General features: G+C 46.5%; 40 protein-coding genes (1 of these 40 only partly in view). 19 read left to right on the forward strand and 21 right to left on the reverse strand.

Translation table 11 applies throughout. The annotated features are described in order from the left end of the window. Positions 1-39 precede the first annotated feature (39 nt). The 3 genes from QUA25_RS04465 (at position 40) to rimM (ending at position 3,000) form a co-directional block, all read left to right on the forward strand. Positions 40-1,293 carry a molybdopterin-binding protein gene (locus QUA25_RS04465; RefSeq protein WP_333035901.1) on the forward strand — a complete coding sequence of 418 codons (1,254 nt, stop codon included), beginning with the start codon at positions 40-42 and terminating at the stop codon, positions 1,291-1,293. Positions 1,294-1,505: 212 nt separating this feature from the next. After that, complete coding sequence (locus QUA25_RS04470; RefSeq protein ID WP_015179099.1) at positions 1,506-2,138, forward strand: response regulator; 633 nt, start codon at positions 1,506-1,508, stop codon at positions 2,136-2,138. Between the two features lie 220 nt (positions 2,139-2,358). After that, a complete protein-coding gene (gene rimM / locus QUA25_RS04475) occupies positions 2,359-3,000 on the forward strand; it encodes a ribosome maturation factor RimM (protein WP_333035903.1) in 642 nt (213 codons plus the stop codon). A gap of 171 nt (positions 3,001-3,171) precedes the next feature. Here rimM and QUA25_RS04480 read toward each other — a convergent pair whose 3' ends face one another. From QUA25_RS04480 to QUA25_RS04520, 8 genes are all read right to left on the reverse strand, one after another. Then, entirely contained in the window at positions 3,172-3,630 is a 459-nt protein-coding gene (locus tag QUA25_RS04480; protein WP_333035904.1) for a phosphate-starvation-inducible PsiE family protein, read from the reverse strand. A 359-nt stretch (positions 3,631-3,989) separates the two neighbouring features. After that, positions 3,990-4,301, reverse strand: a complete 312-nt coding sequence (locus tag QUA25_RS04485; protein ID WP_332948676.1) for an RNA recognition motif domain-containing protein — start codon at positions 4,299-4,301, stop codon at positions 3,990-3,992. 610 nt (positions 4,302-4,911) lie between these two features. Further along, positions 4,912-7,083: a nitrate reductase gene (locus QUA25_RS04490; RefSeq protein WP_333035905.1), complete on the reverse strand. Its 2,172-nt coding sequence runs from the start codon at positions 7,081-7,083 to the stop codon at positions 4,912-4,914. Positions 7,084-7,457: 374 nt separating this feature from the next. Beyond that, complete coding sequence (locus QUA25_RS04495) at positions 7,458-9,101, reverse strand: nitrate ABC transporter ATP-binding protein (protein WP_333035906.1); 1,644 nt, start codon at positions 9,099-9,101, stop codon at positions 7,458-7,460. Positions 9,102-9,205: 104 nt separating this feature from the next. Further along, a complete protein-coding gene (locus QUA25_RS04500; protein WP_333035908.1) occupies positions 9,206-11,230 on the reverse strand; it encodes a nitrate ABC transporter ATP-binding protein in 2,025 nt (674 codons plus the stop codon). Between the two features lie 174 nt (positions 11,231-11,404). Continuing rightward, positions 11,405-12,274: a nitrate ABC transporter permease gene (gene ntrB / locus QUA25_RS04505; protein ID WP_333035909.1), complete on the reverse strand. Its 870-nt coding sequence runs from the start codon at positions 12,272-12,274 to the stop codon at positions 11,405-11,407. Between the two features lie 152 nt (positions 12,275-12,426). Then, the gene (locus QUA25_RS04510) at positions 12,427-13,743 is read right to left on the reverse strand and encodes a CmpA/NrtA family ABC transporter substrate-binding protein (RefSeq protein WP_333035911.1); all 1,317 of its coding nucleotides are present in this window, start codon (positions 13,741-13,743) and stop codon (positions 12,427-12,429) included. A 91-nt stretch (positions 13,744-13,834) separates the two neighbouring features. Next, a complete protein-coding gene (locus QUA25_RS04520; RefSeq protein ID WP_445242194.1) occupies positions 13,835-15,718 on the reverse strand; it encodes a ferredoxin--nitrite reductase in 1,884 nt (627 codons plus the stop codon). Between the two features lie 612 nt (positions 15,719-16,330). Between QUA25_RS04520 and QUA25_RS04525 the strand changes: the two genes are divergently transcribed. Next, positions 16,331-16,546, forward strand: coding sequence for a hypothetical protein (locus QUA25_RS04525; RefSeq protein WP_333035914.1), 216 nt, complete (start codon positions 16,331-16,333; stop codon positions 16,544-16,546). An 824-nt stretch (positions 16,547-17,370) separates the two neighbouring features. Continuing rightward, on the forward strand, positions 17,371-18,258 hold the full coding sequence (locus QUA25_RS04530; protein WP_333035915.1) for a PEP-CTERM sorting domain-containing protein: 888 nt from the start codon (positions 17,371-17,373) through the stop codon (positions 18,256-18,258). A 96-nt stretch (positions 18,259-18,354) separates the two neighbouring features. On the opposite strand, the gene QUA25_RS04535 is transcribed toward QUA25_RS04530, so the two are convergent. The 3 genes from QUA25_RS04535 to QUA25_RS04545 form a co-directional block, all read right to left on the reverse strand. Further along, the gene (locus QUA25_RS04535; RefSeq protein ID WP_333035917.1) at positions 18,355-21,009 is read right to left on the reverse strand and encodes a C39 family peptidase; all 2,655 of its coding nucleotides are present in this window, start codon (positions 21,007-21,009) and stop codon (positions 18,355-18,357) included. Positions 21,010-21,443: 434 nt separating this feature from the next. Further along, a complete protein-coding gene (locus QUA25_RS04540) occupies positions 21,444-21,884 on the reverse strand; it encodes a peroxiredoxin (protein ID WP_333035919.1) in 441 nt (146 codons plus the stop codon). Positions 21,885-22,213: 329 nt separating this feature from the next. Then, entirely contained in the window at positions 22,214-23,704 is a 1,491-nt protein-coding gene (locus QUA25_RS04545; protein WP_333035920.1) for a catalase, read from the reverse strand. Between the two features lie 285 nt (positions 23,705-23,989). On the opposite strand from QUA25_RS04545, the gene QUA25_RS04550 reads away from it, so the two are divergent. Next, a complete protein-coding gene (locus tag QUA25_RS04550) occupies positions 23,990-24,130 on the forward strand; it encodes a hypothetical protein (protein ID WP_333035921.1) in 141 nt (46 codons plus the stop codon). 41 nt (positions 24,131-24,171) lie between these two features. Here the strand turns inward: QUA25_RS04550 and QUA25_RS04555 are convergent, their stop codons facing one another. Beyond that, positions 24,172-25,737 carry a tetratricopeptide repeat protein gene (locus QUA25_RS04555; protein WP_333035922.1) on the reverse strand — a complete coding sequence of 522 codons (1,566 nt, stop codon included), beginning with the start codon at positions 25,735-25,737 and terminating at the stop codon, positions 24,172-24,174. Between the two features lie 130 nt (positions 25,738-25,867). Here QUA25_RS04555 and QUA25_RS04560 point away from each other — a divergent pair, with 130 nt between their 5' ends. The 3 genes from QUA25_RS04560 (at position 25,868) to ileS (ending at position 31,018) form a co-directional block, all read left to right on the forward strand. After that, positions 25,868-26,278 (forward strand): Npun_F0494 family protein, encoded by a 411-nt coding sequence (locus tag QUA25_RS04560; protein ID WP_333035924.1) that lies wholly within the window; start codon positions 25,868-25,870, stop codon positions 26,276-26,278. A gap of 321 nt (positions 26,279-26,599) precedes the next feature. Next, on the forward strand, positions 26,600-27,163 hold the full coding sequence (locus tag QUA25_RS04565; RefSeq protein WP_333035926.1) for a Uma2 family endonuclease: 564 nt from the start codon (positions 26,600-26,602) through the stop codon (positions 27,161-27,163). A gap of 255 nt (positions 27,164-27,418) precedes the next feature. Then, positions 27,419-31,018, forward strand: a complete 3,600-nt coding sequence (gene ileS / locus QUA25_RS04570; protein ID WP_333035928.1) for an isoleucine--tRNA ligase — start codon at positions 27,419-27,421, stop codon at positions 31,016-31,018. 83 nt (positions 31,019-31,101) lie between these two features. Here ileS and QUA25_RS04575 read toward each other — a convergent pair whose 3' ends face one another. The 5 genes from QUA25_RS04575 to QUA25_RS04595 form a co-directional block, all read right to left on the reverse strand. Beyond that, entirely contained in the window at positions 31,102-31,374 is a 273-nt protein-coding gene (locus QUA25_RS04575; protein WP_333035929.1) for a hypothetical protein, read from the reverse strand. A 42-nt stretch (positions 31,375-31,416) separates the two neighbouring features. Then, complete coding sequence (locus QUA25_RS04580) at positions 31,417-31,752, reverse strand: XisI protein (protein ID WP_333035930.1); 336 nt, start codon at positions 31,750-31,752, stop codon at positions 31,417-31,419. Positions 31,753-31,875: 123 nt separating this feature from the next. Next, the gene (locus tag QUA25_RS04585) at positions 31,876-32,388 is read right to left on the reverse strand and encodes a dihydrofolate reductase family protein (RefSeq protein ID WP_333035931.1); all 513 of its coding nucleotides are present in this window, start codon (positions 32,386-32,388) and stop codon (positions 31,876-31,878) included. Positions 32,389-32,454: 66 nt separating this feature from the next. Then, complete coding sequence (locus tag QUA25_RS04590) at positions 32,455-34,605, reverse strand: COR domain-containing protein (RefSeq protein WP_333035976.1); 2,151 nt, start codon at positions 34,603-34,605, stop codon at positions 32,455-32,457. 76 nt (positions 34,606-34,681) lie between these two features. Beyond that, on the reverse strand, positions 34,682-36,103 hold the full coding sequence (locus tag QUA25_RS04595; RefSeq protein WP_333035933.1) for a leucine-rich repeat domain-containing protein: 1,422 nt from the start codon (positions 36,101-36,103) through the stop codon (positions 34,682-34,684). A 194-nt stretch (positions 36,104-36,297) separates the two neighbouring features. Between QUA25_RS04595 and QUA25_RS04600 the strand changes: the two genes are divergently transcribed. The 3 genes from QUA25_RS04600 to QUA25_RS04610 all read left to right on the forward strand — a co-directional run bounded on the left by QUA25_RS04600 (position 36,298) and on the right by QUA25_RS04610 (position 38,121). After that, on the forward strand, positions 36,298-36,567 hold the full coding sequence (locus QUA25_RS04600) for a type II toxin-antitoxin system VapB family antitoxin (protein ID WP_333035934.1): 270 nt from the start codon (positions 36,298-36,300) through the stop codon (positions 36,565-36,567). After that, positions 36,564-36,983: a type II toxin-antitoxin system VapC family toxin gene (locus tag QUA25_RS04605; RefSeq protein WP_333035936.1), complete on the forward strand. Its 420-nt coding sequence runs from the start codon at positions 36,564-36,566 to the stop codon at positions 36,981-36,983. Before QUA25_RS04600 ends, QUA25_RS04605 begins: the two co-directional genes overlap by 4 nt. Before the next feature lie 253 nt (positions 36,984-37,236). Then, the gene (locus QUA25_RS04610) at positions 37,237-38,121 is read left to right on the forward strand and encodes an aspartoacylase (RefSeq protein WP_333035938.1); all 885 of its coding nucleotides are present in this window, start codon (positions 37,237-37,239) and stop codon (positions 38,119-38,121) included. An 11-nt stretch (positions 38,122-38,132) separates the two neighbouring features. Here the strand turns inward: QUA25_RS04610 and QUA25_RS04615 are convergent, their stop codons facing one another. Then, positions 38,133-38,834: a phosphatase PAP2 family protein gene (locus tag QUA25_RS04615; protein WP_333035940.1), complete on the reverse strand. Its 702-nt coding sequence runs from the start codon at positions 38,832-38,834 to the stop codon at positions 38,133-38,135. Between the two features lie 160 nt (positions 38,835-38,994). Between QUA25_RS04615 and QUA25_RS04620 the strand changes: the two genes are divergently transcribed. The 4 genes from QUA25_RS04620 (at position 38,995) to QUA25_RS04635 (ending at position 52,130) form a co-directional block, all read left to right on the forward strand. After that, complete coding sequence (locus QUA25_RS04620) at positions 38,995-40,074, forward strand: M23 family metallopeptidase (protein WP_333035941.1); 1,080 nt, start codon at positions 38,995-38,997, stop codon at positions 40,072-40,074. Between the two features lie 1,062 nt (positions 40,075-41,136). Next, positions 41,137-50,628 (forward strand): PAS domain S-box protein, encoded by a 9,492-nt coding sequence (locus QUA25_RS04625; RefSeq protein ID WP_445242193.1) that lies wholly within the window; start codon positions 41,137-41,139, stop codon positions 50,626-50,628. Beyond that, on the forward strand, positions 50,628-51,659 hold the full coding sequence (locus QUA25_RS04630; RefSeq protein WP_333035943.1) for a PleD family two-component system response regulator: 1,032 nt from the start codon (positions 50,628-50,630) through the stop codon (positions 51,657-51,659). The genes QUA25_RS04625 and QUA25_RS04630 overlap by 1 nt, the downstream gene beginning before the upstream one ends. A 252-nt stretch (positions 51,660-51,911) precedes the next feature. Further along, a complete protein-coding gene (locus tag QUA25_RS04635; protein ID WP_333035945.1) occupies positions 51,912-52,130 on the forward strand; it encodes a hypothetical protein in 219 nt (72 codons plus the stop codon). 8 nt (positions 52,131-52,138) lie between these two features. On the opposite strand, the gene QUA25_RS04640 is transcribed toward QUA25_RS04635, so the two are convergent. Beyond that, positions 52,139-52,648, reverse strand: coding sequence for a hypothetical protein (locus tag QUA25_RS04640; protein WP_333035947.1), 510 nt, complete (start codon positions 52,646-52,648; stop codon positions 52,139-52,141). 744 nt (positions 52,649-53,392) lie between these two features. Between QUA25_RS04640 and QUA25_RS04645 the strand changes: the two genes are divergently transcribed. Then, the gene (locus QUA25_RS04645) at positions 53,393-53,575 is read left to right on the forward strand and encodes a hypothetical protein (RefSeq protein ID WP_333035949.1); all 183 of its coding nucleotides are present in this window, start codon (positions 53,393-53,395) and stop codon (positions 53,573-53,575) included. Between the two features lie 41 nt (positions 53,576-53,616). Further along, positions 53,617-53,739, forward strand: a complete 123-nt coding sequence (locus QUA25_RS29405) for a hypothetical protein (RefSeq protein WP_445302096.1) — start codon at positions 53,617-53,619, stop codon at positions 53,737-53,739. A 73-nt stretch (positions 53,740-53,812) separates the two neighbouring features. Here QUA25_RS29405 and QUA25_RS04650 read toward each other — a convergent pair whose 3' ends face one another. Beyond that, positions 53,813-54,046, reverse strand: coding sequence for a hypothetical protein (locus tag QUA25_RS04650; protein ID WP_190662685.1), 234 nt, complete (start codon positions 54,044-54,046; stop codon positions 53,813-53,815). Between the two features lie 193 nt (positions 54,047-54,239). On the opposite strand from QUA25_RS04650, the gene QUA25_RS04655 reads away from it, so the two are divergent. Then, on the forward strand, positions 54,240-56,402 hold the full coding sequence (locus QUA25_RS04655; RefSeq protein ID WP_333035953.1) for a flavin-dependent dehydrogenase: 2,163 nt from the start codon (positions 54,240-54,242) through the stop codon (positions 56,400-56,402). Between the two features lie 38 nt (positions 56,403-56,440). Here the strand turns inward: QUA25_RS04655 and QUA25_RS04660 are convergent, their stop codons facing one another. After that, positions 56,441-57,671: the 3' portion of a hypothetical protein gene (locus QUA25_RS04660; RefSeq protein ID WP_333035956.1), read on the reverse strand. The gene runs 101 nt beyond the window's last position; only the last 1,231 of its 1,332 coding nucleotides appear in the window; the start codon falls outside the window, past its right edge; the stop codon is at positions 56,441-56,443.

Consider the following 57,671-nt stretch of genomic DNA (forward strand, 5'->3'; position numbering starts at 1 on the left):
AAACTTAATCATGAGTGTTATCAAAATAAGGAGACAGTCATGCTGTCAGTGAAAGAAGCAGAATCGATCGTTCTAAATTTGGCGCAACCCCTCGACAGTCAGCAGGATGTAGAAACTGTAGACTTGCTGGCAGCATCGGGGCGAATTTTGGCTGCACCAGTCACTGGTTCCCTGGACTTTCCTTATTGGGATAATTCAGCAATGGATGGGTACGCGGTGCGGTTTGCGGATGTGGAAAACTGTAGCGCCGAAAAACCCGTGGTACTCGAAGTAGTTGAAGAGATTCCAGCCGGATATCAGCCTCAAAATACCGTTCAATCGGGGCAAGCGGCGCGAATTTTTACCGGTGGGGTGATGCCTGCCGGTGCTGATACGGTGGTAATGCAGGAAGAAACGAGGGGTGAGGGCGATCGTATTTTTATCTTAGTTTCTCCTGAAAAACCGCAAGCATTCGTCAGGCACAAAGGCGCTTTTTATCAAGCAGGAACAACTTTGCTAACTCCCGGTACAGTTATCTATGCCCCAGAAATGGCGGTGTTAGCAACTGCCCAGTGCATTCAAGTTCCAGTTTATCGACGGCTGCGGGTGGCAATTTTTTCTACGGGTGACGAATTGGTCTCGCCAGACGAACCTTTGGCACCGGGGAAACTGGTAGACTCGAATCAGTATGCTTTGACAGTTTTGTTGGCGCAAATGGGATTTGAACCGATTCGATTGGGGATTGTTCCTGATAATGAAGAGGCGTTAAACAAGGCGATATCCCTGGCTGTGGCGACAGCGGATGTGGTGCTTTCTACGGGCGGCGTCTCGGTAGGAGACTACGATTATGTCGAGAAAATTTTGGCGGATTTGGGAGGAAAAGTTCACATTAGTTCTGTGGCGATTAAGCCGGGGAAACCTTTAACGGTTGCTGCGTTTAAACGAGGTGAAAAAAATTCGGATTGTCTCTATTTTGGTTTGCCGGGAAATCCGGTTTCGGCTTTAGTCTGTTGTTGGCGGTTTGTTGTGCCTGCTTTGAGAAAGATGTCTGGGCTGGGCGCGGATGCTTGGGGGCCGGAGTTTGTCAAAGCTAGGTGTAATGCTGAATTGCGATCGCCTGGCCGACGCGAAACTTATATTTGGGGTAAACTGCATTTAGTTGCCGGAGTCTGGGAATTTGAACCTGCTAGCGGCAGCCAAAATTCAGCGAATTTAATTAACCTCGCCAATACAAGTGGTTTAGCAGTTTTGCCACCAGTGGAAACCGGGATTTTACCAGGCGAATTTGTAGAGGTTTTAAAAGTTAGTCATTAGTTAGTTGTTTGGGTTATTTGCTATTGGTTTGGTATAAGTTCATGTAAAATATTAACAACTAAGTAATCTTCCTCCTTCCGACTTCCATCGGACTGACATCCGTTACATCCGTTACATCCCGTACATTGCTCGTTGCCGAACTTCATTCTTCCTTCTATCCTTTACATCCGTTACATCCGTTACACAATCCGTTGCCGAACTTTCTTCGTATTATGAAAATTTTAATTGTTGAAGATGACCCGATGATGCAACTGGGATTAGAGCAAGTTTTGGCCGATTCCCCAGAAATAGAAATAGTAGGACAAGCAGAAGATGGCTATTTAGGCGTAGCAGCCGCACTGAAACTCAAACCTGATATTATTGTAATGGATATCGGTTTGCCACGGCTCGACGGCATAGCAGCGACGCAGCAAATTAAAGCACAACTGCCAGAAGTTCGAGTAGTAATGTTAACTTCTCACACGGCAGAAACTGAAATTATTGCTGCCCTTTCTAGTGGTGCTGATGCTTATTGTATTAAAGGTGCTTCTGTAGACAGGCTGTTAGCAGCGATTGCAGCCGCAGCAGAGGGCGCTACATATCTTGACCCTCAAATTGCCCGGACTGTCATCGAACACCTTAAACCCCCGATACCTGCCTCTACAACTACTTTTGGCCAGTTGTCGCAGCGGGAATTGGAGGTGTTAAAATTAATGGTGGAAGGTAACAGCAATCCAGAGATAGCAGCGGCGCTTTACTTGAGTCCAAATACTATTAAAACTCACGTTCGCGGTATTATGAATAAGTTGGCAGTGGATGACCGCGTGCAAGCAGCAGTTGTAGCACTGAGAACAGGATTGGTGTAAAGAAGGAAGTTCGGCAACGGATTGTTTAACGGATTTAACGGATGTAGCGGATGGATGTTGATGGAAGAGGGAAGTTCGGTAACGGATTTAACGGATTTAACGGAAATCCGCAAGAGGTTCGATGGAATAATTCTTAGTTACCAATTCCTAATTACCAATTACCAATTAGCAATTTCCAATTACCAATTATCAATTACTAGCAATTAGAGTGATATAATCTATGTCTGAATGGATAGAAATCGGTAAAATTGTAGCAGCTCAAGGTTTGGACGGGGAAGTGCGAGTCTATCCCGATTCTGATTTCCCCGAAAGGTTTATCGAACCGGGGAAGCGGTGGATTTTGCGCCCTAACAAAAGTGAACCGGAACCGATCGAGTTTTTGGGCGGTCGCTACATTCCCGGCAAAGGGCTGTATGCTGTAGAGGTAGAGGGTGTAAAAGACCGCGACGGTGCTGAGGCGCTGCGGGGCTGTAAGTTGTTTGTTGAAAAGACCGATCGACCTTACCTCGAATCTGATGAGTTTTACGTCCAAGATTTGATCGGTATGGAAGTTTTTAACCAGTTAACCGGGGAAATCCTAGGCAAGGTAAGTGATATTATTCCCGCAGGTAACGACCTTTTAGAAGTAGAAACGAATCTAACGGCGCCGGAAACTGTCGCCGCAGAATTAGAAAAGCCAAAACAGCGTGAAACTCCACAAGCCAACGCTGACCCCAGAAATACCCGCAAACCACGGAAAATTCGCGTTAAAGAGCCTAAATCCACAAAAATATTGATTCCTTTTGTGGAAGAGATTGTGCCAGTTGTTGACTTAGAACAAGGCAGAATTGAAATTGTGCCGCCTCCTGGTTTATTGGAATAATATCATTTCTGGTCAATCGACCGGATATGATAGATCAATTCTAAATAAGTCGTAAATTTTTTACTCCACCCCAACCCTCCCCGCGGGTTCGGGGAGGGAGTAAGAAATTCACAAATGATGCGAGGATTGCTATATTAGTTATTTAAAATTCCCACTTCTCAATTCCCGATATTAATCCTTTCCTCTATTTGTGCACCGCACTATCAAGTAACTGATGGAAAGCGCGAAAATTGCAATTGCCAAACCAATCAAGTCGGCTGCTGTTTTCTTTTCCAGGTCAAGAATGATTATTTTTCGAGATACTGCTATCAAAGAAGTTACAATAACTAGCTCTACTTGAATTACGTGCTTTTTCAGATAAGCTGTAATATTTTCCAAGATTTCCAGAGCAATTAAAACATTTAAAAATAACCCAAATATGACAAACAACGTGTCTTTTAACAAATTATCAGTGTGGTTTACCAATTCTTTTGCTAAAAAAATCAGCAAATCGCAAACGCTGAGGAGAATTACCCAAATCATCGCCAGTGATAAAATTTTCGATATTACTACTTCTACACTTTCTGTAAAATGCAGAAAATTTTCATCACTACTTGACTTGGAAATTTGCCTAAATATTTTTTTCAGCATAAAAGTGATTTAGTCTTTATTCTTAATGATTCTGTCATTGTTCGGTACACTTTGCAAGCGCCAAACTCTGTGATTGCCTGGTTTTACGGGGCCACCCGGGCACTGGGGAAGGCGACTCTCTCTGCTTGTTATATTTTCTAGTTTTTCCTGTCAGCTAGGAATCGATCGCACGCGATCGACCTCCTGATTAATAATTTTTGCCATGAAAAAACCTCAAACTATTGTCTAGCAATATTTTGAGGCTTTTAAGGCGCGGTGCTACACTGAACTAACTATCTATTCTCAACAGAGAATGATTGTTGACTCCCAGCTTGCTCCGACGGAATACACAAGTGAGCTAAAAATTTAGCTCGGGTGGTTTAGTAGCGACGAGAATTGCCACCGCGATCGTTGTTACCCCAGTTACCGCTGTTAGAAGAACCACGTTCTTCGCGGGGTTTTGCCTTATTGACCTTGAGGTCGCGACCCATCCACTCAGCACCGTCAAGAGCCTCAATGGCTGCAGCTTCTTCGGCTTCAGTAGACATTTCTACAAAAGCGAAGCCCCGCATCCGACCTGTTTCCCGGTCAGCAGGCAACTGAACGCGCTTTACTGTACCGTACTCTCCAAAAGTTTGGTTGAGGTGCTCCTGCGTTACTTCGTAGGATAAATTGCCGACATAGATTGACATTGAACATTCTCCAGAATCAGAGTGTGTAGAGATTTAAATCCGGAGGAACGCCGATCGAACGAACTGTACTGCCGAAAATAAAGCCTTGTAAAACGATTATAGCACCTATAGGTGCAAACTGCAATTGTCTGACTCAATTAATTAAAAAGAACGCACAAGGCATCCACCAGAAGACATTCTCCCGAAGGAAAAACCCCCCATCAAGAAGGAACAACTCAGAATAAATAAATTTAATTTTCCTTGTTTCCGAGCTCTGGCGGGGAAACGCAGTTTTTAGGCTCCGTAATGGCATAACGATTTTAGCTTTTAGATCTGGGATTTGGGATTTAAGATTTATGTGTAGGGTATGTCCGGGTTCAAAATTGCTCGATCGAGAGAGGTTGTTACCCCAAAAACGGATACAAGCCCCGGACTCCTGTCGCGAAGAGTGCAAAATTTTAGAGTCTTGTTCAAGAGCCCAGATTCATCTTTGGAGTAAATCTCCAATAGTTCGACTGAGCGCTCGCCGAACGTCTCGCCGAAAGTCAACCACGTTCCTCCCCATGTCGATCGCCCGCGGCTTCCCGCTCGTTCTTCGATGATTTGTAACATCCAGTAGTTGGGCGGCAGCTCAAGAAGTGACGGCCAGGGTGGATTTTGCCCAATTAAATTCCTCAACTTCTGCTGCTGTTTCTGCCCCAACCAGCACCAACTGCACCGCACAAGCTTTTAACTCGGGCTGTTTGGAATCTGGACAGCTTGCAGCATGAGTCATAGCATTGGCTTCAGCACCTTCAGCCCACAGAGAACCCCAGTGCATCGGTACAAATAGCGTACCTGGGGCGATCGCCTTTGTGACTTTTGCCGGAAACTGCGCCTTGCCACGGCGCGATCGAACTTCCAGCAAATCCCCCTCCTTAATCTGCAATTTGGCAGCATCGCGGGGGTGAATTTCCAAAAACGGATCGGGGTGCAATTGATTAATTTTTTCTGTTCTACCCGTCCGCGTCATCGTGTGCCAATGTCCGTAAACTCTTCCTGTCGTCAACACAAACGGATAATTCGGATCGGGAGGTTCTGCCAGTCCCCGCGAGTGATAAGCCGAAAACCTCGCCCGCGCGTCAGGAGTGTGAAAACGCCTGTCAGTGTACAGCCGTTTCGCTTCTTGGGCTGGATGCACAGGATCGTTTTCCCGGCAAGGCCACTGCTGCGGGCCTTCTTGGCGGATGTATTCGTGGCTCAGACCGGTCATGTCGCAAGGCTGGCCCCGCGTCAACTGCGCGTACTCTGTAAAAACCTCCGCACTGTTGTCGAAAGCAAAGTGTTCGGCAAAACCCAACCGCCGTCCCACCTCGGCGAAAATCCTCCAGTCGTCGCGGGCTTCCCCGGAGGGAGTGTCGAAACCGGGACAAAACGTAACGCGGCGTTCGGAATTCGTCATCACCCCAGTTTTTTCGCTCCACTGCGTTGCCGGCAGCAGGATATGAGCGTAGGCGGAGGTTTCAGTGGGATAGTAAGCTTCTTGATAAATAGTAAAGGGCGATCGCAGCAAAGCGGCTTTAGTGCGTTCCAAATCCGGCATACTCACCACCGGATTCGTAGCTGCAATCCACAGCAACTCGACTTCGCCAGTTTCCAAACCGGTAATCATCTCCCAAGCTGTGCGGCCCGGATTCGGGGAAATGCTTCCCGGTGCGATTCCCCAAAACTCCTCGACTTGGGTTCTGTGTTCAGTATTTTTCACAAATCGGTAGCCTGGGAGCAAGTGAGACAGTCCTCCTGCTTCCCGCCCTCCCATCGCGTTTGGCTGGCCGGTGAGGGAAAACGGGCCACTTCCCGGTTTGCCGATTTGACCAGTCATCAAGTGCAAATTAATCAGCGATCGCACTTTTGCCGTGCCTTCCGACGACTGGTTCATTCCCATCGACCACAGCGACAAAACCCGCTGCGACTGTTCCCAGTAGTTTGCTGCCGTTTCTAACTCGCTGACAGTAATGCCGCAGCGCGAGGCTACAAACTCCGGCGTGTAGCTGCTAATAACTTCAGCAAAAGCTGAAAAATTCGCCGTGCATTCTTCAATAAACTCCGAATCTATTGCTTGTCTGCGTAACAGCAAATATGCAATTCCATTAAGCAAATCTATATCCGTACCCGGTGTAATTGCTAAGTGCAAATCCGCCGCTTCAGCAGTCGGAGTCCGCCTTGGATCTACCACAATCATTTTGACATGGGGATGCTTTTTGTGGTATTTTGCTAATCGATTGAATACAATCGGATGGCATTCCGCTGCATTGCTGCCAATAATAAAAGCGCAATCTGTTAATTCTAAATCGTCGTAACAGCAAGGCGGCCCGTCCGAGCCAAAACTTTGAACGTATCCAGAGACTGCTGAAGACATACACAAGCGAGAATTAGCATCAAAATTATTAGTACCCAGACAACCTTTCATTAGTTTCTGGGCAACATAATAATCTTCTGTAACGAATTGACCCGACCCGTAAACGCACAAAGCATCGGGGCCGCTGGTGCTGCGAATTGTTTGGATGCGGTTAACAATTGCATCGAGAGCTTCGTCCCAGCTAGCGCGACGGAACGGTTGGTCGAGAGTATCTCGCATCATCGGATACAGTAGCCGATCGCTCCGAATGGACTCTGCTACGGTTGCTCCCTTAATACAAACCATGCCCTGACTCGATGGGTGATTGCGATCGCCCCGCACTTTCCAACTTTGTTTTTTGTCGGGAACAACTTCTAGACCGCAACCTACACCGCAGTATGGGCAAAGAGTTTTTATAGTTTCCATCTGGTGATTTTAGATGCTAATTTTTGAAAGCTAATGGGTAATTCGTAATTCGTTATTATAGTCGGAACTGAGGGCTCCTGCAAATAACGTGAGAATAATTACTAAATTTCCGCATATATGCTTCCCAGAAACGGACAATACCCTGATTTAAAATTACCCGCTATCTTACTAAAAATCCCGCTCGCTCTCGCTTTTAGTCAGCTTCTGGCTGCTAATAAATCTTCTTCAAACAGAGGAAGTTCCCAGCTAACTCTTGTCACCCCCAAGGATGGGGGCTAGAAGAAATTTTTGCATAAGTCAAACATCGGGCAGGTAATACTTTTGACCTAGTTGTTGATAGCAATGTGAGATTTAGTGCGGTAGTATTATGTGGCCTAGTTCCCTGGTTTAACTTCAAATACGCCACCGTTGGTGGGGCTAAAAGTTACTTGGAACTCAGCAGTTTTTTCAGCGCCTGCTGCGGCACCTGCAGGAGTTTGCAAAACCGGCAGAGGAGTTTCTTTGACGAAATCTTTAGCTGCTTTATTTGTGGGATCGAAATGTAGGATATCCCCGTTTTGTTTTACTTTGACCCGATAAGTCAAGCTTTCAGTAAATGTCGGAGTTGTTCTCCAGGTTTGGTCGATTTGTGCATACAACTGCTTTCCGATCGCATCGAGTTCGGCTTTGTCAGAAATCTCTGATGTGGCAGTGGTTGCTGCATTGGCCGCGCCCGCGCTGTTAGGGGCAGCAGCGATGGCAGCAGGACTAGCAGCAGCGATGGGTGCAGGGCTGGCATTGGGTGCAGGACTAGCAGCAGCGATGGGTGCAGGGCTAGCAGTCGGTGCGATCGAACTTGCTGCAATTTGCGGGCTGGAGGGTGAACTCACAACCGCCGCAGTCGCCGCCTGCGGTGCAGTTTCTTCTAGTTTCGCTTGCTTTAGCTGGCTGGAAATAGCAGACATATTGACTGCAGCTAAAGTAACCATTGCTACGAACCACGAGGCTGCCAGGATGCCGCGTTTGATCGGCGAAGCTTCTAGGGGTTCGGCAGCGTGAGACACAAAAGGTGCAGGTGCGATCTGCCTGTCAGCAATCGCAGGCTTTTTGCTAGCAGGTAAGGGCATCGGTAGCGCGACGGCTTCTGTCTCCGAGTCCGTTGCTTCACCTTCTTCGTGGTGGGCATAGCGAGAAAACAAGAACTCCAAAGCAAAGTTGCGAAGTTCGTAGTATTTCGGGTCTTCCATAATCCGCGCCCGGTTGCGGGGACGGCTAAACGGAACGTGCATATCTTCGCCGATGGAAGCTGCTGGCCCGTTGGTCATCATCACGATGCGATCGGCCAAAAACAAAGCCTCATCAATATCGTGAGTAATCATAATGACGGTAATTTTTTCCTTCCGCCAAATTTTCAGCAATTCTTCCTGCAACTCTTCCCGGGTAATAGGGTCTAGAGCTCCGAAAGGTTCGTCCAAAATCAACAGTTTGGGACGAGTTGCCAGAGCTCTGGCGATCGCCACCCGCTGTTTCATCCCCCCGGACAATTGGCCTGGTCTTTTGTTACAAGCTTCGGTCAGCCCCACTAATTCCAAGTGTTCCTTGACGATCGTATTGTGTTCGTCTGCGGACTTTTCCGGGTAAACATTTTCAACGCCGAGGTGAATATTTTCAGTAGCAGTCAGCCACGGTAGCAGCGAGTAGTTTTGAAACACCACCATGCGATCGGGGCCTGGTTCAGTAATCTGCGAACCTTCCAAAGCCACTTCTCCGTTTGTCGGCCCGTTAAATCCCGCAATCATATTCAGCAAAGTTGATTTGCCGCAGCCAGAGTGACCGATCAAACAAATAAATTCGCCTTCATTAATAGTCAGGTTTACACCGTCGAGAACGACGTAAGGACCTTTAGGAGTTTGGTAGACTTTCGATACATCTTTAATAGTAAGAAAGTCTTGCTTTGGCGTTTGAATTTCGGTTGTTTCGGGGGTTTTGAGAGTTTGCATATTTTCAGGATTGGGATTTTGGATCGGGGAATTAGACATGACAACTTTCGATTGAGAATTTGAAATTATGGAGTTAGGAAGCGGAAAATGTGGAGTCTTGTTTCCTGATTTCTTGCTCCTCATTCCCTCTTCCTATTTGCTGATTATGCTGGCAGTTTGATGGAACATTGACTGCCTATTTGTTCAATTAGAATTTCTTCAATGCGAAGGCCGCGTTTGATTTTGACATTCTGAAGATAGTCGATCGGGTCGTCGAGATTAAACACAGTGCCGTCAAATAGCTCGATCGTCCGGCGATCTCTGGCGATATCCGGCAAACCCAATTCGCGCACGGCTTGACCGAAAACATCAGGCCGCAAAACTCGATCGACCACTTCCACCCAGTTTTTCGGGAACGGAATCAGTCCCCAGCGAGCCATCTGCGCCATCACCCACACCATTTCTAGGCGGTCTGGAAAATTGGTTTTGTCAACGTAGAACTGGTTGAAGTTGTAAAGCATTTCGGGTTCTGCCTCCGTACCGGAGTTGTACGGATCGAGGAACCCCGGACGGATGTCTTTCGGATCGGCGCCGATGTATTGTTCTTGGCTGATCAATCCTAGGACTTCTTCGCGGTTGCGGCGATCGTCGCAGTATTCGCAGGCTTCCAAAAGCGCTTTGACGAGGGCGAGGTGGGTTTGAGGATATTTCTGAGCCCAATCTTCGCTAACACCGAGAACTTTTTCGATGTGTCCGGGCAGAATATCCAGGGAACGGGCCATAACAAAACCCGTACCACTGTTGACTGCGTGGGAGTTCCAGGGGTCGCCTGAGCAGTAGCCGTCAATGTTGCCTGCTTTTAAATTCGCGACCATCTGCGGGGGCGGAATCACGGTCAAGCCCACGTCGAGGTCGGGGTCGATGCCACCGGCAGCCAGCCAGTAGCGGAACAGCAGATTGTGCATGGAGGCCGAGTGTACCATGCCCAAGGTGTGAACTTTATCGGGACTCTTGGCGATCGCAGCTTTGAAATCCTCTAATGTCCGAATGCCTTGTCTGTAAAGGTCTTTTTTGAAAATAATCGAATTGCCGTTGCGAGAGAGCGTCATGGCGCTACAGACGGGTACAGGGGCTTCACCGTCGAGGCCCAACAGCATCCCGATCGGCATTCCTGCGACCATTTGCGCCGCGTCCAGCCGTCCTTCGGCGACTCCTTTGGCGATCGCTTTCCAGCCCGGTTCGCGGCTGAGAGTAACTTCTTCCAAGCCGTGGGCTTTGAAAAATCCTTTTTCTTTAGCTACTACTAAGGGGGCGCAGTCGGTGAGGGGAATAAAGCCGATGTCGAGGTTGATTTTTTCCAGGCCGTTGCGGGCGATGACAGGTGGTTGTTGTTTGGCCCGGCGCTGTTTGACCCGCTTTTGCTGGTTGAGGAAGTAAACCATTTCGTTACGCAGCGCGTAGTAACTCGGATGGTTGACAACTTCCATGCGCTTGCGGGGGCGGGGAATGTTCACTTCGAGGATTTGCCCGATTTGCGCTTCCGGGCCGTTGGTGAGCATCACAATGCGATCGCTCAGTAATAAAGCCTCATCCACGTCGTGAGTTACCATCACGCTGGTGACTTTACTTTCTTCGCAAATTTTCATCAACTGGTCTTGCAAACCGCCGCGAGTTAAAGCATCAAGAGCTCCGAAGGGTTCGTCTAGAAGCAGCAATTTCGGGCGAATCGCCAGGGCGCGGGCGATCGCAACTCTTTGTTTCATCCCCCCAGAAATTTCGCCTGGTCGTTTGTCTGCCGCGTGTCCGAGTCCGACCAATTTAATGTGGTGTTCGATCACCAACTCGCGATCTTCTTGAGAGTTACCGCTGTAAATTTCATTTACTGCTAGGGCAATATTTTCGCGCACCGTCAGCCAAGGTAGCAGCGAGTAATTTTGAAACACCACCATTCTATCCGGGCCTGGATCGCGGACTTCGCGCCCTTCTAAAGTAATCCCGCCCTGACTTGCTTTGTCGAGGCCGGCGATGATATTTAGCAGCGTAGATTTGCCGCAGCCAGAGTGTCCAATTAAGGTGATGAATTCTCCTTTTTTAATTTTCAGTTCGATATTTTTAAGAGCGATGTATTGCTCTCCATTGGGCAAGTTAAATACGCGGTCAACGTGGTCTACTTCAACAAATACTGACATGGTAATTTTAGGTTAGTTTGTAATTTGTATGATGCTGATTATTAATTGGGCATTGGGAATTGGGCATTGGGCATTAATTTACAACTAATTTCTACCAGTTTGTAGTTGGCAACCATTCCCCATTCCCAATTCGCCCTGCCCGATGCCCGATGCCCGATGCCCGATGCCCAAATTCTATTTCTGTTCTTCAGGAACAACTTTGGAAGCGATGAAACCAACGATTCTGTCTAAAATTAAACCGACAATTCCTACATAAAGCACTGCTAGAATCACTGCGCTGAGTCTAGAACTATTGTAAGCGTCCCAGATGAAGAACCCGATGCCGACGCCGCCGACTAACATTTCCGCAGCTACGATCGCCAGCCAAGACAAACCGATACCAATTCTCAAGCCAGTGAAGATGTAAGGAACTGAAGAGGGAAGCAGGATTTTCCAGAAGTATTTTTGATTGGGGAGGCGCAAGACGCGGGCGACGTTTCTGTAGTCTTGGGGTATTTGTTGAACGCCTACTGTGGTGTTAATTAGGATCGGCCAGATGGCGGTAATTAAGATTACGAATAGTGCTGATACTTCGTTAGCTTTTACCCCCATGCCTTCAAAGGGATTGAACTGTTGAAATACTGCCAGGGCGATCGGCAGCCAAGCCAGGGGCGGGATAGTTCTGAATACTTGAAACAGCGGGTCTAAAGCATCGAACATTAAGGAGTTTGTGCCGATCAGGATGCCTAAACTGATGCCAAGAACTGCTGCCAAAGTAAAGCCGATCGCCACCCGCTGCAAGCTAGCCAAAATTTGCCAGAACAAGCCTTTGTCTGTACCGCCGTTGTCGAAGAAAGGATTGATAATCAGATTCCAGCTTTCTTGGACAGCTTTGATTGGCCCCGGCAAGGTGGATGAGGCATCGTGGCAGAGGATTTGCCAGATTATGAGCAGAACTGTAATTGCTACCAGCGGGCGGATGATTTTTCGGCGGTTTTTTTGAACCTGATCCAGAACGAAATTTACTGGATTTTTGCTTTTAGTAACAGCGAGGTTTGTTGCCATTTTTGTTTTTGCAGTCTTGTGAATAATCGATTATTTGTAGATACTTTGAACAGAGCTTAGCAGGTTTAGCCCTTGGAACGAGCCCTCCGTTTCACTCTGCCCAACACCGTCAATTTTAGGCGTTTGTCAAGTGTTGACACTTGACAAACTAATTATGCTTTTTTGATTGCCAGACCATTCAGATATTCTTGTGGTTTTTCTGGGTCAAACTTTACGCCGTCAAAGAAGGTTTCAACACCGCGAGAAGTGGTAGTAGGAATTTGGGCAGCGGGAACGCCAAGTGCTGTCGCTGCTGCTTTCCAAATATCTTCGCGGTTAACTTTATCAACCGTGGCTTTGATGTCGGTAGTTGCCGGCATATAACCCCAACGAATATTTTCAGTTAAGAACCAAGTATCATGGCTCTTGTAGGGATAAGAAGCATTATCAGCCCAGAATTTCATCGCCACTGGGCTGGCAGCTTCAATGCGGCCGGTACCGTAGTCAATTTGACCCTTAGAGCGACCGATAATATCTGCTACTGGAACTTTTAACCACTTATCTTGAGAGATGATTTGGCACATTTCATCGTGATTTTCTGCCTTGTCGCACCACTGCTGGGCTTCCAGTACGGCCATTGTTATTGCTTTAGCAGCTTTGGGGTTTTTGTCAACCCAATCTCCTCTTAAAGCAAAAGCTTTTTCTGGGTGGTCTTTCCAAAGTTCTCCGGTTACTAAGGCCGTGTATCCTACCTTTTGAGTAACTAGCTGAGCATTCCAAGGTTCGCCTACGCAAAAGGCTTCCATGCTGCCAGATTTCATGTTCGCTACCATTTGGGGCGGGGGTATGGGAATCACGGAAACATCTGTATCTGGATTAATACCGCCGGCTGCTAGCCAGTAGCGCATCCACAAGTCGTGGGTGCCGCCGGGAAAAGTTATAGCAATTTTTTGATTGGCGAGGGCTTCTTTGAGAGGTTTGCTGTCAGTACCTACTTTTAAATCTAGGTATTTTTTGCTGAGGGAAATTGCCTGGCCGTTAGTATTTAACCGGGCGACAAGATACATGGGGACTGGCTGATTGCCTTTGGTAATAGTGCCTAATGCCATTTGATAAGGCATCGGGGATAAGATGTGGGCGCCGTCAATGCCACCTTTGTCGGAACCGAGTTCTAAGTTGTCGCGAGTAACTGGCCAAGATGCTTGTTTGGTAACTTGTACGTCTTTCATGCCGTACTTGGCAAATAACCCTTTTTCTTGGGCGATGATTAAGGGTGCTGAGTCGGTGAGGGCGATGAATCCGAGTTTGGCTGCGGTAACTTCTGGGGCGTCGGCGGGGTTGATGTTGACTGCTGGGGTGGCGCTGGGTGTGGCGCCGCTGGGAGTTGCGCTAGATGTGGGGGAACTGGAACTGCAACCGTGCGCTAGGAGGGTGCCGGCTGCTGTTGCTCCGGCGGTGATGATGAATTTTCTTCGGGAAAGGTTGCTCATTTGTCTTGAATTGTTGTTGTACTTTGAGATCGTGGAAATGTGAGATGTGAGATTGATTCGGAACCTTCGCATCGCATCTCACAATGTGAGATTAGGCGTCGATCGACACTTTGCCGATCGCCCGCGCGCTGCAAGTTAAAATGAACCCTGGTTCTAAGTCTCGGGCCGCGTCGGGTTGGCTGTCGTAGACTGTTTGGCCTTCAAGGAGTTTTTGCTGGCAAGTGCCACAGCTTCCCGACCGGCAATTGCTGTCAAGTTCGACTCCGGCCCGTTCGGCAACATCGAGAATGAACTCATCTTCGCTGCAAGCAACTTCTTTGCCCGATCGAGCGAAAATGACAGTAGATGTCTGAGGTTTGGCTGCGGGGACTGCCGTTTCGTCCCTGTCAACCGTCAGTTGCAGTTGCCGGTTCAGCACAGCTACATCCCCTGTAATCTCTTTGGGAACTGCCCCAAACTGCTCGACTAACAATTGATGCAGCACTGGTTTGAGGTCTTCGCAAGGGATGCTTTTTTGGACGCAAGTACCCAAATGAGCGTCTTTTCCGACTGTTCCTCCCATGTAAATGTCTACACCTTCGAGGGTTTTGCCGTTCTTGCGAACTTTTGTTCCCATCAAACCAATGTCTGCTACTTGGGGTTGACCGCAGGAATTGGGGCAACCCGTCCAGTGAATTCTGACCGGTTTGGGTACTGAAAGTTCGGCTTCGAGTTCCTCAATCATTGCCACGGAGCGGCTTTTGGTTTCGATGAGGGCGAAGTTGCAAAACTTGGCGCCGGTGCAGGAAACCAAGGCTCGTGTCAGCGGTGCGGGATCGAGCGAAAAACGCTGCAACAGCGGTTCTTTGACCAGCGATTCAATCCGCGAGTCGGGAACGTTGGGAATAATCACGTTTTCTTCGACAGTGAGCCTGAGCTCACCGCTGCCGTAAACCTCGGCAATTCTGGCCAAATCGAACAAATCCGATGCCTGCAGCCGTCCGACTGGAACGTGCAGCCCTACATAGTTGAGTCCTGATTGTTTTTGGGGGTAGATGCCGATGTGGTCGCGTTTCTCCCAGATGATTTCATCTTTGGGTGCGGCGGCGGGCAAAGTGCGACCTAATTCTTGTTCGACTTCGGCTCGGAATTGTTCGATTCCGAGTTCGTCAATCAGCCACATCAGGCGCGATTTTTGGCGGTTTGCTCTCGGGCCTTGATCGCGAAACACAGTTAAAATTGCTTTGCACAAATCTACAACGTCGCTGGGACTTGCCCATGCGTTGAGAGGAATTGCAGCTTCGCAGCGTTTGGCGGAGAAGAAACCGCCGACTAAAACGTTAAAGCCGATGTTGCCGTCTTTGTAAGCGGGTACGAAGGCGATGTCGTTGATTTCTGCGTGGACTGAGTTGTCGCGGCAGCCTGCGATCGCAATATTAAACTTTCTCGGCAAATTTGAAAACGCGGGGTTGCCTTCGCCGCTGTTCGTAATCAAGTCTTGGACTTGGTTCGCCAGTTCCCGCGTATCTATCAGTTCGTCGGCGTCCAGGCCCGCGACTGGGGAACCCGTGATGTTGCGTACGTTGTCCATGCCAGACTGGATGCTGGTCATGCCCGCTTCTTTGAGGCGGCGGAAGATGTCGGGTACGTCTTCGATGCGAATTCCGCGCAATTGCAGGTTTTGTCTGGTGGTGATGTCGGCGCTGCCGTCGTCGCCGTAGCGTTGGACGATTTCTGCTAGCGTTCTGGTTTGATTGCTAGTAATGATGCCGTTGGGCAAGCGCAGCCGCATCATGAATTTGCCGGGAGTTACTGGTCGAAAGAAGATGCCGAGCCATTTGAGGCGGTGCTCGCGATCGATTTCGTCCATTGCTTCCCAGCCAATTGCGGCGAAGTGGTCGAGTTCGGCTGTTAATGCTAAGCCATCTTTTTCGGCTTTGAGTTTTTCAAACTTGTTCAGGCTCGCTTGGGCTTTGGGTTCTATTGTTTGGGTCATCGGTTTACCCTCGCTGCTGGCTTGTGTGGGGAGGTATTGACTTGGAGCATAAAGTGTGTGTTTCCTGCTAACCTTAGTGACTGTATGGATTTAAAACTGTATATTTAGTTACTAGATGGAATTTCTTTTAAGCATGGTTGGTCTTCGGTAAACTTGAGCTTTACTGGGGGCTGGCTCGAACGTCGCCAAACTATTTATGGTTATAGTTGCTACCGATGATTCGGTCGATCGCTGCGTTTCGATGCACCTTTGTTATGAGCTAATGTAAAGCCCACGATTGTAAATATTCGTAGCTATTTTTACAAAATATTGAGTTTTATGAATATTTCGCATAATGCCGATGCGTTTTATACATGGGAGATGGGTAAAGACACCCAAAAAACCGAAAAATCTCTCTAAATCTTTAGATTTACGACGGAAGAGGGGGAAATTGGAATATCTAAGATTAATGTTGTGAGTGCGATCGCAGACTTAAAACGAGATCGTCACAACATTAGAGCGGTCGCTGTCACACAGTTTGCCTCAAAACATCACGTTGTGTGCTATGCCAGCGTCACTATTAATTTTCGGACAACGAGAGATGATATAAGTATCGAATTCAGGGAACGTCTCATGTTTTCAGTTCAACTTATCCCCGGCGCTATTTCCGAAATGCTTGCTTCTGTTACGGATACAGGTTGTTTGACTTTAGCCGATCGCTACGGCTTGATGGCCGCTGTTTTGGACGACTCTCTCGACGAGGAACAGAGACATTCGATCAACCGCCTGCTGCGTTCTGTGCTCAAGGGAAGAGTCAAGATTGTCAACGAACTGTCGGCGATATATTAACAGCATTTAAAAATTTGATTGATTTATGCAGCGCATAAGAGTGCAGAAACCATCGGCCGAGTTAGAATGAACCCACGATGCCTGCAGCGGATGTAGGGCCGGAAGTTGATTGGGTGTTCTCAAAACTTGCGATCGTTCTTGCCGTATGATTTTTTTTGATTATCCAATTATCCTTTTGTGCGGCACTTACAGAAAAAGTGGTGATTCACAGTTTTGATGCTCAATTGAGAGCCGCTTGGGTGGAAAGCTGATGGTAAAATTAGTAAAATTGTTGTGCGCGAGCGGCATTTGAGGAGTTTGAGGAATCAAGTCATCCCAACCAACGTAATTATAATTATTGAACAGGGCTGGGGATGAAAGACTATTTATGAAAATTATTAATCAAACAATCGAATTATTAATAAAATCCGGCCTCGGCATCCATAACCTCACGCCCCCAATTGTCAAAATTAATTGGTAATTAATAAAAAATCAATTAAATGGCTCAGCATGAAAAAACAATAAGATATTGTAGAGGCGGGTACCGCCTAGATCAGAACTTGCAGGCAGTTTATTGCTGTTCTCAACCGCCCCAACCCGGTAGTCGGTTTATTTGCACCTACAGGACTTATGCAGCCCCACTATAATACTGTGCCTGCGTAATTCTTGTATTGAGCTACGGGCATGAGTTGGTTGTTTTAACCAATCTAGTTGATAGGATGTAGCCCGACCAAATTTTTAGCAAAACTTTAAGAAATTCGGTCAGAAGGTATGATTTACTAAAAATTAAAAACAGTCGAGCGAGCAGACTTGACAATTTAACAATGATTCCTAGGGAGCATTTTATGAAATCCATTGCTAAAAACAGCATCCACTGGACTTACTCAGTGGCTATTTTCTGTGCCCTTTTCGCACTACAGCAACAAAAAGCTACAGCAGCAACGCTATCTAACGGCTGGAATTATGCGATCGATTCCTTTAACGACGGCGTGACAGGGCCCCAAATCGGCGGCGGGGAATTTGAATTTTACGGCATCGCCATCAAAGAAACATCAGATACAGCTTTCATCGCCATCAACTCTAATCTAAGTTTAGCAGGATATGCCGACCCACTAGCTCAAAGAGGCAACATCAACTACGGCGATTTATTCTTCAATTTTTCCGGGCAAAACTTCAATACAGCTAACGCAAACGGCAGCTTGTTTGGTATCCGCTTTGCCGAAGGAAATGACTCAAGCGTAGCTACGGCTGGCATTTACAGTAACGTTACTGCTAAAAACGTCACCCAAATTAACTCTGGATTTACCAATTTAAACCAATTCAATACGGTAGTGGCATCTCAAGGCGGCACCCCATCAATGGGCGATTTAGCTGCCACAGACCCCTATTTTCAACAAACAGGAAACTATACTATTCTCAACTCAATAGGTACGGGTACAAAAGTAGGAGAAATCAAATTTTTAACGCCAGCAACTTTGAACGCTCTCGGTCTTGATTTTGCTCAGTTTAATGCAGTAGGTTCTCAAACAATTGGATTCAGTTTCAATAAATCCTCAATGCCTTCGGGTAACTATATTGCTAACTTTTTTGCCGAGTGCGCTAATGATGCGATCGCTATTCAAGGATCGTTTGAGGCTGTACCCGAACCTTCTACTTGGTTTGGTACTTTAGTAGGATTGAGCTTTTTAGGTATTGGCGCAGCAAAGCGCAAAAGTAAGCGCAAGATTTCCTAAGTTAGGTAGGGTGTGCATTCAGTACCTTACGAATAGCTGTTATGCACACCTTACTAATAGGCGTAGTGCCTCAAAAATTGCAAACCGTAGAGTAGATTATGGATAGATAAAATGCGCCCAAACATTCCCATCTGGCCCAGCAACTTGATTGACGTAACTGTAGGGATACATCAACTTTCTCCCCTCAGTATCGCTGTAACCAGTGAGTGCATTTCCCCAAGGATCTTGCACGATATAACCCTGAGAATTGTAGCCAATTACAGTAAGAATGTGACCGGCCGCAGTAAAATCTCCGGCTAAAACTACTGGCCGCCGATTCAGCAATTCCGATCGCACTTCTGCCCACGTGCGAGTCGTACTAAAACTCGTCTTAAACCCGTAAGCTTGAATCAGCGCCGAAAGCACACTGTGATCCGTTTGAGAACCCTGGCCGGCATAATCGAAACACCACTGCAACAACTCATCCTCCAACTGTCCGCCCCACTCAGAACGAAGGCCATAATAATAAAGCACCATGGCGATCGAAGTTACGTTGCAAGTAGACCAGTCAAAACGCGGATTGTCCCGCTGCGAAAAATAGGGCACGTTCAATTCCACATTGTTCGGAACCGGATCGAAAATTTTATCTCCCCGCTTGAACTGAACAAAACTAGGAAAAACATAACCTGTATTGCCAAAATTAGGCAGTTCTTCAGTCAGGGAAACTTTCAGGTGAGATCCTTCCGCACCGTAGCTGTTCACGCCGTAAACTCGACCTAAAGGCAGCGTAGTTTTCTCGCTACTGCTCAGGCTAGCAGAATCTACCGGCCGTTTTTTAAAGACAGTTGCTTGCAGGATTGTCATGGTCAAAGCATCGGGGTCAAAGGGAACTTCTTTGCCGTCTTTTTTAATTTTAACGTCCTGCCAATAAATAAATCCGATATTGCCGAAACCGGGAATAGATTCGGCAAGAGTTACTCGGAAATGCCCCAAAATGCAGGCATAACCAGTGATGGCATAGGTAGTGCCTAAAAGTAGGTCAGCCATTTGATCCGCCGGCAGTTTCGATGAATCTTCGGGCTTAGCTTTAATCTGAGTTGTTTGAGTTACCAAAAGTTGAGCGCTGACGTTGCTATTCGGTACGTCAGCCAGGTTAAATTTTAGGATTTGAGTACCTTTGGCTAACTGAACGTCGGGTTCATAAAAATAGCCAAAAGTGCCGACAGGCCAAATTGCTGAATCCAGAACCACCTTGAGATGCCCGTCAATAAATCCGTATTTGCTAACGGTCAACGTCTGGCCTGCTTTGACAAAAACTTTTTGCTGATTGTTGAGCCGGGAAGAATCAAGGGGAGCTACCTTAAACAAAGTATCAGAAACTATTTTTAAGGTCAAACCTTGTCCGACAGTTAGCGGATCGGAAGTTACGGTAATGTAAATTATTTGGCTGCCAGTAACGTTGCCTTTGCTGTCAGTTGCCCGCAACCTAAGCCACCGAGATCCCGCTACGCTAAATCCTTTAGACAAATTAACTTGCCAAGTGCTGGCTTCTTGGTTTAGAGTGACGGTTAGGGGAAATTTATCCTCAGCTATCACCTCAATTTTTGCTGCTTGTTGCCGGTCAAAAGTACCCCGAAGGACGATCGGCTGATTGACTAAAACTTCTGACGGCCCTTGATAAGTTAAATTCACAGCGGGATTAAAAGATTTGCCACCGCGGCTGAATTGCACAAAATCGGGATAAATGAAACCCGTATTGCCAAATTGCGGCAAATTCTCGGTCAGCGAGACTTTAATGTGGCTTTGTTCGATCGAGAATCCGGCAATTCCGTAAATCATTCCCGCCGGCAATGTAATTTTTTCTTGGGGTGGCAGGCTAGCGGCATTTATCGGCCGCTTTTTAAACACAGTCGTTTTGATGATTGTCATCGTAACTGCATTTCTATCATACTCAATTCCCCTGCCGTCTCGCAAAATTTGGACGTGCTGCCAGTACAGAAATCCCGAAGTTCCTAGGTTAGGAACTGCCCGAGCAAAAGCGACTCGGAAATGGTTTTCCACGCAAGCGTAGCCAAGAAGATTGAAAGTTTCTCCCAGGTTAAATTGTAATTTCTGAGTTGATCCTAAAGTTCCAGAATCTACGGGGGTGAACTTTAACCAGGTCTTTTTTATCACCCACAGTAACTGCATTCCAGGCGGCGGAACCGGCAACTCAGCGCGATCGAATATGAGAATTTTTGCGCCTTTGGTGATGAGTACGTGTTTTTCGTAGAAAAAGCCGGACTTTCCTACCGGATTAATTGGATTATTTAGTTGAACATTCAGATGTCCGTCTTCTAACTCGTAGTCAGTAACTTGATAAATTTTCCCTGCTGGTATGTCCGCTTTTTGCAGCTCGTTGAGATTGCTGGCGGGCAGCGTTCCGGCTTTAAATTTGGTATCTGTGAGAGTAATTAACGTGAAAAATTGAGCGGGTGACAGAGAAGCAGGATTAACTTTGATGTTAATTGTTTGTTGGCCGATTACTTTGCCTGTCTTATCACTTGCCCTCACCTGCAGTGTGCGAGTTCCTGCGCTATCGAATCCTTTTTCTAAACTGATGTTCCAAATGCCTCTAGAGGGATTTATCCCTACATTCAGGGCATTGGAGCCTTCTGTTGCTGAAATCGCTGCCACTAGATTTTTGTCAAAAGTGCCAACTAAGACCGCGGCTCTATTGACCTCAATTTCTCGCGGGCCTAAGTAACTTAAAATAATGTTGCTGTTTGTCATTATATATCCCCCTACCTACTTAATTATTCAGCTAAAGCAAGGATAACTTCTGATTTTATTAAACACAATGACCTGAACTAGGACAAAATCGCCCCTAGATTCACCCTACGGGCGGTTAATGCCTTTTCCAGCATAAGTTTTTAATTATTGGCGGGAGTGGCGCCACAAATCTCACTTTAGGCGTACAATGAGCACCTTAACCGAATATATGCCTGGTTGAGAGGATTTGTGGTGCAAGTTTTGAGGGAAGGAATTTAGTTCGAGTAAGTTGCTTCCCCCTGTACCTTTGACCCCTCACTTCCTGAGTCAGGACTTACGAAAAAAACCCGGTTCCTAGGACAATATTGCCTATAGCAACGAGGCATCTAGGAAGAAACCGGGTTTTTAGCCGTTTGGTGCGTGTAGGAGTGTTAGTGCGATCGGCTAAACTTCGACTAAACTATGGTGACAAGAATATCTTGAGCGTGAGTGTCAACTTTCAGGGTTTCGCCCTCATAAACTTGAATGATTTTGCCAGTACCGTCGATGACGAAAGTAACGCGCTTGGCATAATCGCCTTTCTCGACATCGTAAGCTTTGGTAATCGTGCCATCAACATCTGCTAATAGCTGAAAAGGTAAACCGTATTTCTCTGTGAACTTTTGGTGCGACTCTTCGTTGTCTCGGCTGACACCGAGAACTACAAGATCTTTGCCCTTGTATTCTTCATAAGCTGCTTTAAAGCTTTGGGCTTGTCTTGTGCAACCGGGGGTGTCATCTTTCGGGTAGAAATACAAGATTACGGTTTTACCTGCGAATTGGGACAGGGATACTGTGTTGCCATTAGTGTCTTTGGCGGTAAATTGAGGGGCAGCGCACCCAACTGGTAAAGTCATAGTTTTGTTTCCCTTGTTTGGTTTTTCTTGCAGTTCCTCAACTTATTTTAGTTGGTTCTGTCGCTTTGCAAGAGACCTTTGTAAAAAATCACGATCGCCCCCAACTCCATGACGTTAAGCTTTACTGCATTTAGCTTGCACCTAAGACGCGGGCTAAGAGTGCCTATTACACGCATAGTTCCAATAGACATCTGCTTTTAAGCAGATGTCTATTAAATGTTCTCAGATTCTAAGCTATTACGCATCTAAATTGAATAGAAAGAGGGGCTTTCTTAACCATCCGACAATCCGATCGGACAAACTGACTGTCAAATTAGATGTGTAGCAGCTTACACACCAACCGGTTGACCAGCAGCGGGCATCATAGACGGATCGATCGCAATTCCTAAGCCTTCTGCGACTTGGCGGCCATAATTCGGATCGGCGCGGAAAAAATGGCACAATTGGCGCATCTGAATCTCCGATTTTGCTGCACTCAAACTTTCCACAATGTTAGCGATAAGCCGCTGCTGTGCGTCGGGTTTCATCAAGCGATAGAGGTCTCCTGCTTGGGTGTAATCGTCATTTCCCTGACGGTGATCGTAGCGATCGACTTTGACATTTCCTAAGTCCCAAGCTGGGTCAGCATAAACACAGTTTTGCTTCGGCGCATCCTCGTGGCTGTTTGGTTCGTAGTTGGGCCCGCTACCACCGTTGTTACCCGGTGCCATTGCGCCATCCCGTTGATAGTGCATCACCGGACACTTTGGTTGATTTACGGGCAATTGCTGATAGTTTGCACCGAGACGGTAGCGTTGAGCATCTGGATAAGACATGATGCGAGATTGCAGCACTTTGTCTGGAGAGAAGCTAATACCTGGAACGACATTAGAAGGAGAAAATGCCGCTTGTTCCACCTCAGCAAAAAAGTTTTGTGGATTGCGATTGAGTTCCAGAATTCCCACGTCAATTAACGGAAACTCTGAGTGCTTCCACACTTTCGTCAAGTCAAAAGGGTTTTCGCGATACTCTGCGGCTTGGGCCTCGGTCATTACTTGAATGCAAAACCGCCATTTGGGATAATTACCTTGGTCGATCGCCTCAAACAAGTCGCGAGTCGCATGATCGGGGTCTTTGCCTTTGATCTGCGTCGCTTCTTCGGCGGTGAAATTATCAATACCTTGCATGGTTTTGAAGTGGAATTTGCACCAAACCCGTTCTCCTTGAGCATTGATTAGGCTGAACGTATGGCTGCCAAAACCGTCCATGTGGCGGTGGTTTTTCGGCGTACCGCGATCGGAAAACAGAATAGTTATCTGATGCAAAGCTTCTGGACTCAGCGACCAGAAATCCCACTTCGCGTCAGCATCTTTGAGATGCGTTTGGGGATGGCGCTTTTGCGTGTGGATCAAATCAGGGAATTTGAGCGGATCGCGGATGAAGAAAACAGGGGTGTTATTGCCTACTAAATCCCAGTTCCCTTCTTCGGTGTAGAACTTGATCGAAAAACCTCTGGGGTCACGTTCGGCATCCGCTGAACCTTGTTCGCCGCCTACTGTAGAGAAACGGAGGAGAACCTGAGTTTCTTTGCCAACTTCTGAGAATAGCTGAGCTTTGGTGTAGCGAGTAATGTCATGGGTGACGGTGAACGTGCCAAATGCAGCGGCTCCTTTTGCATGGACAACGCGCTCAGGAATGCGTTCCCGGTTGAAGTGAGCCAGTTTTTCCATCAGGTGAAAATCCTGCATGAGGATAGGCCCGCGTTCACCTGCTGTCAAGGAATTCTGGTTATCTGCAACCGGAATTCCGCTAGCGGTTGTCAATGTTTTGTCTTCTGTCATAGTGGGTAAATTGATTGCTATATCCTAAGTATTCTATACCTTTCTGGGGATTAGGTGTTTCTGCGGAGGTTATTCTCAGATGGGCGATTTTGTGTTAAATTATTAGTGTGTTTTCAAAATTTGCTGAGTCCATTAAAACTAATTTCTCAATAAAATATGATTGATTTCTACACTGTGATTCTCAGATAAAAGGCTGATTATTGGTTTTTTTTGTTTAAACAATGGCTGGGTGGGTCAAAGAAATACTCCTGAACAATCTATTGATAAACTCAAACAAGCTAAGCTATGGAGTCATTTTTCCAAGTCTATGAATTAGAGTCTGATGTTTGTCTCAGGCCTCTTTCTATTAATGAATTACACGAATTTCTGACTTTAGAAGATGCCGAAGCCTCAGACACTTATGAATCCAGGAAAGTTTATGCCTAAAAACCTTCCATTTTTAAAACCTAAAGCATTACAGCAATTGCCTAATCAATACCCCAATCTTTCAGTTGTTCTGTAACTGATTGGATCGGCAAAGCAGCAGTAGTACCAGTACCAGATATAACCAGCTCTTGATTCTGTGTTCGACTGATGGTGTAACTACCTTTCCACACAACGCCAACAACGCGATTTTGCTGGTCTAATACGGGACTACCAGAATTACCGCGAGCTATAATTGCAGACATTTCTAACTCTTGGTCAGTCTTGGTGATGACTTCTCCTGTTGCAACTGTCGAATCCTCGGTGGTGTAGGGATATCCAATAATGCGGATAGGTGCGTTGAGGGCAACTGAGGCCGAGGATCTGGGCAAAGGCTGAATATCTTTCGGAATGTCGGTGACTTCTAGTAAAGCTAAATCTAGGTTGTCAGAGGCAGCAGTAATTTTAACACTCTTAGCGGGTTTCCGCTTGCGTAATTCGCCTGAGAGCGGTTTACTGTAAAATTCAACTTCAATTTTTTTATCGCCCTGGGGTGTATTTTTGCCCGCCGTTGCCACATGGCGATTGGTAAGAACCCAACCTTTGTTTCCCTGCCGTTTTACCACCCAGCCAGTACCATAATTTAACTCGGAAGAACTTTTAACAATAACTCGGACAACCGACCGTTTTAATGAAACAAAAGGTTCATCTTTTAAACTGGGCAATCGCTCTGGACTAGCCAACAATTGCGGATTTTTCTGCTGAGCTAAGAGCCGTTCCGTCTCTTTGAGAAATAATTTAACAGTCAGAGAGTTGGGATCTAATGCAATTGCCCTCTTACAGGCTTCAATTACTCGATCGAACTTCCCTTGTTGCTGTAAAGTAAAAATTAAATTGATGTGAGCTTGGGTATTTTTAGGGTTGAGTTGAATCGCTTTTTGATAGGTGGCGATCGCTTCATCTGGTTTCCCCTGCTTGTTCAGGATCACGCCCAGGCTGTTGTAGGCACTGTCATTTTTAGGGTTGAATTGAATCGCTTTTTGAGAGGTGGCGATCGCCTCTTCCAGTTTCCCCTGTTTCTGAAAAATCGCACCTAAATAGTAGTAATCTTCAGCATCATTGGGATCTATTTGGATGGCTTGGCGGTAAGCTGCGATCGCCTCATCTAATCTCCCCTGTTGCTGTAGGGCCCAACCTAAACGGCTGTAAGCTTCGGCATCATTGGGATTTATTTGGATGGCTTGGCGGTAAGCTGCGATCGCTTCATCTGGTTTGCCTTGGAAAAAAAACAGCAGATGGCCCAGACTTTTATAAGCTTTGGTATCGTTTGGATCTATTTGGACGGCTTGGCGGTAAGCTGCTATTGCTTCATTAAATTTCCACTTGTCAGAAAGCGCATTGCCGAGTAAGTTGTAAGCCCAAGCAAACTGAGGGTCAACTTTAATGGCTTGGCGGTAAGCTGCGATCTCTTCATCTTCTGCATTTAGACTACGCTGCACAATCGCTTGAACAATATAAGCAAAGGAGGTGAGGCGATTGGTAAACCACGGCAGTGTCGCTGCCACGTATAACAATAAGAAAACTGAGGTTAACTTGGGCAAGAATTTTTTAGGAACTTTTGGTAAAGGCATAATCTTTCTTTATTTCTAAGTTCGATAAGCCTAGTCTACTTCCTCGGAACTTGGTATGCTTTTCACAACTCCAGTTTGACTATAAATCTGTAACAATTAAAAATATAGTAGCTGTTCAGAAATTCTCTCAATGACTTTTATCCCATCCGAAGCGTTTAAATCTATTAGTTATCCCGATCGCACCGTAAAAAGAGCCGATCGCGCGGTCCGCTGTTCCCCTTTTCAATTACACTTCTTCCAGACAATCCGCGATAACAGTGTTTTCCTAACTGCGATCGCCTCAAATTCCGGTGTCGAAAGCGGCTACACGCGATCGCCCGTATCCGAACTCGTAGCCGAAAACTCCCTGCTGTGGCTGATCCAAGTCGGCGTGTTGCGGCGGGAAGTAGACGGACAAGGGATTACCGACAGTTTTCGCCTCACGCCCCTGGGCCGCCAACTCGTGGAAAAATGGGAACAGGAGGCACAGGGAGTGCCGGCCGCGTCATTGTGCGATCGCATGGGAAATGCCGTCAGCCGCGGGTTGGGAGTATTTCTATGAGGGGTTTTCACTTGCCCTAGTTCGACAGTCCGACAGGGAATGAATTCCCTGTCTCATAGCAAAAGTCGGTTAAAACCGACTGCAAGTCTAAATTCAACTTGATGTTGAGTTTCGCATTTCACGTTAATCAACCTCCTCAGTCCTCTTGCAGAGGACTTCCGCTATTAGACAGGGATTTCAATCCCTGTCGGACTCGCCGTCAAACGAGTTAGACCCCTTAAAGCCGTCAAGCGAAGGACGGGGTTTTAGACCCATTTTCTTGATAAATTAAATGCGCGATCACTTAACTAATACAAATTAAATTTAAATCGACTAAAAACAATGGTTCAAACCGCTTCTAAACCTTTGAGTCTCGATGATTTTCTCCAACTGTCGGAAACCAAACCCGCCAGCGAATTCATCGACGGTCAAATTATCCAGAAACCTATGCCCCAAGGAAAACACAGCACAATTCAAAGCGATTTGGGTGCTGACATTAACCGGGTACTCAAACCCCAACGCATCGCCCGCGCCTATCCAGAATTGCGCTGTACCTTTGGCGGTCGATCGACAGTACCCGATCTTGCAGTCTTTACCTGGGAACGCATTCCCCGCGACGAAAACGGCGAAGTGGCAAACACTTTCGCCATCGCCCCCGACTGGACAATCGAAATTCTTTCCCCCGATCAAAGCCAAACTAAAGTCGTCCGCAACATTCTCCACAGTCTCGCCCACGGAACCCAGATGGGCTGGCTGATTGACCCGGAAGAAGAACTGGTATTTGTCTATTTTGCCGATCGCACCATAGCAGTTTTTGAAGAAGGGGGCGATCGCATCCCGGTTCCAACCTTTGCCGAATCCTTTAATCTCACCGTCGGTGAAATGTTCAGTTGGCTGACTGAGTAGCGCCACCTCGATTTATGAATGATTTAACCGCAGAGGGCGCGGAGGAGGGAGAAGAGAGCTCGCCCTACGGATTTGGTTCGATCAAATGTGCGGTCGATCGCTTATACTAAAATATCTGGTTGTCAGCTCTTCAATGACGAGAGATGACTAAAGTTGTCACTACAAACTTAATTATGATTATTTAACCGGACTTGATATCATCTTTCAAATAACCGCTAACTACTAACAACTAACTACATAAAACGTTTCTCAAAAATGGAAGCTAAATCTTACAAAGACACGGTAAATCTGCCCAAAACCAAGTTTGATATGCGCGCCAACGCCGTCAAACGGGAACCAGAATTGCAACAATTTTGGGCAGATCAAGAAATCTACGATCGCCTTTCGGAAAATAACCCAGGCGACTTGTTCATCCTGCACGACGGGCCCCCCTACGCCAACGGACAACTTCACATCGGCCACGCCCTCAACAAAATCCTCAAAGACTTTATCAACCGCTACCAAATGCTGCGCGGCAAAAAAGTCCGCTATGTCCCCGGTTGGGATTGTCATGGATTGCCGATCGAACTTAAAGTATTGCAAAACATGAAATCGGACGATCGGCTAAATCTTACCCCGATCGAACTCCGCCGCAAAGCCGCCGCCTTCGCGCAGCAAACAATGGAACAGCAGCGCGAATCCTTCCAGCGCTACGGCGTTTGGGGCGACTGGGAACACCCGTATTTAACCCTGAAACCCGAATACGAAGCCGCTCAAATCGGCGTTTTCGGTCAAATGGTGCTCAAAGGCTACATCTACCGCGGCTTTAAACCGGTTCACTGGAGTCCGAGTTCCAAAACAGCCCTCGCCGAAGCGGAATTGGAATATCCCGAAGGCCACACGTCGCGCAGCATCTACGTCGGCTTTCATGTGAGAAAATTGTCAAAATCCTTGCAAACGAAGCTCAAGCGCTATATGCCGAGCCTCTGGGCGGCGATTTGGACGACTACTCCCTGGACAATTCCGGCAAACTTGGCGATCGCAGTCAATCCCGAACTGACTTATGCGGTGGTGGAACCGCCGGCAAATTCCCACATCGCACAACAATTTATGTTAGTAGCTGTCGATGCGGTCGATCGGCTGTCGGCAACTTTTAACACTGAATTAAAAATACTTGCCACCTTCAAAGGCAAAGAATTAGAAGGTTGCAGCTACAAACACCCGCTGTTCGATCGCGAAAGTCCGATCGTTGCCGGCGGCGACTACATTACCGCTGATTCCGGGACGGGATTGGTGCACACCGCACCCGGTCACGGACAAGAAGACTTTATCGTCGGAAAACGCTGCGGTTTACCAGTTTTAACACCCGTAGACGAGAACGGAAATTTCACCGCAGAAGCCGGACAGTTTGCAGGTTTAAATGTCCTGGGAAAAGGCGTCCGAGACGGCAATGGCGCAGTGATTGATGCCCTTGCAGCAGCAAATTGTTTGATAAAAGAGGAAAGTTACGCTCACTCTTATCCTTACGATTGGCGCACTAAAGAGCCGACCATTTTTCGGGCGACGGAACAGTGGTTTGCTTCCGTTGAAGGGTTCCGCGATGAAGCCCTAAAAGCGATCGCCGATGTGAATTGGATTCCCGCCCAAGGGGAAAATCGGATTACTGCAATGGTGGGCGATCGATCGGATTGGTGTATTTCTCGCCAGCGGACTTGGGGCGTTCCCATTCCCGTATTCTACGACGAAGAAACCAACGAACCGCTGTTAAATGAAGAAACGATCGCCCACGTGCAAGCTATCTTTGCTGACAAAGGTTCTGATGCTTGGTGGGAATTGTCGATCGCCGAATTACTGCCGGAATCTTACCGCAATAACGGCCGCACTTACCGCAAGGGTACAGACACGATGGATGTATGGTTTGACTCCGGTTCTTCTTGGGCCGCAGTTGCCAAAGGTCGATCGGAATTAAACTATCCGGCTGATATCTATTTGGAAGGTTCAGACCAACATCGCGGCTGGTTTCAATCGAGTTTGCTTACCAGTGTAGCAACTAACGGCGTTGCTCCTTACAAAACAGTTTTGACTCACGGTTTTGTGCTGGATGAAAAAGGCCGCAAGATGAGCAAATCTGAAGGAAATGTCGTCGATCCGGCAGCCGTAATTAAGGAATATGGAGCCGATGTTTTGCGGTTGTGGGTGTCTTCGGTAGACTACTCTGCCGATGTGCCTTTGGGCAAAAACATTCTCAAACAGCAATCGGATGTTTACCGGAAAATTCGCAACACAGCTAAGTTTTTGCTGGGCAATTTGCACGACTTCGATCCGGCGAAAGATGCCGTTGCTTACGAGGAATTGCCGGAACTCGACCGCTATATGCTGCACAGAATGGGCGAAGTTTTTGCGGAAGTCCAAGATGCTTTTGAAAGCTTCCAATTTTCCCGCTTTTTCCAAACTGTGCAGAATTTCTGCACGGTGGATTTGTCTAATTTTTACTTGGATATTGCCAAAGACCGACTTTACATCAGCGCGACAGATACCAGTCGCCGCCGCAGTTGTCAGACGGTGATTGCAATTGCTGTGGAGAATTTAGCAAGGGCGATCGCACCTGTTTTGTGTCACATGGCTGAGGATATTTGGCAGTACCTTCCCTATCCGACTCCTTACAAGTCCGTGTTTGAAGCCGGTTGGGTGCAAATTGATGCTTCATGGCATAATCCAGAATTGGCTACTCGCTGGCAGTATTTGCGGCAAGTTCGCGGCGAAGTTAACAAGGTTTTGGAAAAAGCCAGGATTGAAAAGGCGATCGGTTCTTCTTTGGAAGCTAAGGTTTTATTGTACGTTCCCGATGTTGAGAAACGGCAGCAATTGCAAGCTTTGAATCCCAGCAGCGAAGAATTGGTCGATTATGTGCGATCGCAAAATTCAGTCATCGAGTTAGCAGCAGAGGAGAAGGCAAAAGCAGCACAAGATCGACAGGAAGAACAAGCAGCAAAAGTTGCCAAAGTCTTGACAGAAAAGACAATTTATGTTGAGGAGGAAACGATAGAAAAGGGCGATCGATCTTCTGAGATCGTACAGTATTCTGTCCCTGAACCGTCGGCTTCAGATTCGCAGCCAATCTTAGATCAAGCCGCCGAGTTTTTAGCTAATTTGCCTGAATACGCGGGCAACTTTTTTACAGAATACCAACAAGCGCTGGTAACACTTGGGCTGTTAGCCTCTGTGTTAGTAACGGGCAGAGTAACGCTGGCGATTTTGGATACGATGAATCAGATTCCGATGTTGGGAGGCTTCTTTGAAGTCATCGGCATCTTATTTACAATCTGGTTTGCTTTCCGTCACTTGCTGTTTGCCGCCAACCGTCAAAAAATTGCAGAACAAATTGATTTCCTGACAGCAGATGTGGTGGGCCGGAGTACAGCGCTTGTACTTGCAGAAACAAAGGCGATCGTCCTCGCACCGGCATTAGATACAGCGCTTGTGCTTGTAGAAACAGAGGCGATCGTACAAACAGCCCCAGCCGAAAAAGTGTTTGTAGAAACACCCGAAATCCCGCAAGCAGAATTAGTTGCGATCGATTCCAAACCAGAAATTCCTGCTGAAATAGCTGTAACGCCCGATTCTACTATGACCGGCAAGGGTGTAGACGAACTGCGGTATTTGTTCATTACTTCGGAAGTGGAACTGGTAGAATCGAATGCAATCCTGCAAGAATTGCCGTACAGTTATCAGTCTCCAGAGTTGGCGATTGGTGTAGTGAAAGCAGACGGGGAAAAGTGCGATCGTTGCTGGAATTACTCGACTCACGTCAGCGAGTCGATCGAACATCCGCTAATTTGCGAACGCTGCGTTTCAGCAGTAGACGGCAAATTCTAACGTAGGCTGCGCTTCGGGAAAAATTCTTGAGTTTGTGGTAGCCACATTCAGCCCGAAGCGCACCTTACAATAACTTCATTTGCTTATTTCTGATTAAAAAAACGGCAGACGATTTCACCAGGGTTTTTTTGTCCAAACGCCAAAACAGTTCCATCTTTCTTAACTGTAGTGCGATCGCGGCAATTGTAGACTTCCAGAGGCTGTTTTACTCCATCAACACTCAGAATTACCCTGTATTCCCAATAGTTTTTCGCACTGCGTTTGATATCGACAATGCAAATCTCGCGCCCTTGATAATTGCGACATACAGAGGCCTCAGCAGGAAGCGCCACCGAGAAAAAAGATATTAATAGCAAAAAGTAGCAAACACATTTCATCATCTGCGATCGCATTTTCCTTTACGCTACTCCGAACCCTGTATGCGGACGCTTGTAAGGTGGATGCAACCCCAACACAATATCATCCTCAGACACTCCCATCTCGACAAATTCCCGTGCAATATCCACTTCTGTCATATTGCGCTGAATCCAAATTTTGCCATCCTTGATATCCAAATGAATGAAACAGTTGTATATCCGCTTTAGTCCCTCCCAGCCAACATCTAGTAACTGATAGTGGTCGTGTTCCCAATCAAAAACAAGCTGGCATTCAACGTCTGAATTAGGCTTTTCTAGCGTGGCTTGTTGAGTTAGCAATTTGCGGATACACTGGCGGTAATGCTCTACTCTTTCCATTCCACAATTACCTCTTTTTTACAGCATCGTGAAATAAATCTCTACCAGCTATTTCTCCCTCATACAGCTTCTATATCTATCTTATAGCAGCCAAAGCGCGCAAGCTGCTGCGATCGATCGCCCTCACGTGGCGACATCGTAAGATAGCTGAACCATACCAGAACTATATGTCTGACATCCAGTTAACTGCAAAGCTGTAGTATTTATGGGATTAACAAATAAAGGAATTCCATCGCCTAAAATAAGCGGATGAACCGAGAGAATCACTTCGTTGACAAAGTTTTGATTCAGGAAATCGCGAATCAGCAGAGCACCTCCCACCAACCAAATATTTTTGCCCTCAATCAAGCGCAAATCATTGACAAAACTCTCTAAATCTGTTACCACTTCCACATCCGAAGTGGCTTGAAAATCTAGATTTTTCGTAAAAACATAACTCTTTTTTTCCTGGTACGGATACTCGCCAAAAGTTAGAACTTGTTCGTAAGTCTTTCGACCCATGAGAACCGTATCGATGCTATCTAAGAATTTATTATAACCGTAATTTTGGTCTGTAAACAGCCAGTCAATATCGCCATTCGAGCGGGCGATATAACCGTCCAGACTAGATGCAATGAATAGTACAATTTTACGCATGGCAAAACCCAGATTTTTGGAATGATTGGGGCGAACATCGCCCCAGTAACCTTAATTTTAAATGATTTAGTGTCGTGACGGTAGCTTGAGTTCGATACCCAGCTTTTGACCGACATCGATCGCCTTATCAGCAAAATCAGTCACGCCAGCGATGCCAACTCCGATCGCAGTACCCGCCGCTACAAGAGCTGTTAAGCTTTTCTTTAATCGAGTTTTATTCCATTGGTTTTCCGGTTTCTTGATTTCGGTTTCAACATCTTCAATATCGATAATTATCCCCTCGCGGATGTCTTCGGGAAACTGATCGGCGGTTTCACGCATCGAGGAAATCAGTTTGAAAAGTTCTGCGGTATTGGTGTTATTGTTTTGCAGGGATTGATTGCCAGCAACTTCGGCACTGTTCGACGAACCGCCGATATTGCCGGAGAAGTTAGCACCTTGAAAAGCACCTTGAAAGTTGTTGGTTTCAGAAGAGTTTTGAGTCATTTTTGCTTCTGCTTTATTAATAATTGGTCTACTAACAGCTAATTTAGCGATATCTACAAGATCGTCATATTCTCTTCCGTATTTTTCCATTTCTCGATCGCCCATTTGGTTTCTGCGCCGAAGTTCGATCGACTCATAGCCATCCAGCAACTGCCGCAAATTCAGACGCAGCTTAAGTTTGCCGACAAGCTTTGTATTTTCGCCCATATCCTCCAGCCCTAGCAATTCATCATAATCCAGCGGATCGGCATCGGGATAATCCGGAACCGGCACCCATTGACTGATTTCCAGATTGGCAAAAGAGTTGTGGATTTTGGTAAACGTATCGCGAATCATGCTGAGGAAAGAACGCCGCGTCGATTCCCGCCCGCTAACGGCAATAAAGATTTTCTTATCTTCCGGGTCAGATTTAATCCGGGCGATGTTGTACACCTCAGCGCCTTCGGTGTACTCCAGCATAACCCCCGTGCGCCAGTGGGTGCAGTTGTGGATTTTGTCGTGGTTGAGGACGATGAAGCGCGAGAGGATGCTGTCGGGGAGGATGCGGTAGTGATATTGAAATTCCAGGGTTTCGCCTTGGAGTTTGGTGTTTTGCGGTTCTTCTTTGGGCAAGATGCCGGGGATGAGGAAAGTCGGCGCGGGACAATGGCTGACGGGGAAGCAGAGTTCAAATTCCTCCATCAACCCAGTGAGGCAGTGGTAGCGGTGGCTGGGATATTTATTTGAGTCGAGGATGCGGCTGAGGTCGGCGTAGGTGAGAATGCCTTTGGTTTTGACTTTGAGTGCGTCGTCGCTGAGGAGGGCATAGATGCCTTCTGTCACCCAGTGGGGATTGAGGATGTTGGTGGATTGCAGGATCGGGTGTTCGCGGAAGTTGAGGACAATGCCCAGGTTGTGCAGCAGTCCGATCAGTTGGGTTTGGTCGGTTTCTGCCAGGATGTTTTGTGTGGCGCAGATGGTGGCGTATTCGCTGATGCTGATGATGTCTTTGTCGAGGTTTTCCAGGCGCTGCTTGACTTGGAACCAGCTTAGCGGCAAAAGATCGTAGACTTCTTTGAGTTGGGAGATTTCGGTGTTGATGGCGCTGCGGAGTTCGTCGATTCCGGTTCCGCTTTGGCAGGAGGTTTCGATAATCGCTTTGATGTTGGGATACTTGTCGCGCAAGGCTTTGCGGTTGAGATCCAGGGGTTGTTCGTCGCACTTGTTGCCGACGAGAATGACGGGGGATGCGTCGCCGAAGCTTTCGATCAGTTTCAGCCAGTATTCGAGGCGGTTTTCGTCTTCGCTGGTGCGGCAGTTGCACACCAGCAGGTAGAGGCTGCGTTTGGTAAGGAAAAATTGGTGGGTGTGGTGATTGATTTCTTGTCCGCTAAAGTCCCAGACGTTCAGTTTGACGGGTTTGGTGTGGACTGTAATTTGCCAGTCGGTGATGGTGATTCCGTGGGTTTGGGGTTCGTTGGGGTTGTATTTGTTGTGGGTGAGGCGGTTGATCAGCGAGGTTTTGCCGACGCTGGCTTGCCCGACGAGGAGGACTTTGGCTTCGTTGAGGGGGCGGACTTCGCCGCTGCGGAGTTGGCGCAGGTAGTTGAAGATGGTGGCGGGAGTACCGGGGGCTTCGTTCCGGTTGGCGGGCCCTAGAACTTCTGGAGAAATGGGCAGGGGATTGTCACGGAGATCCAGGTAAGTAGGTAGGCGCTGTAAAACACAATTATGTAAACGGCTGTAAAGTATTCAAATGCCCTAAGCGTGGCTAAGTTAGCCCTGTTTACATACAGTTACATAGCTGTGTTTAATCCCGCTTACCTACTTATTTAAGTTGTGGCAGTGTTTCCAAGTATTCAGGAATAGTCTCAATCTGATTGTTACTGAGGGAAATCTGTGTCAAATTGGACAGTTGGGCGATCGCTTCTGGGATTTGGGTAATTTGATTGTTACTGAGGTAAAGATGTGTCAGATTAAACAGTTGGGCGATCGCATTTGGGATTTGGGTAATCTGATTGCTATTGAGGAAAAGCACTGTCAGATTAAACAGTTGGGCGATCGCATTTGGGATTTGGGTAATCTGATTATTATTGAGGTAAAGCACTGTCAGATTCGACAGTTTGCCGATCGCCTCTGGGATGGAGGTAATCTGATTATTATTGAGGTCAAGCTGTGTCAAATTGGACAGTTTGCCGATCACCTCTGGGATGGAGGTAATCTGATTGCTACTGAGGGAAAGCTGTGTCAAATTGGACAGTTGCCCGATCGCTTCTGGGATCGAGGTAATCTGATTGTTTATGAGGACAAGCTGTGTCAGATTCGACAGTTGGCCGATCGCTTCTGGGATGGAGGTAATCTGATTGTGACTGAGGACAAGCAGTCTCAGATTCGACAGTTGCCCGATCGCTTCTGGGATTTGGGTAATCTGATTGTGACTGAGGTTAAGCAGTGTCAACTTGGACAGTTGGTCGATCGCATCTGGGATTTGGGTAATTTGATTGAAACTGAGCTCAAGCCATCTCAGATTCGGTAGTTGACCGATCGCATCTGGGATGGAGGTAATCTGATTGCTACTGAGGTCAAGCTGTGTCAGATTCGGTAGTTGACCGATCGCATCTAGGATGGAGGTAATCTGATTGAAACTGAGGTCAAGTTGTGTCAGATTCGGTAGTTGACCGATCGCCTCTGGGATGGAGGTAATCTGATTGAAACTGAGGTCAAGCTGTGTCAGATTCGACAGTTGCCCTATCGCCTCTGGGATGGAGGTAATCTGATTGCCTATGAGGATCAGCCATGTCAAATTTGATAGTTTGCCGATCGCATCTGGGATTTGTATAATCTTATTGCCACTGAGGTCAAGCTGTGTCAGATTCGACAGTTGCCCGATCGCCTCTGGAAGTTCTGTTAAACCAATACTGGTTAAATTTAAACTCTTTAATTGCTTCATTTCCAACAGCAATTCTGGTATCGTTCCGAATGGATTGCCACTGAGGTCGATCAATCGCAAATTTCCCAGAGATCGCACTTCCTCCGGCAGTGCGCTTAATTGATTCGTAATCGGCTGCGGAGTCCATTTATCACCAACACTGCTGGATTGATATACCTTCCCCAAAACCAGAGTCTCAAGCTGCGTGCACTTGCCAATCTCCGGCGGCAATTCCTCCAAATCGAGCCCCGACAAATCCAGTTGGGTCAATTTTTCCTCGGCTGCTCGGTCAATTCGCCGCACTGCTTCCTCTCGCGTCATGCCCTTTGTCTCTCGGTATGATTCATTTTATTGTGACAGGAATTTTCGCTTGGTGGGGAGTTGCCCGCGCGTCACAATCAAAGAAACCGGGTTTTTTTTTGTTTCTACACAGTCATGCGTCTTCTGGGCAAAAACCCGGTTTCTGAGCGAGACATCACAACTATAATAAAATAACCGTTAAAAGAGGAAAGCCAATGGTGACGAGCCTGAATGTGGATACGGCACTGCTGCAAGAGGCGATCGAACTTGAGGGAGAAATTGAGTTGGAGACTCTAGTTGAAATCGCCTTGCGCGAATACATTCAACGCCGCAAACAGTCACAGAATCTCGAACTTAGCTTTGGAGAATCTCTCTGTGCATTTCGTGAAAAATATCAACTGCACGAACTCGGTTTAAATCCTGATGAAATTTGGGGAGAAGTTCGCGATCGAACTTTTGCAGGACGCGAGGTCATCTTTGAATGACGCTGCGTTATTTACTCGATACCAACATTATCTCCGAACCTGTTCGTCCTGTTCCGAATGCGAATGTGATGACTAAACTAATTGAGGCAAAATCCACAGTTGCGATCGCCTCGATCGTTTGGCATGAAGTTCTGCTGGGCTGTTATCGAATGCCTGATTCTAACCGTCGCCGTGCGATCGAAGCTTATCTTCAGGAAGAAGTGAAAGTAAAATTACCGATTCTGCCCTACACCCAAGAAGCGGCTGAGTGGTTCGCTAAAGAACGAGCAAGACTCATCCCGATCGGACTTACACCGTCTTATGCTGATGGGCAAATTGCAGCGATCGCTAAAGTCAATAATCTGATTCTGGTAACACGAAATGTTGCTGATTATGCAAACTTTCAAGACTTGGCAATCGAAAACTGGTTTTCTTAAACTTAATCCATTTAATCATCGGTTTGATGAGAAACAATAATGCGATCGATTTCTTCCCGGTGGCGATCGTAAGGAGTTTTTGGTTTAGTTGCGAGAAATACCCCGATCAACCGGGTTGCTCAGTTATGCCTATGATACCTACTTACTTAAACTTTAGATAATCTAAATATAAACACTTAATAAACCTCAATCTCATGTTTTTTACCAAGAGATGACAAAGGGTGATAGGCTGGGAATAGGAACTTATTTGTTTATGAACCAAATTAAACGTGTTGCCATAGTGGGAGGAACCCACGGAAACGAACTCACAGGAATTTACCTTGTGAAGAAATTCGATCGCGCGCCAGAGTTAATTCGGCGATCGACTTTTGAAACTATCACCCTGCTAGCCAATCCCAAAGCTTGCGAAATCGGGACACGCTACATCGATATCGACCTCAACCGCTGCTTTAGAAAGCAAGATTTAGAAAATCCCCATCTCTCCAGCTATGAAGCGCAGCGGGCGAAAGAAATCAACGGCATTTTTAGCTCAAAACACACTCATTTGCCTAACTTAATTATCGATTTGCACAGCACCACGTCCAACATGGGGCTAACATTTATTCTTGCCAGCCATCATCCATTTAACCTGCAACTAGCAGCTTATTTAACCTCTCTGTATCCCCACCTCAAGGTACTCGCTTCTACAACCAAGAATCATGATAGTCCTTTGCTGCGATCGCTTTCCGAATTAGGCGGTACGCTGGAAGTTGGTGCAGTCCCGCAAGGCGTCTTGGATGCGTCTTTATTTCAGCAAACTGAGCAAGTTGTGTGCCGAATTTTAGACTGTGTAGAAGCCTACAATCAAGGCACAATGCCTGCTGCAAAGAATCCCCTGACTATTTATCACACCATTGGGGCGATCGACTATCCCAGAAACGAGAAGACAGAAATTCAGGCAATGATTCATCCTCATCTGCAATTCAGAGATTATGAAGCCCTAAATCCCGGCGATCCGATGTTTTTGACCTTTGATGGTGAGTCGGTATTGTATGAAGGTAAATCCACCGTTTATCCCATTTTCATTAACGAGGCTGCTTACTACGAAAAAGGAATTGCCATGTGTTTTACTCAAAAACAAATAGTCAGTCTTGACTAGAAACTTCAAAATTATTCTTGAGAATTCTCAGGTGACAAAAACTCCTCTTTAGAAGCCGTAGTCAAAGAACGCAATTCTTTCCATATTTCCAAAGTGATAATACAGGTGATCAGCCACACCAAACCAGCCGTATAACCAGCAATAACATCCGTAGGCCAGTGAACTCCTAGATACAGCCGACTCAAACCAATAGCAGCAATTAATACCACTGTCAAGCTGTAAATCGACCAGCGCTGCTTGGGAAAGCGTTCACCCAAGAAATATCCTAGCAAACCGTAAATAACCATTGAAATCATCGCGTGTCCGCTAGGAAAACTGTAAAAGCGAACGTCAACAACGCGCTCCCAAAGTTGAGGTCGAGCGCGGGCAAAAAGTTTTTTTAACAGTAAATTTAAACCGATCGCTCCCCCAGCCGCGAGCGCAATAGTTGCACCTTCCGAGCGGTGATTGCGCGCTAGCAAAACAATACCCAAAATCAGACAAATCACTAGCAGCAACTTCGGTTCGCCCAAAAAGGTAAAGCCCAGCATTATTTGATCGCGCAGCGGAGTGTGCAATTGCCTCAGAGCTAGTAAAATAGAGGTATCGAAAGCGTAACTTTCTTTTTCCAACACCTCTTCGGCAATGGTGGCAAATCCCCACATCGCCAAAGCAGCAACAGCAAGCCCGGCCAGCCGAATTATCGAAATTAGCGATCGAATTTTAGAACCCATTCTTGAATTAATTAAAATTTTAAAATTTCCAACTCAAAATAATACCACAACTATCGGAAACGAAAACGCCTTACCAATCGTCAAGATTCTTGAGCAACTATATTCTGAATGATTAATTGATTTTTCACTACCCACCTCAGCTTTTACATCCAATCGGCGAATGACTATACTCTCCACAAAATACATTTCTGCAATTTTGTTGACCTTGGGGTTGACAAGTCTTTCTAGCTGTGATAACAAAACAGGAGTCAATGCCCCGATCGCCGAAGCAAACACGATCGCCCAGCGTCTCGTCTCGACCGCAGTCGCCCAAAAGCCGAACAACCCGCAATTCGGTCAGCCGATCGACTGTACCCTAGGAAAAGACTGTTTTGTATTGCTGTATTTCGATCGAGAACCCGGCCCCACAGCAGTCGATTTTGGCTGCGGGCGCCAAACCTACGACGGGCACGACGGCACAGACTTTGCCATTCCCGACGCCAAAGCAATGGCAAAAGGAGTTCCAGTTATTGCCTCCGCTGCCGGCAAAGTTTTGCGATCGCGAGATGGTGTAGTCGATCGGCGTTTACAGAACGATACAGACAAAGCCAGCATCGCAGGCACAGAATGCGGCAACGGCATGGTAATCGACCACGGCGGTGGTTGGGAAGCCCAATACTGCCACCTCCGCAAAGGCAGCGTTGCCGTCAAACCGGGTACGCAGGTACAAAAAGGCACAGTTTTGGGCATGGTGGGAAACTCTGGGATGGCATCTTTCCCCCACGTACACGTAACTTTTCGCTATCAAGGCAAACCCGTAGATCCCTTTGTCGGGCCCGGCGCGAAGGTAGGCTGCAACATCGCCCGCAATCCAATTTGGGACAAGCCTCTAGACTATATTTCCACAGGTTTAATTAGGGCCGGTTTTGCCAATAAGCCACCCGATATCAACGCTGTCTGGGAAGGACAATTTTCCGAGACTCAACTCCCTGCAAACAGTCCAGCTTTGTTGTTTTGGGTGCAAAGTTACGGAGTGCTCAAGGGCGATCGCGAACAATACAAATTATTTGCACCCAACGGCACAACCATCGCTGACCAGACCAATGAAATTAAAGCCCCCAGCCGCACTTGGTTGGGTTATGTCGGCAAAAGAAACAGTACAAATTCTCCTCTGATTCCGGGAGTTTGGCGGGCCGAATACCGATTGACGCGGGGCGATCGAGTTTTGGCAGAAGTCAAGCGAGAAGTTGAATTGCGTTAGTCCGTTGACTGTTGACTGTTGACAGCATTTAATTCGTGTATCCCTGTGAAAATCACTCTCTTCCTTCTTCCTTCTTCCTTCCGAAAGTTATTTCAGCAGCCACCCAAATAATTCTCCGACACTCAACCGCAGTTCGCTAGGGCACTGGACGCAACAGACGGGGATGTACGGAAAGTTCAGAAACTCAGCAGGCACAGGAATTTAAATACACTCATGATCTATGACGACAACCGGGGGCGCGACCAACAGGACGTTACCGAAATGCTTGATGGGATGTTTTGAGTCAAAAAAAATCCCCAGTTTTTTTTACCGATTGTCAGGTTTAAGGCTAGCCAATTTAAAAACATTCTTTGATTAAGAGAAACCTTCTGGAGTGCGATCGTTAATTGAGGTATGTCAAGAAATCTTTGCAGTTTGCTTGGCAAGACTTTCAGTAGTAATTGGATAGGGAAATACCCGTGCGAGCCGTTCCAGCCTCACTTGTTTTTCCGATTGTATAAGATCCAATAATATTGTGAGCAACCTCAACTGGGTGTGCGTTACTTGTTTTTGTAGGTAGGTTTGGTAGAATGTGGGTAACATTTTTTTTGGGGTAGGCTAGCTTGTAACAATTCGGCTGCCTATCTTTTTTAGCATAATACCAATTATATGTGAAGTTGCATATAATAGAAAGATGGCGTTTATGGTGCGTTTTATGGCTCGTCTTTTAAAAATAAAAATTGAATAAAGTGCTGAATTTTTAGAAAAACAACTAAAAAATACTCGTACAGCGAGTCAGGAAGAACGAATACAAGTATTATGGTGATTAAAAACAGGAAATTGTTGGAGAGGTTTTTACAACACTTGAGCAATTACGAGAGCGATTGAAACAAGTTCTTGAAAAAATCACCCCGCTCGCAAATTAGTTCGTTGTTATCTTACAAGTTTATTCTTGAAGCCCTATTCTAGGCAGCTTCATATTAAATTGGTATAAGTGGGCAAAATCTTTACTCCATAAAGATTTCAGGCGGGTTGTCACCCTCCCTGGGCAATCGCAAAAGTCGTTATTGCAGTTAGAAGAAAATGCTGGAACTTTGGAAAAACCTTTTTGCTATAGCACCGTTTATCCCCCACGGGCATTGCTATCTCTGGAAGCCAGGGCTAGTGGGGCTTCATATTGTTTCCGACTTGCTGATTGCCCTGGCTTATTATTCAATCCCGATAACGCTGCTCTATTTTGTTCGTAAGCGACGAGATTTACCCTACTCCTGGATATTTCTGCTATTTAGCGCCTTCATTGTCGCTTGTGGTACCACTCACTTGATGGAGATTTGGACGCTATGGCATCCCACTTATTGGCTGAGTGGTTGCCTTAAAGCCATAACCGCGTTCGTTTCAGTATTAACAGCGATAGAGCTGGTGCCATTAGTGCCACAAGCATTAGCGCTCCGGAGTCCCGCAGAGATGGAGGCAGCTAACCGAGAATTAGAGCGCGAGATTGGAGAGCGCAAAATTGCACAAGCAGCACTTCAAGAGCGAGAGCAGTTTTTAAGCAACATTTATAACTCGGTGACAGACACCCTTTGGGTGGTGGAACAGCTTGAGGATGGCGAATTTCAAGTTGTCAGCATGAATCGAGCCATTAAATCCTCAAGTGGAACTTTGACCGAGAATTGGATTGGTAAACGGCTGGACGAACTGTGGGACATTGAGACAGCAGCTACGATTCGGGCGCATTACTACGACTGTTTGCAGCAAGGTAAAACAATCTCTTATGAGGAAAATCTGCCTTTTGGAGAACAGATTTGTTGCTTTCTCACTACCTTAACGCCTTTAGTAGATCGCGATTCGCGAACTCGCTTACTCGGTGTCAGCATGGATATCACGGAGCGCAAGCGGATTGAAAACGCTTTAAGAGAAAGTGAAGAACGCTGGCAGTTAGCCTTGCGGGGTAACAATGATGGAATTTGGGATTGGAATGTTAGAACGGATCAAGTCTTTTTCTCAGCACGATGGAAGGAAATACTGGGTTACGAGGATCGCGAAATTTCCCACCATTTAGATGAATGGGCTAAACGAGTTCATCCAGACGATTTTGCCTGGGTGATGGAAACAATTCAAAATCACTTTGCTAAAAAAACTCCTTTTTACGAAACCGAACACCGCGTTTTATGTAAGGACGGAACTTATAAATGGATTCTCGATCGCGGTCAGGCACTCTGGGATGACAGTGGCAATCCGGTGAGATTGGTAGGTTCTTCTACCGATATAGCAGAACGCAAGCGGGCTGAAGAAGAGCTGCGTTGGAAAGAAACGTTGCTGCGAGCAATGACCGATGCTTCGCCACTCGCTTTTTTCGTTGTAGATAACCGTACTGATAACATTCTCTACTTCAATCACCGCTTCTGCAAAATCTGGGGTATCGAACACCTAGAGGAACAGATGCAGCAGGGTCAACTGAAAAACAACGATATCATTCCTGACTGTTTGCCTGCCCTTGCGGATGTTCCGGCTTTCGTAGAATCCCACAAACCGCTGCAAACGGAAGAAAATCGAGCGGTTATTGAAGATGAAATTCCTTTTAGCGATGGGCGCACGATTCGTCGTTTTTCGACCCAAATTCGCGATGAAAGCGATCGCTATTTCGGACGGCTTTATCTATTTGAAGATATTACTGAACGCAAGCAAATAGAAGAACAACTGCAACTGGCTGATTTTTCGCTCGAACACTCCTCTCTCGGCCTTGCCTGGGTCGATCGCGATGCCAAAATTTTGCGGGTAAACCAAACAGCCTGCGAGCAAAGAGGATATTCTCGCGAAGAGTTGCTATCAATGCGCGTCTGGGAGGCAGATCCCAATTTTCCGATTGAGGTATGGCCCCAGCATTGGCAACAACTTAAAGAGCAAAAAACACTTTCATTTGCTTCTCAACATTCCAAAAAAGATGGCAGTGTTCTTCCCGTAGAAATAACGCTAAATTATCTGGAATTTAACGGTAAAGAATACAGTTTTGCCTGTTCGCATGATATCAGCGATCGCTATCGCGCAGAAGAAGCGCTGCGAGCCTCTCAAGCCCGTCTTTCTGGGGTTCTAGATATTGCCGACGAAGCCATTATCTCAGTAGACTCCTGCCAACGCATTACCCTGTACAACCAGGGAGCGGAACGGATTTTTGGCTATACTTCCGAGGAAATGCTCGGTCAGACTCTCGACCGACTTTTGCCAGAACGCTTTGGGGCAAATCATCGCCAGCACGTAGGACAATTTGCTCAATCTGCCCAAACAGCAAGGAAGATGGGTAGGCGCGGCGAAATTGTCGGTCGCCGTAAAGATGGCACGGAATTTCCGGCTGAAGCTTCAATTTCTCAACTGGAATTAGCAGGAGAAAAAGTTTTTACGGTCTTTCTACGCGACATTAGCGATCGCAAACAGGCAGAAACAGCCTTAAAAGAAAGTGAAGCCCGCTTCCAAGCATTTATGAATTACAGCCCCGCTGCGGCTTGGATTACGGATAGAGATGGGCAAATTCTTTATTTCAGCCAAACCTATGCCCGTATGTTCAATTTGCCAACCAACTATTCAGTTGGAAAAGTAGACCTCAACATCTATCCGGCCGAGTTTAGGCAGGAATATTTAAAAAATATTCGCAAAGTTGTAGAAACCAATCAAACGATCGAAGCCATTGAACTGGCTCCCCTCGCGGACGGCAGTATTGGCGAGTTTCTGGTTTACAAGTTTCCGCTGCCCAGTTCATCGGGGCAAGTATTGGTTGGCGGAGTCGCGATCGATATTACCGAGCGTAAAAAAGCAGAAGCTGCCCTGCAACAGCGAGAACAAGAGTTCCGTGCTCTAGTAGAAAATGCGCCCGATATTATCATGCGACTGGATCGGGAATGCCGCTATCTCTATATCAACCCCCCAGTTGAACGGCAATCGGGAATTCCTCCTGCCACGTTTATCGGTAAAACTATTAACGAATTAGGTACGCCCGAAGCGTTAGTTAATCTTTGGCAAACAACCATTGAGCAGGTATTTGAAACGGGTTGCGAGCAAAGTATTGAATACGAAATTCCAGGGGTTGCAGGGCTAAATTATTACGCTTCTCGCGTAGTGCCTGAGTTTGGTGGTGATGGCTCGGTGCAGTCGGTTTTAGCAGTTGCGCGCGATATCACCGAACTCAAAGTTACAGAAGCAGCTCTAGAAAAGGCTCGCGACGAGTTAGAACTTAGAGTCAGACAACGCACTGCCCTACTCGCAACAGCTAATAAAGAATTGCGACAGGAAATTAGCGATCGCAAACAAGCACAAGCTGCCCTAAAAGCATCGGAAAACAGACTCAAAGATGTGCTTGACAACACAGCCGCCTTTATTTCCTCCGCCCACATCCATCCCGATCAAGTCTGGGAATACAACTACTACTCCCCTAATGGAGAGGAAATTCTTGGCTACAAAGGAGAAGAATTTGCTGCCGATCCGAGTTTATGGCTATCTAGAATTCCTGCCGAAGATATTGAGACAATCGTTCTGCCAGCAACGCAAGATTTGTATGCCGGACGGCAAATAACTATAGAGTATCGATTCCGCCATAAAAATGGCAATTTGCTCTGGTTATCTAACACTTTGCTAGCTAAAAAGCACAAATCTGAAGATTACTGGTTTGCCACCGGAATTGTTACCGACATCACCGAACGCAAACAAGCAGAAAAAGCATTGCAGGAAAGCGAACAGCGCTTTGCTATTTTGGCGAAAACCGCCCCTGTTGGTATATTCCGTAACGATACTCAAGGCTATTGCTTATACGGCAACGAACGCTGTTTAGAAATGGTCGGGCTTTCTTTAGAAGAATTAGTCGGTGAGGGATGGGCAATATCAGTATATCCAGACGATCGCGATCGCGTTATTACTGCTTGGAATAGTTTCATACAACAAGGCATTCCCTATTGCTGCGAAATGCGCTTGCAGCGACGCGATGGCAGCATTATCTGGGTATTGGCACAAGCGATCGCGGAAAAAGATGTCGATGGGAACATTATCGGTTACATCGGTACCCTTACCGATATCACGGAGCGCAAACAAGCAGAACAACTTTTAAAAAATTATAACCAAATTCTAGAAGCTGAGGTAAAAGAACGTACGGCTGCACTGACTCAAATCAATGCTCAATTAGAGCAGGAAATTGAGGAGCGCAAGTACATAGAAACCCAATTACGACGCAGCGAAACAAAACTATCAGCCATTTTAGATAATGCAGGTGCTTGTATTTATATCAAAGATTTGAACGGTACCTACACCTATGTCAATCGCTTAACTGAGGAACTTTTTGGGCGTAGCGCAACTGAAATTATTGGAGCGAACGATCGCAAGTTTTTTACCGAAGAGTTAGCTGTAACTTACAAAGAAAATAGCGATCTCGTCACAAACAGCGGCCTTGTCCATCGCTTTGAAGAAGTAGGACTCGATCGTCATGGAGAGCTTCATTACTTTTTAGCGACCAAAGTTCCTTTAAAAAACTCTGACGGCGATGTTTATGCCATGTGCGGTATTTCTACAGATATTACCGAACTCAAGAGGACGGAAGCCGCACTCAGGCAAAGCGAAGAACGAATGCAGGCGCTTTTGAGCGCAATACCCGATTTAATGGTGCGGCACCGGGTAGATGGAACTTATTTAGATGTGGCGGGAAATGACAGCTTCTTACAGGTGCCGCGCGAAGCGCTAATTGGCAGAAAGCTACAAGACACCTGCCTTCCCGAACAAATTAAAACCGACTTTCTCGACCGTTTTCAGGTAGTAGCAGAAACCGGAACGCTAGAACTTTACGAACACGACCTCGAAACCCCTGATGGTGTCCACAGTTACGAGACGCGCATCGTAAAAAGCAGTGCTGATGAGGTTGTATGTCTGGTGCGCGACATCACCGAACGCAAGCGAACGGCAAGCCACGCTGCGCGAACGCAAGCTGCGCTGCAAGAAAGTGAAGAACGGTATCGTACTGTCATAGCAGCGATGGCAGAGGGTATTGTCTTGCAGGATACTGACGGGACAATTCGTACTTGTAATAGCAGTGCCAAACGAATTCTCGGTTTGTCTCGCAAGCAAATGATGGGACGAACTTCCCTCGATCCGGCTTGGCGAGCGGTTCGCGAAGACGGTTCCCCCTTCCCAGGAGAGGAACACCCGGCAATGGTGACGCTGCAAACGGGCAAAGCTTGCTCTAACGTGGTGATGGGAGTCCACAAGTCAGATGGTAGTTTTACCTGGATTTCCATTAATTCCCGACCTCTAATTCGCGCAGGCGAACCCCTCCCCTACGCAGTTGTTTGCTCGTTCGCTGATATTACTGCTCGCAAACAGGCAGAAGAGGCACTACGACAAAGCGAAGCGCGTTATCTCGCGATTCTTGAAGATCAAACGGAACTGATCGGTCGCTCGTTGCCTGATGGAACCTTAACCTTTGTCAACGAAGCTTTCTGTCGATTTTATGGAAAAACGCGGGAAGAACTCGTCGGTCACCGCTACGAACCTACCGTATTTGAGGAAGACCGGGAACTCGTTGCCAGATTGGTTAAAACTCTTACCGTAGATAATCCACTTGTAATTATCGAAAATCGGGTGATTGCCAAAGGACAGGAGGTGCGTTGGACGCAGTGGGTTAACCGAGGAATTTTCGGCACAGATGGTCAGATGCTGGAGTTTCAAGGGGTCGGACGAGATATTACCGATCGCAAAATTGCTGAAGAAAACCTGCGACGATACGAAAAGATTGTTGCCACTACTACTGATGCAATTTGTTTAATCGATCGCAACTACACCTATCAAATTGTTAACCAAGCATATCTGAATTGGCATCACCGCTCTCAAGAAGAAATACTCGGACGTACTATTAGTGAAGTTTTGGGTAAAGAGCTGTTTGAAACTTACATCAAACCAAGAGGCGACCGATGCTTAAATGGGGAAACCATTCAATACGAACTATGGTTTAAATATCCAAACGCTGAAGAGAAATTTCTCAGCGCTACCTACGCTCCTTATTTAGAGGCAGATGGCACGATTTCAGGTTTAGTGGTGAGTTTGCGTAACCTCACCGAACTAAAACAAATGGAAACGGCGTTGCAGCAGAGCGAGTCTACTCTGCGAGCTTTCTTCAACAGCAGCGTCATGATGATGGGGATTGTAGAGCTGTATGAAGATGACATTTTGCATCTGTCTGCTAACTTAGCAACAGCACAGTTATTCACCACCACCCCAGAAGCGTTGCAGAATCAATTCATTAGCCGAACGGGAGTATCGCGATCGCTCCTACAACTTTGGCTCGATAACTACTGGGAAGCTGTAAAAATTCAAGCTCCAGTCAGATTTGAATACGCTCGCGAAACTCATAAAGGAGAAAAGTGGCTCTCTGCCAGCGTTTGCCCGATTTCCATTGGCTCTGAGGGTCGTCCGAGATTGTCGTACATTATCGAAGATATTAGCGATCGCAAACAGGCAGAAGAAGCACTGCGACAGAGCGAATCAACCCTTCGCAGTTTCTTCGACAGTGGCTCGATGATGATGGGGATTGTTGAGCTGTATGATAACGACATTCGGCATCTTTCCGATAACTTATTAGCAGCGCGGTTCTTCGGTAAGACTCCAGAACAGACGAAAAATCGCTTCGCAAGCGAGATGGGAGTGTTACCAGAACACATACAGCAGTGGATGGAGCGCTACCAAGAAGCTTTACACGCTCAAGCTGTTGTGCGCTTTGAATATCCTCACGAAACTCCAACCGAACTAAAATGGCTCTCTGCCAGCGTTTGCCCGATTGGAATTGGCCCCAACGGTCGTCCGAGATTGTCCTACGTTGTTGAAGATATTACCGATCGCAAACGCGCAGAAGAAGCACTGCGCCTCAGCGAAGGTCGGCTCAAACACCTGACGGCTAGCATTCCGGGAACCCTTTATTCCTTTGGATACTACCCCGATGGTTCGGCCCAGTTTGAATATGTCAGTCCCGGTTGTCGAGATTTATTTGAAGTCGAGCCGGAGCAGATCCTAAAAGATCGAAATTTCCTCGAAAACCAAATTTCTCCCGACGACCGACCCAGTTTTGATGAGGCAATTACTCGTTCCCTTCAAAACTTGGAACATCTCACCGCTGAATGGCGCAATATTACTCCTTCTGGAAAACAAAGATGGCTGCGCGTCCAAGCCCAACTCGAATGCCGCGAAGATGGTTCTAAAGTTTGGCATGGGGTGATCTTAGATATTACCGAGCGCAAACTGGCAGAAGAAAAGCTCAAACAGGCAGAGTATAAATATCGCACCTTAATCGAACAAATTCCCGGAGTCGTTTATATTTCTCCTATCAAGGCAACTACTGAGGAAGCTTATATCAGCCCGCAACTGCAACAATTGCTGGAAGTTCCTCCTGAAGAATGGTCTGCTGGCTTTTTTAATAGTTGGGCTGATTACGTCCATCCAGAAGATCGCGATCGTGTTTGGCAAGCCGTAAGCACCACGATCTCTACGGGAGAGCCATTGAGCGTCGAATATCGTATGGTAACTCGTAATGGCAAAACAGTTTGGGTCAGAGATCGAGCGAATCTCGTTCTTAGCGCCGACGGACAGACTCAAGTGCTTCAGGGTTTAGCCTTCGATATTAGCGATCGCAAGCAAATAGAGCAAGCGCTGCAAGAAAGCAACGAGCGTTTTCAGCTAGCAACATCGGCAGTAAAAGGATTTATCTACGACTGGGATTTCAATCAGAATAGCGTTTTGCGGACACAGGGACTATTTGAACTTGTTGGGTACCGCCCCGAAGAAGCCGACGCGAACGTTGAGTGGTGGAACGAACACGTCCATCCAGAAGATTTCCCCAAAATTTCCCCGCAGCTATCCGAAGCCTTGGCCAATGAAACTCAAAATTATTTCGTTTTGGAATACCGACTTCGCCATCAAGACGGTCACTACGTTTACGTGTCAGATTACGGCACGATCTCGCGAGATACCAACGGACGAGCAATTAGAGCCGTAGGTCACGCCATAGACGTGAGCGAACAGCAAGCAGCCCTTCGCGAACGCAGAAAGGCAGAAGCAGCTTTGCAAAAAGCACTCCAAGCCGCCCAAGCTGCTTCCATCGCTAAGAGCCGCTTCCTGTCTAACATGAGCCATGAACTGCGTACTCCTCTCAACGCCATTCTCGGTTTTAGCCAGGTGATGGTTCGCGGTAGTTCCGTTACCTCTGAGCAAAAAGAACAGCTAAAAATCATCAACCGTAGTGGCGAACATTTGCTTAATTTAATCAACGATATTTTATCATTGTCCAAAATTGAAGCAGGCCAAACTACGCTCAATGAAAGTCGCTTTGACCTGTATCAGCTACTGAAAGATATAGAACAAATGTTCAAACTCAAAGCGATTTCAAAAGGCTTGCAGCTAACCTTTGAACGGGCATTAAATGTTCCCCAATACGTAAAAACTGACGAGAATAAATTGCGTCAAGTTTTAATTAATTTGCTAGGAAATTCACTTAAATTTACTGCTTCCGGTCACATCGCCTTGCGAGTGAAAAAGGGTCGGCTATCAGAAAAACCTGACCTCCAAAACCTTGGCTCCAAAACTTATTTGCTGTTTGAAATTGAAGACACTGGTCCCGGCATTGCTCCCGATGAAATTAAAACTTTATTCGACCCCTTCGTACAAACAGAAACAGGCCGCAAATCGATGCAAGGAACGGGGCTGGGCTTACCTATCAGCCAACAATTCGTAGAGATGATGGGAGGACAGATTGCAGTCAGCAGCCAACTCGGTCAGGGAACAATTTTCACATTCGATATCCTCGCGAGCGAGGTTGATGAATCTGATGAGAAGAGTTTATCGATTACCCAGGAAGTTATTGGATTAGAGCCAAATCAACCTGTGTACCGCATTCTAGTTGTTGAGGATGTCGAAGAGAACCGTCAGTTGCTCTTAAGAATACTCGAACCGTTAGGATTTGAAGTGCGAGAAGCAGTTAACGGTCAAGAAGCGATCGCTTTGTGGTCAACTTGGAAACCACACCTTATCTGGATGGATATGCGAATGCCCGTCATGGACGGCTACGAAGCAACTAGAGAAATAAAAGCTTTGGAACAGCAAAGTGCAGTAGCTGGAGAGAATCACAACTTACCTGCCAACTCATCATCTACCAACGCAACAAAAATTATTGCTTTAACTGCTAGTGCTTTTGACGAAGATCGAGCCAAGATTATGACAACAGGCTGCGATGACTTTATACATAAGCCTTTTCTAGAGTCGGTGCTATTTGACAAGATGGCTCAACACTTAGGAGTCCGTTATATTTATCAAGAGGATTTGTCGGATAGCTCACCTGAGCTAGCAACACCGAGAAACTTAACACTAGAGGATCTAAACGTCATGCCTTCTGAGTGGATAGCACAGTTCCGACACGAGGTGCTTTGTGCTAACGACGAGGTAATTTTGCAGCTAATCGACCAAATTCCCGAAAGCGAGGCAAGTTTAGCACACACCCTGACAGATTTGATTAATAACTTTCGCTTAGATATACTCTTTGATTTAATCCGAGCATCTTAATGAATAACCATCAAGTACCCGCTTCCTTTGGGTACATTCTCATCGTTGACGATCATCCAGACAACCTCCGAGTTTTGTCCGCTATCCTTACCGGGTCTGGATATCAAGTCCGGAAGGCAATTAACGGTCAACTGGCTTTAAAAGTTGCCCAAAATTCTCCCCCCGCTCTGATTTTACTTGACATCTTGATGCCAGAAATGGATGGCTATGAAGTTTCCTCGTTGCTCAAAGCTCATCCACAAACAGCGGAGATTCCAGTAATTTTTATCAGCGCTCTCGATGATGTATTTGATAAAGTAAAAGCCTTTGATGCTGGAGGGGTAGATTACATTACTAAACCATTTCAGTCAGCCGAAGTTTTAGCTCGCATTAAAAACCAACTAATTATCCGCAATCTGTATCTCGAACTTCAGAAGCAAGCACAGAAAATCGCCGAGAAAAATGCCTTGCTTGAACAGGAAATCAAGAATCGTAAACAAGCTGAATCTGCTTTGGTTGAAGCTAATATCGAGCTACAGCGTCTCGCCTCTTTAGATAGCTTAACAGGAGTCGCTAATCGTCGTCAGTTCAATGAATCTCTCAATAGAGAGTGGCAACGGATGGCACGAGAGCAATTACCCTTATCTTTGATTTTAGGTGACATTGATTATTTCAAAAAATACAATGATACTTATGGTCATTTAGCCGGGGATTTCTGTCTACAGCAAGTGGCTCAAGCGATTAGTCGTGCTATTAAGCGTCCGGCAGATATATTGGCTCGTTACGGAGGTGAAGAATTCGCTGTAATTCTACCTAATACAAAAGCTGAAGGATCGCTAAAAGTCGCTGAGGCGATACGGCATGAAGTGCTAAATCTTAAAATTGCCCACGCTCAATCTGCTGTTAATCAATACGTCACCTTGAGTCTGGGCGTTTTCAGTGTAGTTCCCCAGGACACCTCTGACCCCTCAATCTTGGTTGCTGCGGCTGATAAAGGATTATACGAAGCTAAAGAGCAGGGGAGAAACCGTTCAATTGTGAAAACTTTTTAATCTGAAGTTCCCCCCGTAGAGGGGATGTTCAAATCTCTCAAACCTTTGCACTACAAGGAACAATTGCCTTTTTGCCCCTTGAGGGCGTACCCATGTATTTTAAGGATTTATTCCGATTTATCTCGGCAGATACGTGGCCTAATTGTAGTCATATATATCAAACGTGTTCCAAACAGAAACTCTCCCCCTGCCGTATTACTTCGCGAGTCCTATCGCGAAGGTTCAAAAGTACGGAAACGCACTCTGGCAAACTTGTCTAAATTGCCCGACCATGCGATAGATGGACTGCAAGCTTTGTTAAAAGGTAGCGTAACGATCGCCACTTTGCCTGACTCTTTTAAAATCACTCCCTCGCGCCCCCACGGCCAGGTAGCAGCAGTGTTGGGTAGCGTGAAAAATACTGGTTTACCCAATTTAATTAGTTCCGAAAATAGTCGCAACAGAAGGTTAGTATTGGCGCTGGGGGGGTGACAAAACGTCTACGAGATAGACTGTATAAGGGTTGCGGCTCGCCTACCTTGTTGATAAAAGCGCCGTTTATTTGGAGTTAACTTCATTAACTGTTCTACCTCGTCAGAATATTTTTCTAGATAATTGACCCACTTTTCTCCATCTAAACCAACACCAAATGTACTCCGTCTTCGATATCTTTTATTAGGTTCTTTGCGACGATATACATATTTTTGCACCTGCTTTTTCCTCATTTCAGTGCCTTGAAATATTCCCGAACTGTAGGCGAGTGTCATGAGTAAAATCATGTTGATAAGTCGGTCTCCTTTTAAGCTAGTTCCTTCAAGATCGTAGTCTCCTGTTTTACAATCTCGAAACATTTCTTCAATGCCCATCCGTTGCTTGTAAGCATCGATAGCTGCCGGCAATGACCCTAAATCTGTGAGAATAAACCCTGCTTCATCGACCTTCCATCCCCCGTAGTTTCTTTTCCACTTACAAGCAAGCTCAAATCCAGTAGCAGGCTGAGTTTTTCTCACTATTTTACCTTGAAAATATAAAGAGGTGCCTGGTACTATTCCTAATTCATCTAACCGTTGCCAAACTAAATGTTCCGTTTCGACACAATGATTCTTTTTCAGTCTTAAACAAAAAGATACACCCTTTTACCTCAGCCAGTTTTCCAAATCGACAGAACAAAATTCACGGTCTCCTAAAACGATGACTTTATATTCTGAAAATAATGGTAAAACTTGCTGTAAATTGGTAGTCTGTGACTCGAAGCTACTGTTTCCCAATTTGGGAAACAGTGACCAGTATAATGGAATTGCTCTTCGCTCCCATATCAGGCTAACCATAAAGAGATTAATGCGCCCCCATTGACTGCGGTCGATTGATCTTGATAAAGTTTGACCAACACGGCAATAAGTAATCAACCAATAAGTAATTAATGGGAACCAAATTAGTGAGATAGTTAAGTGAGGCAAATCGAGAAACCTTTGTAGTTTTCTACGCCGACTTTCTGTTGTAATTGGATAGGGAAATACCCGGGAGAGCCGTTCTAATCTCACTTGTTTTTCAGATTGTATCAAGGGTAGCAAGATTTCAATCAGTTTAAATTGAGCTGAACTTAGTTGTTTTTTTAAATGAATGAGGTAGAATGTTGGTATCATTATTTTTGAGATAGGCAAGCGTGTAACAATTATACTTCCTATCTTTTTTGAGCACCGGATTGGCTCAATCCTTACAAAGGTATGGGTTTCAGGCTGGTTGTTACCCCCCCAGTGTCAGTTAATGAGATTTTGACATCGGTTAATCTAATAGGCGGAACTGATGCAATTACATTTGAATCTTTTATTGTCAGAAAAATTGTGCCAAAACTAGGGAAAGCGGTTTGTGTAGTGATGGATAATTGTCCCATTCACTTGGGAGAAGAAGTGAAAAAAGCGATTGAAAAAAAAGGGTAAACTTAATATACTTATCACCTTATTCACCTGATTTTTCACCAATTGAAAATCTGTGGTCAAAACTTAAAATCATTCTCCGTTCTATCAAGACTACTAATTATCAAGAATTAGGAAAAGCACTCTTAGTTTGCCTTCGGGCAAGTTACATCGTCAAATATTTTTAACTGGTTTACACACTGCTGTTATGGTACCTCATCTTTTTGAGAAAGGCTATAGATCTTTTAGCCGCAGTCTAGTCTAAGGCAAATTGTTCCAAGCTTGAGCCACAATGTCGCTCAGCCATAGCCTCTGAGCAAAATCGAGCAGATTGTCGTCGGCGAGTACCTCAGCCTTTAACTCATCCAAAGACTGAGATCGCGATCGAGCTATTTGAATCACACCCGCGATCGCCGACGCCACCAATTCTTCATTCAGCGGCTGCTGTCGCAAAGCAATCATTTCTTGAGGATTCGTAGGAATGGGATAATTCATAAGAGTGCATACCGAAAGGAGTAGATATTCAGCCGTTGCGCCCCCACCGAGAGCAAGAGCGATCGAAAACCTAAAAATCTGAGAACATTGTAAACTTATTTAAAACTAAATAAGTATTCGGGAGTATAGCCTACTTTGCTCCCTTGTCAACTCCCCCATCTTTATTAATTTATTCAGAATTGACACCCTAATCATGCAAGAAATTCTTTATCTAGAAGTCCCGACACCGGATACAGCAGCCGTCTGCACTTGGTTGCAGCACGAATTCGATCCCGAAATCGGAGAAAAAATTATTACTGCTGACGGCTTTCGCCTGCTTTCACCCGCAACAGCAGCCGAGGTTCTCAAGTCTGGAACTCAAAAGACCAATCCAAAACCCGCCTTGGCTGACACCAATTCAGGAAACCAAAATTGGCGATCGACAGAACTTTCCACCTTTGTCTGGTCACTGCAGCGCACCACTTATTTAAAAGTCTTTCGTCTAGAAGAGGCGCCTGCGGGAGAAAAAAAGTTCCTGGAAAATCTGAATCTTGCTGTGAGAAACAAGTTTCCCGATCGCTACCCGGAACCTCCTGTCATAGACCTCTCCAAACAGTCAATTTTTGAGGCTCTTGCCCCCTATTACCCCCTGACCGTTAAATACTTCCAAAAAATGCCTCAAGGCGAATACGACCTCAAGCGCGTCTACTGGTGGGAGCAACGTTGGCGCGAAAGCACTCGCAATCCTCAAAAGCCAAAACAAGTAGTGTTTTTGAAGGAAGAGGGTTCGGCAACGGATTCTGTAACGGATTTAACGGATGTAACGGATGTTAAGAAGAAGGTAAAAAGTACAGTTTCGGTGTCGGATGTTGGGGATACTGTTTACGACTTAATTTATATTGGCGGGGCCTTGGGAGTGATTCACGCCGCAGTCATGGCGAGATTGGGCTACCGGGTGCTGCTAGTTGAACGAATGCCTTTCGGGCGAATGAATCGCGAGTGGAATATTTCGCGGGACGAAATTCAAAGCTTAATTGATTTGGGTTTATTTACTGCTGCAGAAATAGAAACTTTGATTGCCAGAGAATACAAAGATGGCTACAACAAGTTTTTTGATGCTAACAATCCTCCCGTTGCGAAAGCGCCAGTTCTGCACACACCAAAGGTACTCAATGTAGCTTTGGACGGCGAAAAATTGCTGAATTTAGCGGGAGTTAAGCTAACAGAAGCTGGTGGGGAAATCTGGGACGAAACTGACTTTCTCAGAGCCGATGTTGAAGCAGAAAAAGTAGTAGTCCAAGGCCGCCACTTGCCGACAAAAGCCGATCGCACTGCATTAGGACGGCTGCTGGTGGATGCAATGGGCTCGGCTTCTCCCATCGCTTGGCAATTGAACGAAGGGCGGACTTTTGACAGCGTTTGTCCGACAGTGGGAGCAGTCATCGACGCAGGATTTGAGCCGGGAGTCTGGGATTCCGAGTACGGGGATGTACTCTACACTCACGGGGACATTTCCCGCGGGCGCCAGCTCATCTGGGAGTTGTTTCCCGGCGCAGGCACAGAACTGACAGTTTATCTATTTCACTACCACCAAGTACATCCCGAGAATCCCGGTTCTTTGCTGGAAATGTACGAGGATTTTTTCGCAATTTTGCCGGAATACCGCCGCTGCGATGTTGATAAATTGGTGTGGAAAAAACCGACCTTTGGTTATATTCCGGGGCATTTTAGCAGCAACAGCAGCGATCGCTCCGTGGCGATCGATCGCCTAGTCTCGATCGGCGACGCAGCATCCTTGCAATCTCCCCTCGTTTTCACAGGCTTCGGCTCTCTTGTCCGCAATCTTTTCCGCTTAACAGACCTTTTGGATACAGCTTTAAAGCACAATTTGTTGACGGCAAATCACTTAAACCAAATTCGCGCCTACCAGAGCAATGTTTCCGTAACTTGGCTGTTTTCTAAAGGTATGATGGTTCCTACCGGCAGCAGTTTGCCACCTCAAAGAATTAATTCAATTCTCAATACCTTTTTCGGTATTTTGGCAGCACAAAAACTCACCGTAGCCGAAACTTTTATTAAAGACAGAATCGACTGGCTAACTTTCAATCGACTGGCGATCGAAGCAGCCGGAAAAAATCCTTCTCTCCTCTTGTGGATTTTAGATTTTGTTACCTTGGGGGATATTTGGCGCTGGCTGGGAAGTTACTTGAATTTTACTCTGCTGGCTTTGGCCAGTTTGCTGTTCGGATGGCTTCCCAGCTTCGCCCGCAGGGTACAGCCTTGGTTGGAGCCCAGGTATCCGGCTGTTTGGCTGTGGCTGTTGGCTACTAGCTATGCTCTCACCTACGGCATGGGAAAGGGGAGAAAAGAGTGTTGAGTTTTGAGTGTTGACTCAAAACCAGCAACTTCAGTTCGCTATCGAAAACTCGGCAATTCAATTTCAGCTAGCGATCGACGTTTTTTAGAAGCCCGCAGCGGACTGGCAATCAAGCTCAGCCAGTCTGGTTGGGCGACTGCTGTAGGTTTTGCCACACTCGATCGCACTTCTTGAATGCCAAAGGTTTCAACAGAGTTCAAAATTTGAAAAGCCCTGGCCAAATCTTGGGCGTCCACTTTGGTAGCAGTTTCGGGTTCAGGCTCAGCCATTGGCAGTTCAGGTTCCGCAACCGGTTCGGCCGAGTCTGTTGCCGGCTCATCAGGTTGGTAGGTTTCGCTCTTCTGCAATTGAATGCCGGATACTTCGGCTAATTTGTTGAGTTCCAAATTGGGTGGGGATTCAGGCTCGATCGCCTCAACAGCAGCGGCTACCTCTGGAAGCTCTTCTGGTTCCGACCAAGGTTGGACAGGGGAAGCGTTGAAGGCTGGTGGCACCGGCATCTGAGAGCTTTTGACCGCCGCGAGCAAAGATTCTAATTGTGCGCTGGCGGTGTCCAGATTATTGTCAGGCGGCTCGGTCCTCGGCGACTTTACCTGCGGCCTGTCCAAACTTCTTTCCAAGGCAGCTTTGAATTGCAGAGTGTGGCGCTGCTGGCGGTGCAAGCGGGCTCGCAATTCCCTGCAAATATTTTCTGTGGCTACTAACTGCTGTAACTGTTCGTTGTAGCGCTGCACAGTAGACGCACATTCTCGCTCAACAGTCGCTAGCCTGACTTGGCTGGTTGCCAACTGACTTCTTAAATTTTCGACTAAAATTTCTTGACTTTGGAGGGTTTGATGGGAAACTTCCACTTTGCCAAACAGCCGCGTCAATTGTTCTTGAGTATTTTCGAGTTCTGCAGTCCGCTGTTCTAGCAAAGCTTCGCGATTCTGCAAGGTTTTTTGGGACTCTTCAAGAGCTGTTTCTAGCTGGGCGATGCGCTGCAAAAGGTCGCGGTTGCATTCGTGCAGCGCTTGCATGAGGGTGACTGGGGTTGATCCTTTGCCCTTGGCCTGTTCGGCATTCCCAAGCATATTTTTTAGATTCTCTGAAATCGGGGGCGAGCCCGCCTCAGTCGGCTGTGTCGGAGATGGCGAATTTTTTGTTTCAGGTGTTGTGGGAATTGCATCTACGCTGATGGCGTTGGGAAAATCTACTGTTTGCCAGTCTTCTTCTGGCTGTTGGGGAACCGTTGCGGGAGGGTCTGTCGCATCGGGGGCGATCGGCTCA

Origin of the sequence: Microcoleus sp. Pol17C6, assembly GCF_036701145.1 — a bacterium.
Taxonomy (GTDB): Bacteria; Cyanobacteriota; Cyanobacteriia; order Cyanobacteriales; family Microcoleaceae; genus Microcoleus.

Bases quoted from the DNA above. Each gene is read 5' to 3' on its own strand.
- QUA25_RS04585 (WP_333035931.1), bottom strand. From the start codon at position 32,388: ATGCGTAAAATTGTACTATTCATTGCATCTAGTCTGGACGGTTATATC.
- QUA25_RS04565 (WP_333035926.1), top strand. From the start codon at position 26,600: ATGGTTCAAACCGCTTCTAAACCTTTGAGTCTCGATGATTTTCTCCAA.
- QUA25_RS04550 (WP_333035921.1), top strand. From the start codon at position 23,990: ATGGAGTCATTTTTCCAAGTCTATGAATTAGAGTCTGATGTTTGTCTC.
- QUA25_RS04520 (WP_445242194.1), bottom strand. From the start codon at position 15,718: ATGACCCAAACAATAGAACCCAAAGCCCAAGCGAGCCTGAACAAGTTT.
- QUA25_RS04605 (WP_333035936.1), top strand. From the start codon at position 36,564: ATGACGCTGCGTTATTTACTCGATACCAACATTATCTCCGAACCTGTT.
- QUA25_RS04495 (WP_333035906.1), bottom strand. From the start codon at position 9,101: ATGTCTAATTCCCCGATCCAAAATCCCAATCCTGAAAATATGCAAACT.
- QUA25_RS04510 (WP_333035911.1), bottom strand. From the start codon at position 13,743: ATGAGCAACCTTTCCCGAAGAAAATTCATCATCACCGCCGGAGCAACA.
- QUA25_RS04630 (WP_333035943.1), top strand. From the start codon at position 50,628: ATGAATAACCATCAAGTACCCGCTTCCTTTGGGTACATTCTCATCGTT.
- QUA25_RS04485 (WP_332948676.1), bottom strand. From the start codon at position 4,301: ATGTCAATCTATGTCGGCAATTTATCCTACGAAGTAACGCAGGAGCAC.
- QUA25_RS04620 (WP_333035941.1), top strand. From the start codon at position 38,995: ATGACTATACTCTCCACAAAATACATTTCTGCAATTTTGTTGACCTTG.
- QUA25_RS04545 (WP_333035920.1), bottom strand. From the start codon at position 23,704: ATGACAGAAGACAAAACATTGACAACCGCTAGCGGAATTCCGGTTGCA.
- QUA25_RS04525 (WP_333035914.1), top strand. From the start codon at position 16,331: ATGTTTTCAGTTCAACTTATCCCCGGCGCTATTTCCGAAATGCTTGCT.
- QUA25_RS04615 (WP_333035940.1), bottom strand. From the start codon at position 38,834: ATGGGTTCTAAAATTCGATCGCTAATTTCGATAATTCGGCTGGCCGGG.
- QUA25_RS04555 (WP_333035922.1), bottom strand. From the start codon at position 25,737: ATGCCTTTACCAAAAGTTCCTAAAAAATTCTTGCCCAAGTTAACCTCA.
- QUA25_RS04540 (WP_333035919.1), bottom strand. From the start codon at position 21,884: ATGACTTTACCAGTTGGGTGCGCTGCCCCTCAATTTACCGCCAAAGAC.
- QUA25_RS04625 (WP_445242193.1), top strand. From the start codon at position 41,137: ATGCTGGAACTTTGGAAAAACCTTTTTGCTATAGCACCGTTTATCCCC.
- QUA25_RS04610 (WP_333035938.1), top strand. From the start codon at position 37,237: ATGAACCAAATTAAACGTGTTGCCATAGTGGGAGGAACCCACGGAAAC.
- QUA25_RS04650 (WP_190662685.1), bottom strand. From the start codon at position 54,046: ATGAATTATCCCATTCCTACGAATCCTCAAGAAATGATTGCTTTGCGA.
- QUA25_RS04465 (WP_333035901.1), top strand. From the start codon at position 40: ATGCTGTCAGTGAAAGAAGCAGAATCGATCGTTCTAAATTTGGCGCAA.
- QUA25_RS04490 (WP_333035905.1), bottom strand. From the start codon at position 7,083: ATGGAAACTATAAAAACTCTTTGCCCATACTGCGGTGTAGGTTGCGGT.
- ileS (WP_333035928.1), top strand. From the start codon at position 27,419: ATGGAAGCTAAATCTTACAAAGACACGGTAAATCTGCCCAAAACCAAG.
- QUA25_RS04580 (WP_333035930.1), bottom strand. From the start codon at position 31,752: ATGGAAAGAGTAGAGCATTACCGCCAGTGTATCCGCAAATTGCTAACT.
- QUA25_RS04530 (WP_333035915.1), top strand. From the start codon at position 17,371: ATGAAATCCATTGCTAAAAACAGCATCCACTGGACTTACTCAGTGGCT.
- QUA25_RS04560 (WP_333035924.1), top strand. From the start codon at position 25,868: ATGACTTTTATCCCATCCGAAGCGTTTAAATCTATTAGTTATCCCGAT.
- QUA25_RS04470 (WP_015179099.1), top strand. From the start codon at position 1,506: ATGAAAATTTTAATTGTTGAAGATGACCCGATGATGCAACTGGGATTA.
- QUA25_RS04595 (WP_333035933.1), bottom strand. From the start codon at position 36,103: ATGACGCGAGAGGAAGCAGTGCGGCGAATTGACCGAGCAGCCGAGGAA.
- rimM (WP_333035903.1), top strand. From the start codon at position 2,359: ATGTCTGAATGGATAGAAATCGGTAAAATTGTAGCAGCTCAAGGTTTG.
- QUA25_RS04655 (WP_333035953.1), top strand. From the start codon at position 54,240: ATGCAAGAAATTCTTTATCTAGAAGTCCCGACACCGGATACAGCAGCC.
- ntrB (WP_333035909.1), bottom strand. From the start codon at position 12,274: ATGGCAACAAACCTCGCTGTTACTAAAAGCAAAAATCCAGTAAATTTC.
- QUA25_RS04535 (WP_333035917.1), bottom strand. From the start codon at position 21,009: ATGACAAACAGCAACATTATTTTAAGTTACTTAGGCCCGCGAGAAATT.
- QUA25_RS04600 (WP_333035934.1), top strand. From the start codon at position 36,298: ATGGTGACGAGCCTGAATGTGGATACGGCACTGCTGCAAGAGGCGATC.
- QUA25_RS04500 (WP_333035908.1), bottom strand. From the start codon at position 11,230: ATGTCAGTATTTGTTGAAGTAGACCACGTTGACCGCGTATTTAACTTG.
- QUA25_RS04480 (WP_333035904.1), bottom strand. From the start codon at position 3,630: ATGCTGAAAAAAATATTTAGGCAAATTTCCAAGTCAAGTAGTGATGAA.